Source organism: Aquamicrobium segne, from assembly GCF_042656785.1.
In the GTDB taxonomy this organism is placed as follows: domain Bacteria; phylum Pseudomonadota; class Alphaproteobacteria; order Rhizobiales; family Rhizobiaceae; genus Mesorhizobium; species Mesorhizobium segne.
Window position 1 is genome coordinate 1 of the sequence record NZ_JBHSLL010000012.1, and the last position, 55476, is coordinate 55476.

The following is a 55476-nucleotide window of genomic DNA, read 5'->3' on the forward strand; positions in this document are numbered from 1 at the left end:
TCCGTCATCGTTCCGTCCGTCCAATCTCCGCCAAGCATGCTCAAGCTTCACGATTTTTGCAACAGAGCCGGCGATTGGTCCATGGCGAAACGGCCGACCTTGCGCCGACCGGCTTCGGGCAACAGGTCCGCGAAGCCATGGACCAGCGCCGCGAGCATCATATCGAACAGCGCGACGCTACGCGCAACAGGGACGGCCGCATCTTCTACCGGCGCAATCTTCTCGCCACCCTGCGCGAGCGGGAAGTTGCGCGCGCCGGTGCGGAGATGGCCGAGGGCAAGGCGCTGCCGTTCCGCGCCGCCAAGGATGGTGAGAGTGTCAGCGGCAAGTTCACCGGGACTGTCCAGCTAACGAGCGGCAAGTTCGCCATCGTGGAAAAGAGCCACGAGTTCACCCTTGTCCCGTGGCGGCCGATCATCGACCGCCAGCTCGGCCGCGAGGTCGCGGGTATCATGCAGGGCGGTTCGGTGTCGTGGCAGTTAGGGCGGCAGCGGGGGTTGGGGCTATAGGAGCCAACGATACCGCATTGCAACGCAACAACTAATTCGATAAGAGCTGCTATTCAATTTCGTAATCGTGGAGCCATCAGCATGGGAAATTCCAAGTCAGCAGACAAGTAAGCCGCAACATCAGAATTGTTGTTGCGGCGCTCTGTAAGACCAATCCCATCTGATTGCTGACGAGCAGACGCTGCCCGGTATCCTTAATCGAGCGGTTGATTCGTCATGACCACCACACGCCCCGCGTGGGCCTATACGCTGCCGGCAGCCTTGCTGCTTATGGCTCCCTTCGACATCCTCGCGTCGCTGGCGATGGATATTTATCTTCCAGTCGTTCCGGCGATGCCGGGCGTCCTGAACACGACTCCATCCATAATCCAACTCACGTTGAGCTTCTACATGGTGATGCTCGGTGTGGGCCAAGTGATCTTTGGGCCACTCTCCGATCGCGTCGGGCGACGGCCGATCCTGCTTGTAGGCGCAACGGCTTTCGTTGCTGCGTCTCTGGGAGCGGCTTGTTCTTCAACTGCATTAGCCTTTGTTGCGTTTCGTCTGGTTCAGGCAGTTGGAGCATCGGCCATGCTGGTGGCCACCTTCGCGACCGTGCGCGACGTATATGCCAATCGTCCCGAAGGTGCCGTCATCTACGGCCTTTTCAGTTCGATGCTGGCGTTCGTGCCTGCGCTCGGCCCTATAGCCGGTGCGCTGATCGGCGAGTTTTGGGGATGGCAGGCGATCTTCATCACACTGGCTGCACTGGCTTCGCTCGCACTCTTAAACGCCAGTTTCAGGTGGCATGAAACCCGACCGTTGGATCAGGCCAGAACGCAACGATCTGTTTTGCCGATCTTCGCGAGTCCGGCCTTTTGGGTTTACACAGGCGGATTTAGTGCCGGCATGGGCACATTCTTCGTTTTCTTCTCGACAGCCCCCCGTGTTCTCATAGGCCAAGCCGGCTATTCCGAGATCGGATTTAGCTTGGCCTTCGCGACTGTCGCGCTGGTCATGGTCACGACAACCCGCTTCGCAAAGTCCTTCGTTGCCAAATGGGGTATCGCGGGATGCGTAGCGCGCGGGATGGCGTTGCTCGTTTCCGGCGCGATCCTGTTGGGGATCGGCCAACTTTTCGGATCGCCGTCATTTTTCAGCTTCATCCTGCCGATGTGGGTTGTCGCGGTCGGCATTGTCTTCACGGTGTCCGTTACCGCCAACGGCGCACTTGCGCAGTTCGACGACATCGCTGGATCAGCGGTTGCGTTCTACTTCTGCATCCAAAGCCTGATAGTCAGTATCGTCGGGACATTGGCGGTGACGCTGTTAAACGGCGATACAGCGTGGCCCGTGATTTGTTACGCCACGGCAATGGCAGTGCTGGTGTCGTTGGGGCTGGCGCTCCTTCGATCCCGTGATGCTGCCACCGAGAAGTCGCCAGTCGTCTAGCCGACGACTGGAAGCAAGCCCGCTCCGATGCGGCGCAATAATCATCGAAACCTTGTGAATGGCGGTATCCTGTCCGGCAAGATACCGCTCATTTCCCTTGTCCCGTGGCGGCCGGTCATCGACCGCCAGCTCGGCCGTGAGGTCATCGGCATCGTGCAAAGCGGATCGGTGTCGTGGCAGTTGGGGCGGCAAAGGGGCATAAGCCTCTAATCTGTTGTAGATGAACGCAGCCGCTCGAAACCAGCGATGAGGCTGTCGAGTCCGAAGTTGAACGCAGCATCCATGCCGTCTGTTTCCAACTCGTGAAACAGATCGTGCAGGAAGGACGACGGTGCTTGCTCGGACACATCTGGCCTGTCCGGAACTCTCTCATCGGCATCAGATGCCTGCTGCTCGAGAACGGAACCGACCACATAGTGACTGACCGCCCGGAGCGCCCAAACAGCGTGCTTCGGACCAAAGCCCGCCGCGCAGAGAAAGCGTATTTGTGTCTCGGCAGCGCCAAAATTCGGTTCTGTCGGTCGAGTGCCGGCATGGATGCGCGCCCCGTCGCGATAATAGAGCAACGCCGTTCTGAAACTCTGGGCGTTCTCTTTCAGGAATAGCCGCCAGTCTTCGTTCTCTTCGGGTAGCGAGCGGGTGTGGCGTTCCGTCAGCATTGCCTCGGCCAGTGCGTCAAGCAGCGCGCGCTTGTTCTGGAAATGCCAGTAAAGCGCAGGCTGCTGAACCTTGAGGCGTTCAGCGAGCTTTCGCGTCGTCAGGTTGTCCATGCCAACCTCGTTCAGCAGCTCCAGCGCCGCTGCGATCACGGTGCCCTTGTCCAGTTTGGTCATTCACGTTCCTTCGCCAACGCTTGACAATTTATCACCGATAAGTTCTATGTCCATGTCCTTATCATTGATAAAGTCGCTCGCATTGAGCGGCGCTGGAGTTTCAGGTGCGCAGCTCTGCCATCATCGCCCTGCTGATCGTCAGTCTCGACGCCATGGGACTCGGCCTCATCATGCCGGTCCTTCCGACGCTTCTGCGCGAGCTTGTGCCGGCGGAGCAGGTCGCTGGTCACTATGGTGCTTTGCTGTCACTCTATGCGTTGATGCAGGTCATCTTCGCGCCCGTGCTTGGACAATTTTCAGATGCTTACGGTCGGCGTCCGGTGCTTCTGGCTTCCCTTGCGGGGGCCGCAGTCGATTACACGATTATGGCATCAGCGCCGGTCTTATGGGTGCTCTATATCGGCCGGCTCGTCTCCGGCATCACGGGCGCAACCGGAGCTGTAGCTGCCTCAACCATTGCGGATTCGACGGGGGAAGGTTCTCGCGCACGCTGGTTCGGCCACATGGGGGCCTGTTATGGGGCAGGCATGATTGCCGGGCCAGCACTTGGTGGTATGCTCGGTGGTATTTCTGCCCATGCTCCGTTTATCGCCGCTGCCCTTCTCAACGGCTTCGCGTTCCTGCTAGCCTGCATTTTCCTCAGGGAGACTCGTCGCGGCGATGGCGAGACCGGAAAGCCGGTTCGCATCAAACCATTCGTTCTGTTCCGGCTGGATGATGCATTGCGCGGGCTAGTGGCCCTTTTCGCAGTTTTCTTCATTATTCAACTGATCGGCCAGGTCCCTGCGGCCCTATGGGTCATATATGGCGAGGATCGTTTTCAGTGGAACACCACGACCGTTGGCTTGTCGCTCGCGGCGTTTGGAGCAACACACGCGATTTTTCAGGCGTTTGTTACCGGCCCTCTTTCAAGCCGGCTTGGAGAACGGCGCACGCTACTGTTTGGCATGGCTGCGGATGCGACTGGCTTCATTCTTCTGGCTTTTGCCACGCAGGGATGGATGGTGTTCCCGATTTTGTTGCTGCTTGCCGCCGGAGGTGTTGGCATGCCGGCCTTGCAGGCAATGCTTTCAAACAATGTCAGCAGTAACAAGCAAGGAGCTTTACAGGGAACGCTTACAAGCCTCACCAATCTAAGCTCTATCGCGGGACCGCTTGGCTTCACGGCACTCTATTCTGCCACCGTAGGAGCATGGAACGGTTGGGTTTGGATTTTCGGCGCGATCCTCTATTTAATATGTCTGCCAATACTACGCAGACCTTTCGCAACTTCATTGTGATTGAGTCATGGCGAATTGGTATGCGTAGACTTACGAGAAATGACGGATTAAATCCGTTGAGCAATCATCTCCTTTCGGGGCGAGTGCCAATGATGACCTTAGTTCACACTCTCGCTGTCGCCGAATATCTCAACTTCCGTCACGCCGCCAATGCGCTCGGCGTTGCACAGTCCAGCGTCAGCGCCCGCGTGAAGGCACTGGAAGAAGACCTCGGCATCCTCTTGTTCGAGCGTCATGCACGCGGCGTTCGGCTGACCGAGGCCGGACGCCATTTCGTCGAGCGGATAGCCGTAGGTATTGACCAACTCGACCATGCGGTGAAAACCGCCGGCATGGCGGCAGCCGGAGAAAGCGGCCGGCTTCGTATCGGTATCCATGCCCTGATTCCGCATAGCTTCCTCGCAAAGCTGATCGGCCAATACCGCAAGGATCACCCCGATGTTGAAGTCGAGATCGCCGAAGGCCCGGCCCGTGAAGCGGTGGTGCAGCTTCGCGCCGGCAGGTTGGACGTGGCGTTCGTCGCGGGCACGCCCCAACCACCCGACTGCCATTCCCGTCGCACATGGACCGAACCGCTCTTGGCGGTGCTACCGGAACGGCATCCGCTCGCCAAGCGGTCAGCCGTCACATGGCCCGATCTGGCAGGCGAGACGTTCCTTGTCCGGCATGGCGGCACTGGACCGCAGGTTCATAGCCATATCATGCTACGCCATGCCGAGCGCTGGCCTGCGCCGTCGATCCTGCGCTTCGACGTGGGGCGTGGCACCCTTTTGTCCTTGGTCGGACAGGGCTTCGGCATCACCATCGTCGGCGCGGCCACGGCGCTGTTGCCGACAAACGGCATTGTCTTCTTGCCCTTCGCCGACGAGCCGGAGCCGGTCGCCTTCTCGGCTGTCTGGTCGCCGTCCAACCGCAGCGCGGCGCTTCGTAACCTGCTCAGCCTCGCCAACGACATGGGCCGGCAGGTCTGCACGAATTCAGTACTGCCACGGATAGCGAGGGCGTGAGCCGAAGTGGTCGCGGAAGCACCGTCCGGGACTGTTATTGCCATCGCCGGAAAGCGACACTTGCATTAACGCCGCCAAAGCCGAATCCGTTGGAAATGGCATGTTCCATGAGAACAGGCCGTGCAGATTGGCGAACCAGATCGATACCTACGGCAATAGGATCGGGGCTCTCCAAATTTCTAGTTGGGGGAGCGATTTGATCCCGTAAGGCGAGTATCGTGAAGATCGCCTCAATGCCGCCAGCGGCACCGAGTAAGTGCCCCGTCGCTGACTTCGTGGCGCTTACAGCTACATCATGATCGCCAAAAACGGATTTTATCGCGGCTATTTCTCCTCGATCCCCTACGGGGGTGGAGGTTGAATGAGCGTTCAGATGTTGAACATCGTTGGGCTTCAAACCGGCACTTTGTAGCGCGATTTTCATTGCACGGGCCGCGCCTCGACCGTCCTCTGGACCGGCAGTCACATGGTGTGCATCAGCGCTTGTGCCGTATCCTACCAATTCGGCTATGGGTTTGGCACCCCGAGCAAGGGCATGTTCCAATTCTTCTATGACGATCAGACCCGCCCCTTCGGACATTACGAAACCATCGCGCTCGGTGTCGAACGGCCTTGACGCCATTTCAGGTGTAGTATTGTAGCCGGTAGATAGTGCTCGCGCGGCAGCAAATGCCCCGAGACTAACCTTGTCAATGCACGCTTCTGCTCCACCGCACAGAGCGATATCGGCTTCGTTGGAGCGTATCAGCCGCGCGGCGTCTCCGATGGCCTGAACGCTCGCAGCGCAGGCGGTTACAGGCGTGCCAATTGGGCCTGTAAATCCATGCCTGATGGTAACGTGTCCTGCTGCAAGGTTGGCAAGAAACGACGGCACGGTAAACGGTGAGAGCCTCCGTGCTCCCCGTGTATCCGTTATGCGAACTGCCGAAGCGATAGCAGGAAACCCGCCTATACCAGAGGCGATAATTGTCGCCGTGCGCTCACGTTCGTAGTCGCTCGTGGGATGCCATCCTGCCGTTTCAAGAGCCTCCTTCGCGGCCGCAAGTGCAAACAGAATGAAGCGATCCATTTTTCGTTGATCCTTTGTGTCAACGATTAAATCTGGATCAAAACCGGCTTCGGAATCTTCAATCAGGCTGGGAACGATTCCCCCGATTTTCACCGGTAGATCATTGGAGATTTCATCAGGCAAATTCCTGATTCCCGATTTCCCGTCGAGGAGTCTTTTCCAGCTTATTTCAGTGCCAGAACCAAGGGGGCCAACTAAACCCATGCCGGTTACAACAATTCGGCGCATTGGATTATTCCGTTTCTTTTTCTGAGCTTATTCGCTTCATGCGATTTATGACGCGCATCGTTTCCTCTGTTGCGGCGGGGCCTGCCAGAAGAACGGTGTTTTCGGGAGTGATTGCTTCTCCTGTATTCGCGTCGATGATAACGGCGGTCCTCTCCTGTCCGGTTTTCTTGTCACCAAGGCGCATGGCTATTTCATTGGGCGCAAGGTTCCGGTTCCCCCATGCGAACAGGGCGATTGCTACCGGATAGAAATCTCGCCCCTTGTCGGTAAGGACGTATTCAAATCGAGGCGGATGATCATTGTATCGTTGCCTTTCAAACAGTCCTTCCGCCGTGAGATGCTTCAATCGCCTCGCCAAAATGTTCGCGGAAATACCGAGATTCTTCTCGAATTCATCGAATTTGCTAAGCCCTTGGAAGGCGTCTCGCAGGATCAGGATGCTCCACCAGTCACCGACGCTTTCCAGCGCTCGGGCTGCGGGACACTCGAATGACAGAAAGCTTGTTCGTTGCATGACACATCCATAATGGTTTAACTTCCATCATGCAAGTCACCTATGCGCAGTAGGCGACATAGTAGGAGGGGTAATCCAATGCGTCATTCTAAGGGAGCCAAGCACCTGCGTCTGCTACGGCGTGGAACAAAGCACTGTAGTGGCATTTGAGCGATGCGGCGGCGATCAGCACCGATGGATGGTTGCCCATGGGGTATGCCGACCACGCTCGGATCGCGTATCCCCCTCGCATCGCTGATCCAGACACTCGCCGTCGCCGAATATCTGAACTTCCGCCACGCCGCCAATGCGCTCGGCGTGGCGCAATCCAGCGTCAGCGCCCGCGTGAAGGCGCTGGAAGAAGACCTTGGTATCCTTCTGTTCGAGCGTCACGCGCGCGGCGTCCGACTGACCGAGGCCGGACACCACTTCGTCGAGCGGATAGCGGCCGGCGTCGATCAACTGGACCATGCAGTGAAGACCGCCGGCATGGCGGCAGCGGGAGAAAGCGGCCGGCTTCGTATCGGTATCCATGCCCTGATCCCGCACAGCTTCCTCGCAAAGCTGATCGGCCAATACCGCGAGGACCATCCCGGCGTTGAAGTCGAGATGACGGAAGGGACAGCTCGCGAAGCGGTGATGCAGCTTCGCGCCGACCGGCTGGACGTGGTGTTTGTCGCGGGCACGCCCGAGCTGCCAGACTGCCACACCCACCCGATCTGGACCGAACAGTTGGTTGCCGTGCTGCCGGATGGGCATCCACTCGCCGGGCAGTCGGCCGTCACATGGGCCGATCTGGCAGGCGAGACGTTTCTTGTCCGGCATGGCGGCACAGGTCCGCAGGTTCATAGCCATATCGTGCTGCGCCATGCCGGGCGCTGGCCCGCGCCGTCAATCCTGCGCTTCGACGTGGGGCGTGGCGCGCTGCTGTCCATGGTCGGACAGGGCTTCGGCATCACCATCGTCGGAGCAGCTACGGCGCTGCTGCCCACGTCCGGCATCGTCTTCCTGCCTTTCGCCGATGAGCCAGAGCCGGTTGCGTTCACCGCCGTCTGGTCGCCGTTCAATCGCAGCGCCACCCTGAAAAACCTGCTCAACCTTGCAAACAATATGAGGCGTTGCGGCGATTCGCCCGGCCAGTTGCGCAGCGGCGATCACCCGGCCGGATGGCGGTGAACGCAACCCGTCCTATTTGCCGCCGATAGTATCCGGTAGCCCTCCCGCACCCCCTTTCCTGTTGCCTGTCCGGTTTTGCCTACTCTCTGATCGGCTCCGTTTCTTTTGCCGACTGGAGCCTGCATTGCGCGGAGGCCGAATCCTTTGGGGTCAAATCGCTGTCGTCTTCACCATCGTTCTGGTGATGGTGTGGGCAGCGACGCAATGGACGGCGTTCCGCCTCCGCTTCCAGCTCCAGCTTGGCAATCCGTGGTTCGAGCTGGCGGGCTGGCCGGTCTATTATCCGCCGGCCTTCTTCTGGTGGTGGTTTTCGTTTGACGCCTATGCGCCCGCAATCTTCGTCGAAGGTGCCATCATCGCGGCGTCCGGCGGTTTCATCGCCATCGCCGCCGCCATCCTCATGTCGATCATCCGGGCACGGGAGGCGCGCAACGTCGCCACCTATGGTTCGGCGCGATGGGCGGAGGATCGCGAAATCCGCGCCGCCGGTCTGCTCGGCCCCGATGGCGTGGTGCTCGGCAGATACGACCGGCACTATCTGCGCCATGACGGGCCGGAGCATGTGTTGTGCTTCGCCCCGACTCGCAGCGGCAAAGGTGTCGGGCTGGTGGTACCGACGCTGCTGACATGGCCGGGAAGCTGCATTGTCCACGACATCAAGGGCGAGAACTGGACTCTGACGGCCGGCTTTCGCGCCCAGCATGGCCGCGTCCTGCTGTTCGATCCCACGAACGCCAGATCGTCCGCCTACAATCCGCTGCTCGAAGTGCGGCAGGGGGAATGGGAAGTCCGCGACGTGCAGAACATCGCGGATATTCTGGTCGATCCCGAAGGCAGTCTCGACAAGCGCAACCATTGGGAAAAGACCAGCCATTCGCTGCTGGTCGGCGCGATCCTGCATGTTCTCTATGCGGAGAAGGACAAGACCTTGGCGGGCGTCGCCAACTTCCTGTCCGATCCCCGCCGTCCGGTCGAGGCGACCTTGCGCGCCATGATGGATACGCCGCATCTCGGCGAGGCGGGCGTTCATCCCGTCATCGCGTCGTCGGCCCGCGAGCTGTTGAACAAATCCGAGAACGAACGGTCGGGCGTGCTCTCCACCGCCATGTCGTTTCTCGGCCTCTACCGCGATCCCGTGGTGGCGCGGGTGACGGCGCGATGCGACTGGCGCATTGCCGATCTGGTCGGCAGCCGCCAGCCCGTCACGCTCTACCTTGTCGTGCCGCCGTCCGACATAAACCGCACAAAGCCGCTTATCCGCCTGATCCTCAACCAGATCGGCAGGCGGTTGACCGAGGAATTGACCACCTCCGGCAAGCGCCATCGGCTGCTATTGATGCTGGACGAGTTTCCGGCGCTCGGCCGGCTCGATTTCTTTGAATCGGCGCTCGCCTTCATGGCGGGCTACGGAATCAAAGGCTTCCTGATCGCGCAGAGCCTCAACCAGATCGAGCGCGCCTATGGCCCGAACAACGCGATCCTCGACAACTGCCACGTCCGCGTCAGCTTCGCCACGAACGACGAAAGGACGGCGAAGCGTGTTTCAGACGCATTAGGCACGGCGACCGAGCTGCGCGACTCCACCAACTACGCAGGGCACCGCCTAGCCCCGTGGTTAGGTCACTTGATGGTGTCGCGGCAGGAGACGGCCCGGCCGCTGCTCACGCCGGGCGAAATCATGCAGCTTCCACCCACCGACGAAATCGTCATGGTCGCGGGCACGCCGCCGATCCGCGCCATCAAGGCGCGCTATTTCGAGGATGCGCGATTGCAGGAACGCATCCTGACCCCGCCCGATCTGGTCGCCGCTCCGCTGGTGCCCAGCCCATCCGCCGATGATTGGTCCGGCCGCGTGGTCGCGGCGGAAAGCCGTTCCGCGACGTGCGGAAGCGAGGCCGAAGGCGATCCGGCCAATGCGGGCATCCGCCGCGAGCCGGAATTGCCCGAGCATGAGGAAATCGTCGCCCCGCCGCCATCCCCCGAACAGGAGTTCGAGTTTCTGGACGACGAGCCGGACGTTGACGCGGCCAAGGCCCGCGCCATGCGCCAGCGCATGAGGATGGTGGCGCGGCAGGTGGCGATGAACCCCGATGATGGAATCGACCTTTGAGGATACGCCCATGGCAACCAGAACCCGCCTGAATCTCTATTTCGACCCCGCGCTCATTCCACAGATCGAGGCGATGGCGCTGCGCCGCTCGGTGGCGCTGCGCCGCAATGTCTCGAAATCCGCCATCGTTGAGGCGGCGGTCATGTCCTACCTGTCCGGCGATTCCGCCGACCAGCTTGAAGCCGCCATGTCGCGCCGCTTGGACAAGCTCGGCCGCCAGATCGACACGCTCGACCTAGATCTCGCCGTCCTTGGCGAGGCGGTCGCGCAGTTCATCCATTTCTGGATGACCCTCACGCCGCCGCTTACGGGAGCCGCACAATCCGCTGCCCGCGCCAAAGGCGCGGAGCGCTTTGAGGGCTTCATGCAGAATCTCGGACGGCGTCTGGCGACGGGCGACAGGTTCCTCAAAGAGCTGTCGCGTGACCTCGACTCACTTCCCGACGATCCGTTGCCGGACGAGTCCGAGAGCAACGGCGATCAAGAATAAGTATTCGGACCCATCCTATTTACCGCCGTTCGCCGCCGATCACCGCACGCAGCTAGATACTTGTTGAACCGGCCAGATTTCGGCCTCTCTTAATCGACCCCGATCCGGGGATGGCCTGTCGCGTCCCCGCAAGAAGCCGGGGCCGACATGACCACCAACCACCAAAGACCGGAAGCCATTGCGCGCGGCGCACGCATGTTGCGCACCGCGCTCGGCCCCGCCATTGCCCGGCTGCTCGAAGACCCGGCCGTGGTCGAGGTGATGTTGAACCCGGACGGGCGGTTGTGGATCGACCGCCTGTCCGAAGGGCTTTCCGATACGGGCGAGCGCCTGTCCGCCGCCGATGGCGAACGCATCGTTCGGCTGGTCGCGCATCATGTCGGCGCGGAGGTTCATGCCCGCAGCCCGCGCATCTCGGCCGAGCTGCCGGAGTCTGGCGAAAGATTCGAGGGCCTGCTGCCACCCGTGGTCGCCGCCCCGACCTTCGCCATCCGCAAGCCCGCCGTCGCCGTGTTCAGCCTCGACGACTATGTGGCGGCGGGGATCATGTCCACCGATCAGGCCGCGACGTTACGCGCGGCCGTTTCCTCCCGCGCAAATATCCTCGTGGCGGGCGGCACCAGCACCGGCAAGACCACGCTGACCAATGCGCTGCTCGCCGAGGTGGCGAAGACGGCGGATCGCGTCGTCATCATCGAGGATACGCGCGAGCTGCAATGCGCCGCGCCCAATCTAGTGGCGATGCGGACGAAAGACGGCGTGGCGACGCTTTCCGATCTGGTGCGTTCCTCGCTGCGCCTGCGCCCCGACCGCATCCCCATCGGCGAGGTGCGCGGATCGGAAGCCCTCGACCTCCTGAAAGCGTGGGGAACGGGACACCCCGGCGGCATCGGCACCATCCATGCAGGCACCGGCATCGGTGCGCTCCGTCGCCTTGAACAGCTCATCCAAGAGGCTGTCGTCACCGTCCCGCGCGCCCTGATCGCCGAGACAATCGACCTTGTTGCTGTCCTTTCCGGGCGCGGTTCCGCGCGCCGGCTTGCCGAGCTTGCCCGCGTCGAAGGGCTGGGGCCGGACGGCGACTACCGCATCACCCCCGCAATCCAAACCAGCACAGGAGAATCTTCATGATCCGCACGATTTCGCGCGGCTATCGCTTCGCCGCGACCGCCGCATCCACCCTTGCTATCAGCTTCATGCTCGCCCCGGCCGCCCATGCGTCGGGATCGTCGATGCCGTGGGAGCAACCGCTTCAGCAAATCCTTCAGTCCATTGAGGGACCCGTCGCAAAAATTATCGCGGTGATAATTATCATCGCCACCGGCCTGACCCTCGCGTTCGGGGACACCAGCGGCGGCTTTCGCCGTCTGATCCAGATCGTGTTCGGCCTGTCGATTGCTTTCGCCGCGTCGAGCTTCTTCCTGTCGTTCTTCTCGTTCGGCGGCGGGGCGCTCGTTTGATGGCCGTCGCGTTCGAGCAACTGGACGCCGTGCCGGGCTTCACGGTCCCGGTTCACCGGGCGCTGACCGAACATATCCTGCTCGGCGGCGCTCCGCGCGCCATCGCCATCATGAACGGAACGCTGGCCGGAGCCGTGGGCCTCGGCCTGCGCCTCTGGCTGATCGGCATCGCCATCTGGGCAATCGGCCACTTCGCGGCCGTATGGGCGGCAAAGCGCGATCCCCTCTTTGTCGAGGTCGGGCGGCGGCATCTCCGCATCCCCGGTCATTTGGCGGTTTGAGGGTGCAGCCATGATGAACCTTTCCGAATTCCGCCGCACCGCCGCGCGCCTCTCTGATTATCTGCCATGGGCCGCGCTGGTCGGTCAGGGCGTTGTGCTCAACAAGGACGGCAGTTTCCAGAGGACGGCGAAGTTTCGCGGTCCCGATCTGGATTCCGCCGTCGCGGCCGAGCTAGTCGCCGTCGCCGGCCGCATCAACAATGCCGTGCGCCGCCTCGGCTCCGGCTGGAGCATCTTCGTCGAGGCGCAGCGCAGCGAAGCCGCCACCTATCCCGACAGCACCTTTCCCGATCCCGCGTCGGCGCTGGTCGATGCCGAGCGTAAGGCCGGTTTCGAGGAAGCGGGCGCGCATTTCGTGTCCGGCTACTTCCTCACCTTCCTCTGGCTGCCCCCGGCCGAGGAAGCCGCCCGCACTGAGGCATGGCTCTACGAGGGCCGGGAGAAAACGGGGGTGGACCCGTGGGAAGTCCTGCGCGGCTTCATCGACCGCACCGACCGCGTGCTGGCCTTGCTTGACGGCTTCATGCCCGAGTGCCGTTGGATGGATGACGGCGCGACGCTGACCTATCTCCATTCCACCATCTCGACCAACCGGCATCGTGTGCGCGTGCCCGAGGTGCCCATGCACCTCGACGCGCTGCTCGCCGACCAGCCCTTGACCGGCGGGCTGGAGCCGCGCCTTGGCGACGCGCATCTGCGCGTGCTGACCATCGTGGGATTCCCGACCGCGACGACGCCGGGCCTGCTCGACGAAATGAACCGGCTGCCGTTCCCATATCGGTGGAGCACCCGCGCGATCCTGCTCGACAAGACCGATGCAACCCGGCTGCTGACCCGCATCCGTCGCCAATGGTTCGCCAAGCGCAAGAGCGTCGCCGCGATCTTGAAAGAGGTCATGACAAACGAGGCGTCCGCGCTTGTGGACACCGACGCCGCCAACAAGGCGCTCGACGCCGACATGGCGTTGCAGGAGCTTGGGGCGGACGTGGCGGGCATGGCCTACGTCACGGCGACCGTCACCGTATGGGATGCCGACCCGCGCCTTGCCGACGAGAAGCTGCGCCTGGTCGAGAAGATCGTTCAGGGCCGCGACTTCACCGCCATGCCCGAGAGCGTCAACGCGGTTGATGCATGGCTCGGCAGCCTGCCCGGACACGCCTACGCGAATGTCCGTCAGCCGCCCATCAGCACTTTGAATCTCGCCCACATGATCCCGCTATCGGCGGTGTGGGCGGGGCCGGAACGGGACGAGCATTTCGGTGCGCCCCCTTTGCTCTTTGGAAAGACCGAAGGCTCAACCCCGTTCCGGCTAAGCCTCCATGTCGGCGACGTAGGCCATACCCTTGTCGTCGGCCCCACTGGCGCGGGCAAATCCGTGCTGCTCGCCCTCATGGCCTTACAGTTCCGGCGCTATGAGGCCAGCCAAGTCTTTGCCTTCGACTTCGGCGGTTCGATCCGCGCCGCATCGCTCGCCATGGGCGGCGACTGGCACGATTTGGGCGGCGGCCTCACGGAAGGGGCCGAGACGTCCGTTTCGCTCCAGCCGCTTGCCCGCATCCACGATACCTATGAACGCGCATGGGCGGCGGACTGGATCGCCGCCATCCTCATGCGCGAGGGGCTAACCATCACGCCCGAGGTCAAAGAGTATCTTTGGACGGCGCTGACTTCGCTGGCCTCGGCCCCCGTCGAGGAACGCACCATCACCGGCCTTGCCGTGCTGCTGCAATCCAACGATCTGAAACAGGCGCTCCGGCCGTTCTGCGTCGGTGGGGCCTATGGCCGGTTACTCGACGCCGAGACAGAGCATTTGGGATCGGCGGACGTGCAGGCGTTCGAGATCGAGGGGCTGGTCGGGACCGGCGCGGCTCCGGCCGTGCTCGCCTACCTGTTCCATCGGATCGGCGACCGGCTCGACGGGCGGCCGACGCTTCTCATCATCGATGAAGGCTGGCTCGCGCTGGACGACGAGGGTTTCGCCGGCCAGCTCCGCGAATGGTTGAAAACGCTGCGCAAGAAGAACACCAGCGTCATCTTCGCCACGCAAAGCCTGTCCGACATTGACGGGAGCAACATCGCGCCCGCCATCATCGAGAGCTGCCCGACGCGGCTCTTGCTGCCGAACGAGCGCGCCATCGAGCCGCAGATCACGGCCATCTATCGCCGCTTCGGCCTCAATGACAGGCAGATCGAAATCCTCGCAAGGGCCACGCCCAAGCGGGATTATTACTGCCAAAGCCGCAGGGGCAATCGCCTGTTCGAGCTTGGCCTGTCCGAAGTCGGCCTCGCGCTCTGCGCCGCATCCGCCAAATCCGACCAGACGCTCATCGCGCAGATTGTCGCCGAACACGGCCGCGATGGCTTCCTCGCCGCATGGCTACAGGCGCGCGGCGTCGATTGGGCTGCCGACCTGATCCCGAACCTCACCAATCTCGCCGACCGACCGGAATCCGCCGCGCCGGCCGCGCCGGATATCCACCCCACACAGGAGATTCTTCCATGACCTATTCCAAGATCGTCGGGGCCTCGGCCCTCGCGCTGGCGCTCGCCGTGCCCGTCGCGTTGTCGCCTATGCTGGCAAGCCCGGCCCATGCGCAATTCGGTTTCGGCCGCATCGTCTATGACCCGTCCAACTATGCGCAGAACGTGCTCACGGCAGCGCGCACTCTGGAGCAGATCAACAACCAGATCACCAGCCTCCAGAACGAGGCGCAAATGCTCATCAATCAGGCCCGCAATCTGGCGAGCCTGCCGTATTCCTCGCTCCAGCAGCTCCAGCAGAACGTCCAGCGCACGCAGCAGCTTCTCGGCCAAGCGCAGAACATCGCGTTCGAGGTCGGGCAGATCGACCAAGCGTTCCAGCAGCAATATGGCAACGTCTCGCTTTCGGCGACCGAAGCCCAGCTTGTCGCCGATGCGCGCGGCCGCTGGGAGAATACCGTTGGCGGCTTGCAGGACGCGATGCGCGTTCAGGCGGGTGCGGTCGGCAACATCGACAGCAACCGCGCCGAGATGGCCGCGCTTGTCGGCCAGAGTCAGGGCGCGACCGGGGCATTGCAGGCGACGCAGGCCGGCAACCAGCTTCTCGCGCTCCAGTCGCAGCAGCTTTCCGACCTAATCGCGGTCATCTCGGCAAACGGCCGCGCCGACGCGCTGACCGAGGCAGAGCGCGCGACCGCCGCCGAGCAGGGCCGCATCCAGCGCGAACGGTTCCTGACGCCGGGCAGCGGATACCAGCCCGGCAACGCGCAGATGTTCAACGGCAACAACTGACGGGAGGCTCGCCATGGACGGCAAGATGCTGGCCCGGCTCGGGGCCGTGGTGTTCATCGCCATCGCCGTCACGGCGACCGCAATCGACATGGCGCGGAAGGACGAACCTTCCGTGCTACCCCCGGCGTCGGCCTTCCAGCCACCGGCCGATCCCCTGCGCGAAACCCTGCGCCGTTGCCAGCAGCTCGGCGAGGCGGCGGCGAGTGACACCGACTGCCTCGCCGCATGGGCTGAATCCCGCGACCGCTTCCTCGGCCGTGACCGCAGCGAGGCGCGCTGACCATGGGCAACACGGGCGTCATCGACAATTTTCTCGGCGTATTCACCTCCTACATCGACAGCGGTTTCGGGCTGCTCGGCGGCGAGGTCGCCTTCATCGCCACGACGCTCATCGTCATCGACGTGACGCTTGCCGCGCTCTTTTGGGCATGGGGCGCGGATGACGACATTATCGCGCGGCTGGTCAAGAAGACCCTGTTTGTCGGTGTCTTCGCCTACATCATTTCAAACTGGAACAACCTCGCCCGCATCGTCTTCGAGAGCTTCGCCGGCCTCGGCCTCATGGCGTCGGGTACCGGCTTTTCCGTTTCCGATCTGATGCGGCCGGGCCGCGTGGCGCAGACCGGCCTTGATGCCGGCCGGCCGCTGCTCGATTCCATTTCCGACCTGATGGGCTGGATCGCCTTCTTCGAGAATTTCATTCAGATCGCGTGCCTGCTGTTCGCGTGGGCGCTTGTGGTGCTCGCGTTTTTCATTTTGGCGATCCAACTTTTCGTGACGCTGATCGAGTTCAAGCTGACCACGCTGGCCGGCTTCGTGCTGATCCCCTTCGGCCTGTTCGGCAAGACCGCGTTCATGGCCGAGAAGGTTTTGGGCAACGTGGTGTCGTCCGGCATCAAGGTCTTGGTGCTCGCCGTCATCATCGGCATAGGCAGCACCTTGTTTTCGCAATTCACGGCCGGTTTCGGCGGGGCAACCCCGACCATCGACGAGGCCATGGCGATTGTGCTTGCCGCGCTGTCTCTGCTCGGCCTCGGCATCTTCGGTCCCGGTATCGCCAACGGCATCGTCTCTGGCGGCCCGCAACTCGGCGCGGGCGCAGCCGTGGGAACCGGCCTTGCGGTCGCAGGTGCAGGCGTCGCCGCTGGCGGCGGGGCCATGCTCGCCGCCAAAGGTGGTGCTGCTGCCCTGTCCGGTGGAGCCGCGGCCGTTCGGGGAGGCGCGACCGCCGCGGGCGCGGCGACCGCTGCCTATAACCTCGGCTCGCTCGGCCAGACCGGAGCGGCGGGCGTTGCCTCCGGCCTCGGCGGTGTCGCCCGAGCGGCAGGCTCGGCCGCCGTCTCGCCGCTCAAGCGCGCAGCCTCCAGCGCAACATCCCAAGCAAGCGAAAGCGTCAAGTCCAGCTTCTCCGCTGGCGCAAAGGCCGGCTTCGGCGCGACTGGCGGCAGCTCGACCATGAGCACGGTCGGCGGCGCGAGCGCCGCCCCGGCCGCCGCGCCGCCGACTTTCCCCGATGGTCCCCCGGCTTGGGCGCAGCGGATGCAGCGCCGGCAGGCCCTCAACCACGGCACCGCCATGACAGCCCATGCCGTCCGCTCCGGCGACAGCCACGGCTCCGGTTCCTCCGTCAACCTTTCCGAAAGTGACCGCTCATGAGCATCTTCAAACGACCCGCAACTCATTACGGCAAATCACCCGAACCCGAGACGCCCTACCAGAAGGCCGCGCAGGCGTGGGACGAGCGCATCGGCTCTGCCCGCGTGCAGGCAAGGAACTGGCGGCTCATGGCCTTCGGCTCCCTGATCCTTTCGGCCGGCTTCGCCTCGGCGCTGGTCTGGCAGTCGGCGCGCGGGACCGTGGTGCCTTGGGTTGTTCAGGTCGATAATCTCGGGCAGGCGCAGACCGTCGCGCCGGCCCTAGCCGACTATCGCCCGACTGACCCGCAAATCGCTTTCCACCTCGGCCGCTTCATCGAGCAGGTCCGCGCGATCCCGGCCGATGCGATCATTGTCCGCCAGAATTGGCTTCGGGCTTATGAGTGGACCACGGATCGAGGCGCGGCTGCCTTGAACGACTACGCCCGCGCCAACGACCCGTTCACCCGCGTCGGCCGTCAGCAGGTCGCCGTCGAGGTCTCGAGCGTCATCCGCGCGTCCCCCAACAGCTTCCGAGTGGCGTGGACCGAACGCCATTTCGAGAACGGCCAACTCTCCACGACCGAACGCTGGACCGCGATCCTGACCATCGTGATCCAGCCGCCTCGCAATGCCGAGCGCCTGCGCGCCAATCCGCTCGGAATCTACGTCAACGCAATTTCGTGGTCGCGGGAGATGAGCCAATGAAAACTTCAGCTTGCATCAATCACCTCGCTGATCTTTCCCTCGGAGATCATGAAAAACGAGGTGCCCGTCATCTCGATCTCCTGCCCGGCCTTCCAGCCATTGGGCAGGTCGGTCTTGACCTTGGCGCGATAGCCGATGCGCACGGCTGCACGGTCGTCTATCGCGATACAGTCGAGGATCGTCTGTTCTCTTTCAGCAAACAACTGGACGCCCTGTTCCGCCAGCGCGCGGAATGCCTCGATCCCGTGCGTTTCGTTCGTCGTCTCTCCGTTCGATCTGTTGATAAACCGAACGTCGCCCGACAGGCAGTCGAGCATCGCCTGAACATTCATCCTGTTGTAGGCGTCGATATACCGGGCAACAATCGTCGGCACAGAATCCATTCTGTCGATTCCTCCTTACTGATCCTGAAGTCGCTAACCTATGCGATTTTTGCGACGGCGTTTGCAATTACTTTGGCAGGCTGCGCGACCAACCGGACACCGCAATTCAGCTACGATGCCAGCGTTCCGCCGCTGCCGACCGTGCAGGCGGCGGCAACCGACAACACGCCCCGGCCGCTGCATGTGCCCCCGGCATGGACCGTGGCGCGCGGCGGCACCGCCGCAGGCACACCGACCGGCCGCGTCGAGAACGCAAATGCCGCCGCCCGCGTCGAGCCGCGCCGGGAAGGCTACTACAACGCCATCCAGATTTATCCGTGGACGGAAGGCGCGCTCTATCAGGTCTATGCCGCAGTCGGGCAGATCACGACCATTGCGCTGGAGCCAGGCGAGAGCCTGACAGGCGCGGGGCCGATCGCGGCCGGCGATACGACAAGGTGGATTATCGGCGACACAGAGAGCGGCAGCGGTGCAAACCGCCGGGTCCATATCCTCGTGAAGCCGACGCGCCCCGACATTTCCACCAACCTTGTCGTCACCACCGACCGGCGCACTTACATGCTCGAGCTGCGCGCGCGGGAATCGCTCTACATGCCGGCCGTGGCATGGGCCTATCCCGCACCGCCTGCCGGCCAGCGCCAGACCGTTCCGGCCGCACCCATCATTCCCGCCGAGGCAGCGCGGAACTATCGTTATGGGTTGCAGGTGCAGGGCGATAGCCCGCCATGGCGGCCGGTTTCCGTCTTCGATGACGGCAGGCGCGTTTATATCGTCTTCCCGGCTGGGATCGTGCAGGGCGAGATGCCGCCGATCTTCGTGCTTGGCGCGAACGGCGAGCCGCAGATCGTCAACAGCCGTGTCCACCAGAACGTCCTGATCGTTGACCGCCTGTTCGGCACGGCCGAACTGCGCCTTGGTTCTGGCAACCGCCAGCAGACGGTCAGGATCGTCCGCACCAACCCGACGCAGGCCGCAGCCCAGCCGGCCAGCGCGACCACGGGAGGATCGTCCTCATGAGCGATACCGATACCGCCGCACCCATGCGCCTGCGCGCTGAATCGCCCCGCGTCACCCGCCTGTCCCGCAAAATGCTGGCAGGCGTCGGAGCCGTCGCGCTTCTCGGCTTCGGCGGGGCGCTGATCTACGCGCTCCAGACCCGCGACGGAGGGCCGGACGGCGGCGAACTTTACTCGACCAACAACCGGCAAACCGCCGATGGGCTGGCGGGCCTGCCGAGCGACTATAGCGGCCCGGTGCTCGGTCCCGCGCTGCCGGGCGACCTTGGCCGCCCGATCCTTGACGCGCAGAACAGGGGCCAGCCAGTCGCGCCGCCCGTCATGACGACGCCCGCCGTCGATCCCGAGGAAGAACGCCGCAGGGCCGAGGAAGAAGCCGCGCGCTTGAGCAACGTCTTTTTCCAGTCCGGCCCGCGCACGGTAGCGCCAGCCGGCACGGCCATGCCCGGCCTTGCCGGTCTTGGCCTCGGCGGGCAGCCCGCGACACAGGATCGCCACGCGGCGTTTCTCAACGGGCCGGTGGACCGGCAGACCGTCGCCCCGGATCGCGTTGTGCCGCCAGCATCGCCCTATATCCTTCAGGCCGGGGCCGTGATCCCGGCCGCGCTCATCACCGGCATCCGTTCCGACCTTCCGGGCCAGATCACCGCGCAGGTGACGGAGAACGTCTATGACAGCCCGACCGGCTCGCTGCTCCTGATCCCGCAGGGCACCCGCATCATAGGCCAATACGATGACGGCGTGACCTTCGGCCAGCGCAGGGTGCTCTTGGTGTGGAACCGCCTGATCCTGCCGGGCGGCCGCTCCATCGTTCTGGAGCGCCTGCCGGGCGCGGACGCCAGCGGCTATGCCGGCCTTGAGGACGGTGTTGATTACCATTGGTGGGATCTAATGAAGGCCGCAGGGCTATCCACGCTGCTTGCAGTCGGCTCGGAGCTGGCCACGAGCGACGAGGACCGGCTGATCCGCGCCATCCGCGACGGGGCGCAGGATACCGTCAATCAGGCCGGCCAGCAGATCGTCCAGCGCCAGTTGCAGGTTGCGCCGACGCTCACCATCCGGCCGGGCTTTCCGGTCAGGATCATCGTCACCCGCGATCTTGTGTTCGAGCCGGCAGGAGGTTGACCATGACGAAACTGAAACTCGGCCCGCTGCCCGACGACAAGCCTGTCAAGGTGACGGTGGAACTGCCCGCGCCGCTTCACCGCGATCTGATCGCCTATGCCGAGGTGCTGGCCCGCGAGAGCGGCCAGCCCGTTGCCGATCCCGCCAAGCTCATCGTTCCGATGCTTCAACACTTCATCGCCACGGATCGCGGTTTCGCCAAGGCGCGGCGAGCCTCCAGCTAACCCCATTCCGGCAGGGGTGCCGCCAGCGCATAGGCGCAAATGCGGCACGCTACAGGCCGCCGACTGCCCTCCATGGTTCGCTTAATTCCGGGGCCAATAGCGCCCCGGAATCCGCCAGAACCAAGGAGGATTCCATGTGCGCAGAGCGCCGCCGCGCCCGCAAAGGGCGACCGCGACAGTCGATCCCCGAACCACTTCCCGACGATCTGTTCGACTACGCCGACGATCCTACGCCGGACGACCGGACGCGAGCCGGCAACACGCCACTTCTCGGCCCGGACGGCCAGAGGATGCGCGTTACCGACGATTGGCCGGAGGACATTCCCGTTACCGAGGCCGAGATTGACGTGTTCGAGCGCTGGTTCGGCGATGTGTTCGACGAACTCTTGAACCCGGGAAAGCCGGATGACAGCTTGCAATTCCTATCTCAAACTGATAGGAAAAAGGCATGAGCGCGGATCGTGATCCGGGCCTCGACACGCTTCTGGACCTCGACGGACAGATGCTCTTTGTCGATCCAGAGGGCGGCCATTGGGTGAAGTTCGTCGTCACCCGCGTTCCGGCATCCCCGGAGAAGCCGCACGGCCTCGATTATTCGCTCACGCTTCACGGGCCTTCGGGCGAACGACTGGTCGGCTTCGACAATGCCCACCCGGTCGGCCGGGGCAGGCGCGGCGAGCCGATGGACCATCGGCACCGCTTTCAGACCGTGAAGCCTTACGCCTACGAGGATGCGGCCACGCTGCTGGCCGACTTCTGGCAGACCGTGGACGCGGTATTGAAGGAACGAGGTGCCCTATGACCACATTGAAAGTCGGGATTGCCGACTATGAAGAAATGAAGGCCCGCACCATGCGGATCGCGCGCGGCGAGGAAAAACCTGCGCCCAGCGATCCGAAGGTGTGGTTCACCTCGACCGAATCCTTTGCCAAGGTGCTGTCGGCCGGCAACCGCGAACTGCTGCGCATCATCGCCGAGAAAGCCCCGGCATCGCTGGAGGAACTGGCGGAAATCACCGGCCGGGCCGGCTCCAACCTGTCACGCACCCTGAAAACCATGGAGAGCTATGGCCTTGTGCGGTTTGAACCGGGGCATGGACGCAAACTCGCGCCCAAGGTGGTGCATGACCGGGTGGAGCTGGCGTTGCCCCTGATCGACCGCCCCAAGGCGAAGAAAGCTATGGGAGGCCAAGCATGAACAAGCACAGCCCAACCACTACCGCCCGTGCCGCCCTCTATCTGCGCGTCTCGACTGCCCGGCAGGCCGAGCATGACATTTCCATTCCCGACCAGAAGCGGCAGGGCGAAGCCTATTGCGAGCAACGCGGCCTGCAACTGGTGGAGACGTTCATCGAAGCAGGCGCAACCGCCACCAACGACAAACGCCCCGAGTTTCAACGAATGATCGAAGCGGGCACGACCAAGCCCGCGCCCTTCGATATTGTCGTGGTCCACTCGTTCAGCCGGTTCTTCCGCGATCACTTCGAGATGGAGTTCTACGTTAGAAAGCTGGCGAAGAACGGCGTCAAGCTGGTGTCCATCACGCAGGAGATGGGCGACGATCCCATGCACCAGATGATGCGGCAGATCATGGCGCTGTTCGACGAATACCAGTCGAAGGAGAACGCCAAGCACGTCCTGCGCGCCATGAATGAGAACGCCCGGCAAGGCTTCTGGAACGGCGCACGGCCGCCTATCGGCTATCGCATCGTCGCAGCCGAGCAGCGGGGATCGAAGATCAAGAAGAAGCTGGAGATCGACCCGCTGCACGCCGACACCGTGCGGCTGATCTATCGCCTGTTCCTCGAAGGAGACGGCACGTCCGGCGCGATGGGCGTAAAGGCCATCGCCACCTATCTCAACGAGCGCCGCTTCTTCACCCGCGACGGAGGGCGTTGGGGATTGGCGCAAATCCACGCCATCCTGACCCGCACCACCTATATCGGCGAGCACAGGTTCAACACCCGCTCGCATAAGGACCGGGAGAAGAAGCCGGAGAGCGAGGTTGCTATCATGGCGGTGCCGCCCCTAATCGAGCGCGAGACGTTCGACGCGGTGCAAGCCCGCCTCAAGTCCCGCAATCCCATGGTGACGCCTGCACGTGTCTCCAGCGGCCCGACGCTCCTGACCGGCATTTGCTTCTGCGCCAAGTGCGGGGGAGCGATGACCCTTCGCACCGGCCAAGGCAGCACGGGCGCGACATACCGCTACTATACCTGCTCGACCAAGGCCCGGCAGGGCAAGACCGGCTGCAAGGGTCGCACAATCCCCATGGACAAGCTGGACCATACGGTCGCCGATTATATCGGGGACCGCCTGCTCCTGCCCAAGCGGTTGGAAACCGTCCTTGCCAGCGTCATCGACCGCCGACAGGAACGCACCGAACGCCGCCGCGAGCATCTTGCCGAGCTTCAAAGGCGAATCACGGAAGCCGACCAGCGGCTCGGCCGTCTCTTTGACGCCATCGAAGCCGGCATGGTGGACAAGGACGACGCCATGGCAAAGGAACGCATGGTGAGCCTCAAGGCATTGCGGGATCAAGCCGCCGCCGACGCGGAGCGCACGCAGCTCGCGCTCGATAGTTCAGGCAATCAGGGCGTCACCCCCGATATGCTCAAGGGGTTTGCCCGCAAAGCCCGTGAACGGATCAAGCTCAACGATGGCGGCTACCGCCGCGACCATCTACGCGCGCTGGCGCAGCGTGTCGAGGTTGCCGACGACGAGGTTCGCATCATGGGATCGAAGTCGGAACTGCTGCGAACGTTGGTCGCCGCTTCAAGCGTAGAAACGGCGGCGTTCGGCGTTCATAGTTCTGTTCTGAAATGGCGCACCCGACACGATTCGAACGTGTGGCCTCCACCTTCGGAGGGTGGCGCTCTATCCAGCTGAGCTACGGGTGCATCGTTGTTTTGATAGTGTGCGAGATCAACCAAGGTCAATCCCAAAACCAGATACTCGAATCGACGTCATTGGTGCGGCTCCGAGGGCCGCCAACTTCCGTCGTTCGTACTCTACAACCTCCTTAAGTTTGCTTCCGTGGTGCTTCCGCGACCAAGATAGCGATATTCACATTTACACCGACTTCCGCCAAGCCTTTGGTTTCTATCGATATTCTCTACACCCATAACGAAGCCACTTGACTTACGCCTGCCTTCGGAGGGCAGCGCTCTATCCAGCTGAGCTACGGGTGCATGACAATATGCACGACCTCTTAGACGAAGCCGTCCAAGGCTTCAATGCAGAAAGTGTAAATTATCCAGCGGCACAGGTCACAGGGTCTAAACTTGTCGGTGCCCATGGAGAGTGATGAGGGTTTGGAGTGAATCATCGTCCAGTTTTTCCTGGCAGGAGCACGTTATTGATACAGTGCCAGTAGCGCCACCTCCCCCTGCCAGCGTTTACTCAGGCAATTGGCTGCACGCCAGGCCCGTAACCCTGAGCGGCAGGCGATTACGGCCCGCTTGTTGGCATCTGGTAATGGGCCAATCGTGCCGTAATCCGGCATGCGCAAGGCATCGGGCGTAGCAGGCCGGGGAGCTTCATTGCTGGTTCGCAAGTCAACGACCATATCGTCCGGGCGCAAATCTTCAATGGCGATGAAATGCGGGCCGGGTATTTCCGGCGCAGTATCGAACCGAAATTGTGAAAATCGCATTGCCGCATCCATGCGGATTAACTGGCCCAGCGGCGATGGCGTCATGCCCAGCAGATGACTGAGCGCCATGCGAGACTGTATGCAGCCTAAGGTTCCAACGATTGGCCCCAACACGCCTGCTGTGGCACAGGTTGCGCTGGCGTCGGTAGGATCGGGAAAGATTGCCCGCAAGCTGGGCGCCCCGCCACAATAGCCGCCAACATAGCCTTCAAGCCCAAGGGCTGAAGCCGAGATCAAAGGGGTGCGTGCCGCCAGACAAATGTCGGAAAGTGTGTAGCTGACGGCATGGCTGTCGGCGCAATCCAGCACCAGATCGGCTTTTGCCACCAGTGCAGGCGCATTGGCAGGTGTCAGCCATTCCAGAATCGGCACAATTTCAATCGTGCTGTTCAATTTCTGCATCGCTTGTTGCGCAGCTATTGCCTTGTGCTGGCCTGTTTGATTTTCACGATAAAGCGGTTGGCGGTGTAGGTTGGATATCTCGATCACGTCCGGATCGACCACTGTAATGTGCCCCACGCCAGCGCCGGTCAGATATTGCAGGACTGGCACACCCAGTGCTCCCGCACCGACCACCAGCACGTGGGCTGTTTGCAGTTTCTTCTGCCCGTCAAGGCCGATTTCAGGCAAAATTGTCTGGCGGGCGTAACGGTTCATTGCGCCACCTTTAACCATTGGCGAATGCGCTGTTCAGGATCGGAGTTTAGCGTGATGTCGGTAACTGCCGAGACGACATCAGCGCCAGCGTCAAAAGCCTGCACTGCGCGTTCCGGGGTCAGGCCGCCAATGGCGATCAGCGGAATATTGCCGATCAGCCGTTTCCATTCACTGACACGCTCCAGCCCCTGCTGCTGCCATTTCATCTTTTTCAAAATTGTCGGCCAGACAGGCCCAAGCGCGATATAATCAGGGCTTAGCGCCAGCGCACGATCGAGTTCAGCATGGTCATGGGTGGAGACGCCAAGCCGCAATCCGGCCTTTCTGATTGCAGAAATATCGGCAGTGTCCAGATCCTCCTGGCCCAGATGTATGAAGTCGCAGCCAAGCTCAATCGCCAATTGCCAGTGATCATTGACGATGAGTTGCGCTCCATGCTCTGAGCAAAGCTCGCGTGAGCGGATCAGCAGTTCGTGCAGTTTTTTGGGGGGCGTATCCTTGATACGGATCTGCACCAGCTTGATTCCCAGGGGCAACAGCCGGGCAAGCCAGTCTGGATGGTCGAAGATGGGATAAAATTTGGGAAGCTTCATTGTAGGACTGCCATGCCGATAAGAGGGGTTGAAGGGGCAGCCATATCGCGCCGCTCTATGGGACTGGCGTTAAAGGCAGACTGGCCGGCCTCTATCGCCTGCGCCATCGCACGCGCCATGGCAACGGGGTCGCCAGCCTTGGCGACAGCCGTATTCAAGAGCACTGCATCATAGCCAAGTTCCATTGCCTGTGCCGCATGGGATGGCAGGCCAATTCCTGCATCCACGACCAGCGGCACATCCGGAAAATGCGCCCGAAGCGAGCGCAGCCCATAAGGGTTGTTCAGCCCTCGGCCCGAGCCGATGGGCGAGCCCCAGGGCATCAGCACCTGACAGCCCGCATCCAGCAAACGTCCACAGACGGACAGATCCTCTGTACAATAGGGAAAGATCTGAAAACCGTCTTCGGACAGGATGCGTGTGGCCTCAACAAGGGCGACAACGTCGGGTTGAAGCGTATCATGATCGCGGATGACTTCCAGTTTGAGCCATGCCGTATCAAAAACTTCCCGCGCCATATGGGCTGTGGTTACGGCCTCTTTGACCGAATGACACCCGGCGGTATTGGGTAAAACCGTCACGCCAAGATCGCGGATCAGCGCATGAAAAGCCTGACCCTGACCACCTTCGCGGCGCAGTGAAACGGTTGCGATGCCAGCTTTGGATGCTTCAAACGCCTGGGCCATGATTTTGGGTGAAGGATATTGTGCAGTGCCCAGCATCAGCGCACTGTCAAATTTCTTGCCGTAAAAGACAGGCATTTTATCATCCTCCCTGCATGGCGGATAAAATTTCAAGCGTGTCGCCCTCTGTCAGGCTTGCTGTGCTGCGCTGCGGGGCTGGCAGAAACTCGCCATTTAATGCGGTGGCGACACGGGCTGTTTCCAGGCCGATTTCGACAAGCACATCAGCGACTGTCAAAGCCTTAATGTTCCGCTTTTCTCCATTAAGGATTATGTTCATCCATCAACTCCGGTATCTGGCCTGTCATGATATGATCAGCAGCCATGCGCGCCACGGCAGGGGCCAGAAGATAGCCGTGACGGTAAAGGCCGTTGGCAAAAAGCCTGCTGCCGCGGCGGCGCAGATGCGGCAGGTTGTCGGGAAATGCGGGGCGCGCATCCGCACCCATCTCAAGAATTTCAGCCTCGGCAAAGGCCGGGTGAAGCGCATAGGCAGCCGATAGCATCTCAATGGCGGCGCGTGCGGTGACGCAGGTTTTTGCGCCGGTCTCCAGCATGGTTGCTCCCAGCATATAGACGCCATCGCCACGCGGAACGATATAGAGTGGAATGCGCGGATGCAGCAGACGAATGGTGCGGGTAAGCTGTAATTCGGGACAGCGGATGACCAGCATTTCACCCCGCACGCCGCGCAGATCGACAAGCCTGTCGCGGGCTGCAAAGCCACGAGCATCGACGACCAGCCCTGTGGATATATCGAGGGCCGCTTCGGTCTGGATCAAAACGCCATGGTCTTGCGCTCTTTGTTGCAGCGCGTGCAAGGCCTGCCGGGGCGTAAGGTGAGACTCGCTGCGATAGAACAGGCCCCGTTGAAAGCGCGCTTCAAGTTCGGGTTCCAGTTCAGCAATATCCTTGGCATTGAGCAATTCGTGATTGCGTGTCAGCCGGGCAAAGCGGTCCAGTTCCGTATGGTCACGCGCCAAAGCCAGCACCAGCGTGCCGGTGCGGTGCAGTTTTGCGCCCATGCCCTGCCACCAGCCTGCTGCTTCTTGCCCCAAACGGATGACCGTATCCCCGGCACTTTCTGCTTCGCAGAAGGGGGCGAGCATTCCCCCTGCCCACCAACTGCAACAATGGGCGTCAGGAGGGCCTTGCGGATCGTGGATAACGCACTCGACACCGCGTCGCGTCAGTTCGGCCGCGATGGAGAGCCCCATGACGCCCGCACCAAGGATTGTGATGGGGCCGTTCATGCCTTGCTCCACATGGCATGGAAGTGATGCACTGGCCCGTGGCCGGAACCGACATTCAAATCATCGGCGGCAAGGATGGCGCAATGGAGCCAGTCATGCGCCTGACGGATCGCCTTTGTCATGCTCATGCCGCTGGCAAGCCCCGCAGCAATAGCTGAAGAAAGCGAACAGCCCGTGCCATGGGTGTTTTTCGTATGAATACGGGGGGCGCAGAGAGCCATTTCATCTTCGCCCAGCAACAGATCGGTGCAGGTTTTGCCCGCGGCATGGCCGCCTTTCAGCAGAACATGGCGAGGCCCCAGAGCAAGCAGCGCCTGCCCCTGATTGCGCAGTTCATCATGGGTCTTGGCCTGTTGAATACCAAGAAGATCGGCGGCTTCAGGCAGATTGGGTGTGAGCAGGCTCGCCAGGGGAAGCAGATTTTCCCGCAGTGCGCTTATGGCTTCTGAAGGGAGCAGTACGTCGCCGGATTTGGCAATCATGACCGGGTCCAGCACGATTGGCGTTGAACGCGCTGCCAGATGGTGACGCAGCCTTGCCGCCACTGCTTCAATTGCCTCCACACCGCCAACCATCCCAATCTTGATGGCTGATATGTCGAGATCACTAAAAGCCGCATCGATCTGGGCGGAAATCATGGCTGGAGAGACAGGCTCGATGGCCTCGACACCATGTGTGTTTTGCGCGGTAATTGCAGTGATTACCGATGCACCATAGACGCCAAGTGCTGAAAAACTTTTCAGGTCGGCCTGTATCCCGGCGCCGCCGCTGCTGTCAGATCCTGCAATTGTCAGTGCAATGGCTGGCGCCATCTTCTTCCCTTTCATAGCCCTGGTCGTGGCATGGGAAGGAGGAGATTGCGCGCAATCCTGAAATGAATCCGGATGCTGGCACACTCTACACTTTCCTACGCCGGCATGACCCGGATCAGGTTCAATGGGTCGGTGCGATGCACCTCTCAGCCCGGTTTGGGCACCCCAATGTATGAGTCTTGGCCAGAGCTAAGGCGATATGAACTGGAAAAGCAAGTGGGTATCAGCCGCGCCGATGAACAAGAGCTTGGTCCTCTGCTTCTGGAGAATCTTGCAGCCCGGCGCCTCTTCAATTTCGAGCGGGTCGTCTGGTGCAGGACAGGCGCCTGCTTGACCGGAACAGTTTTGAAGCTATAGTCGCGCTGAATTCCGAGGGGTGCGCCACACGGCGCTGAGACGGCGATGAGCCGGACCCTTGAACCTGATCCGGGTCATGCCGGCGTAGGAACGGAACAAGGGCCATTCATGGCGACCTGATTTCCTCTCTTCGCTCCACCTGGATCTCCGAGTATGGCGAGAGCATTTCTTGTTTTCACAAAAACAGATGAAATGCTCTAAGCTCTTGTTTTAATCGCATTTATGCGATGCCAGATGGTGCCATCTGTGCTCACAAAATGTGCTAGGGGGGATCAAAATGCTACTTCACCTTTCAGGTCGATCATGCAAACGATGCGCTTCCTAGCGGCTCGTGCAGCATTGCCTGTTTTGGGCTTTCTGTTTGCCTTGTGGCAGTCCCTGATCTGGGTTTTTGGGCCGCCGGCCTATATCCTGCCGGCCCCCACAGATGTGCTTGGCGCATTCTTGCGACAGCCGAACTATCTTCTGGCCAATAGCTGGGTAACGCTTGGTGAGATTGTGATGGGGCTGCTTGCAGGAACGCTCCTTGGTGTCCTGATAGCCCTTTGCATGGCCGCTCTGCCGCGTTTTGGCCGCCTGGTCTTGCCCATGGTTCTTGTGCTGCAGGCCTTCCCCGTCTTTGTCATCGCGCCACTTCTGGTGCTGTGGTTTGGCTTTGGAATGGCCTCCAAAGTGGTGATGACCACCCTGATCATCTTCTTTCCTGTAGCTTCTGCCTTTGCCGATGGTTTGCGCCGCATACCTTCGCAGGTCCTTGATGCCGCAGCGACGACCGAGGCAAACCACTGGCAGACGCTGGCTTACATCCGCATCCCGCTTGCCTTGCCCTCGCTCGTCTCAGGCTTGCGCATTGCCGCGCCGCTTGCGCCGCTCGGAGCGGTAATCGGAGAATGGGTGGGCGCATCAGCGGGGCTTGGTTTCGTCATGGTGCAGGCCAATGCACGCATGCAAACAGATATGGTTTTTGCCGCAATGGCAATCATCGCGCTGCTTACCCTGATGCTGCGCAGTGCCATCGACCGGCTTGCACCTCTGCTCACGCCATGGTGCGCAGACCACGACTTTTCCCCATCACAACAATAATGGAAGCGCCATGTTTCGTTCTGCAATCCTTTCTATCCTGATGAGCCTGGTGATCATGAGTAGCGCCCAGGCGCAGGAAAAACTTACAGTCCTGCTCGAATGGTTCGTCAATCCGGACCATGCGCCTTTGGTTGTGGCGCAAGAACTCGGGCTGTTTGAAAAAGCGGGGCTGGACGTTGAGCTTCTTCCCCCTTCAGACCCCTCGATTGTGCCGCGTGCGGTCGCGTCGGGACAGGCGGAAATTGGAATCCACTATCAGCCAAACCTCTACATGGATCATGCTAAGGATGTGCCGCTCATTCGCTTTGGCACGCTTGTGGAGACACCGCTCAACACGCTCACCGTTCTGGCGGATGGGCCGATTTCAAGCATCAAGGATCTGGAAGGCAAGCGCATCGGCTTCTCCGTTTCGGGCTTTGAGGACGCCATGCTCGGCCGCATGCTGGATGAGGCCGGTGTTGACAAGAGCAGCGTGGAACTGATCAACGTCAATTTTGCGCTGTCACCTTCTCTCATCAGCAAGCAAGTCGATGCAACGATAGGCGGCTTCCGAAATTTCGAGTTGACGCAGATGCGCTTGGCTGGCCATGAGGGGCGCGCCTTCTTTCCCGAAGAGCATGGGGTGCCGGTTTATGACGAGTTGATCTTCGTTACCCGCCCTGATCTGGTCAAAGACAGTCGGCTCAAGCGTTTTTTGAAAGCTGTCGAGCAAGGCGCTGTTCATCTCACCAACCATCCGGAAGAGAGCTGGAAGCTTTTTATCCGCGCATATCCTGATCTGGACGATGAGTTGAACCGTCAGGCGTGGCTCGATACTCTGCCCCGGTTTGCAAAAAGGCCCTTTGCTCTGGACTACACACGCTATGAACGGTTCGGCGCTTTTATGGCTGCGAGCGGTCTGATCGAGTCAGCCCCACCCGTCGACCGGATCGCCGTAGAACTGCGATAAAGCCTGCCTGACGTGCAACATGTCCGCTCTGGGACAGATTGCACATTTTATCGATTCGAAACTTTCGCCGGGCTAATATCAAGCAGTTTTTCCATTTGTGGATCAGAGCGAAAAAGAGCGGAATGACGGCAAAGCAGACCATGGGTAGGGTATCGCTGGACCATATGGGGCCAACCAGTGCGAAGGGGCGCGGCCTTGTCGATGCGCTCGTTTTCATGGGTGCAGTTGCGCTGTTTTCCCTTTCCGGTTTCGCGCTGGAGTTTTTTGGCATTCCCTACTATTCATCAGGTGGTTCGATCATCACCAAGATTCATCCTGCCACCTATCTGTTTGTGGGTGCGCTTGGTCTGGCTGTGATCGCCAATCCCAATCCGGCAGGCTATCTGTTTGGCCTCATGACACGATGCCTCGGGTCCGTCTTTCTGCTTGCGGGCTCCGTTCTTCTGTGGATTTTCATTTCCCGCTATAAGGGCGATCAACCGACCTCCTTCCTGATCGACTCAATCATGGTCGCCGCAATCATCTGCATGCTGTTTGCTGATATGGAAAAGCGTGCGCGCCTCAATATTGCGCGTGCCATTCATATCCTTATGGTTGTCAATTGCTGCCTGTCGATCGTTGAAGGCCTGTCAGGCTGGCGGCTGTTTCCCTTTATACTGGGCGATATCGAACAGGAGTGGGAATATCGGGCAACCGCACTGCTGGGGCACCCTTTGATTGGCGCCCTGACAACGGGTGTTTATACCATCGTTTTGATGACAGTACGCGACGTGCGCGGCCTTGGGAAACGCTGGCGCTTGCCGATGATCCTGCTATGTCTGGTAGCGATGCCGTTCATTGGCTCCCGGGCGTCGTTTGCAATCGTTTATGCAACCGCAGCCGTGGTTGTCGTACTGCATTTTGTTGGCTTTTTGCGTGGGAGTCCGGTCAGCTTGCGCAAGTTGACGGCGGTACTGCTGCTGCTTCCGCTTTCTGTCCTTGCGGTGCTCGCCATCTACCAGACGGGCATTTTCGATAATTTCATCAACCGCTTTATCGATGACGGAGGCAGCGCCCGGACCCGCTTCGATCTGTTCAATCTGTTCAGGGATCTCAGCCTGCCAAACCTGCTTACGGGCTATCGCATGGTTAATCTCGACACCCAGATACGGCTTAGCGGTCTCTATGAAGGCATCGAGAACTCATGGGCAGGCCATGCTGCACGTTATGGCATCGTGATAACGATTGTGCTTTGGTGTGGTGTTGGCGCCTGGTTTATCGATATGTTGCGGTCGGCGGGAAGAGGTGCGCTCCTGCCTCTTGCCTATATTTTTCTTATTCTGTCCACCACCGTGGGCATCAGCGGCAAGACCAACATGATGAGCCTTCCCCCTCTTGTCCTGCTGGCATTGATCGGCACGCCGCTCTGGCCGCGCATTGCCCGCACACAGGCTCCTGTCTCTAACGATATTCTGATGCGGATCGGCTGCGGCGCCCCGCTCGAAGGCCCCCGCGGCTTTAGCTCTTGAAAGCTCCATGGCTTCGTTGATCAATGATCGGTTGCTTTGCTGAAAAATGCAGACGCAGCATTGAAATCAAGGGGCGCTCGACAATCAAATGAGCAAGACATCCACATATGATTGTTCCGATGAAAACCAGCAGGAAAATCAGTTCTGCAGGCATGGGCGCATATTCAGAAATCTTGATGAGGATTTTTGCTAATAATCCAAGTACAGCAATGTGGGTCAGGTAGATCGAATAGGATGCGTCTCCGATTAGGTTCAGCACTGCCAGCTTTGACGGCCACTGTCTTGCCGTCTCCAGAGTGGCTGCGCCTGTGATAGCCAGCCCAAAGGCTACCGCATAACCAAGCTGAACGTGAGCGTATGCAGCGCCTTTGCTTTCCAGCGCATACAGTGTGGCCAGCAGCAAGAGACCTGCCGGAAATGCCCATTTGACTATATTTTGTCGACCATGCTTCCAGCCCAGATAAGCGAGCATCCCAACGAGAAAATTCAGGTTCAGTGGCGAAAAATATGCTGTCCACGGCGTCATATCTTCAAATTCAGGGTACTCGCGCACCATGAAACATGCCACCATCCACATGCTGAAGATGATTATTCCCCATCGTTTGTTGGCTATAAGCAGAGAAAACATCAGATAGAAGGCCAGTTCGTGGACCAGCGTCCATGCCGGTGCGATCGGGAAAGTGAACTTATCAAGGCGTACAAGGAAGATCGTGGATATCCATTGGTCCCATGTTTCTGGAATGGTTGCGCCCGACCCAAAACCCAGCGCCACCAAAGTGCAGAAAACCCCAACATAGACCCAATAGACAGGAAACAACCGGATGAACCTCCGGCCTAGATAATTGCGGAGGCGATCAGGGCGATCAATGTCATGGTTATGAGCAAAAACAATGATGAAGCCCGACAGCACAAAAAAGAAATCGACCCCAAGATTTCCGCGCCATGTATAGTCAGAAAATAATTCCTGCCCAAGATAACGCGGCAGGGCAAGCATGATTGATAAGTGAAACAGGACAACAGCCATAGCGGCAATGCCACGTCCCTGTTGTAATGAAAAAAGCTGTCCCTGACGCTTCATGGCCCCCGCCCGCAAAAATACTGCTATCCATTTTCCAGCACGCGGAAGGATAAAGCAGAAACGGTTAAATAATTACGTTTTAGCCGCATTTGTGTGACGCCAGATGTAACCATCTGTATTCACAAAATGCTCCAGGCAGGTGGATAATCAACTGGCGGCTTTGTCGGCAATTGCGGTGCCTGCCGCCCAGCCGGAGGCCCAGGCCCACTGGAAATTATAGCCGCCAAGCCAGCCGGTCACATCCACGACCTCGCCGATGAAATACAGGCCGGGCAGTTTTTTTGCCTCCATGGTGCGCGAATTCAGCTCATTTGTATCGACACCGCCAAGGGTGACTTCCGCAGTCCGGTAGCCTTCCGTGCCAATGGGATAAAGCTCCCAGTTTTGCAGAAACCGGGCAATTTCAGCCAGTTTCTTGTCGGATGTTTCCCCCAATATTTTGCCCCATTCCTGTGTTTGCGCCAGATGAGCAACAAGGCGTCGAGGCAGGATTTCACCAAGTGCGGTTTGAATGGTTTGGCGGGTGTTTGCCCGTTTTGCCTGATAAAGCAGTGCGCCAATATCTGTTTTCGGGCAAAGCGCAACCCGGATGGGGTTTGTTTCGCGCCAATAGGAAGAAATTTGCAAAATGGCCGGGCCAGAAAGGCCGCGATGGGTGAATAAAAGCGCCTCCTCAAAACCTGTTTTGCCACAGGAAATGCGCGCTGGGGCAGAAATGCCCGCGATTTCACGAAAACCGGCAAGCACATCTTCACCAAAAGTCAGCGGCACCAGCCCCGGCCTTGTTTCTGTTATGGCAAGTCCAAATTGCGTGGCAAGCTGATAGCCAAAGCCGGTTGCTCCCATTTTGGGGATTGATTTTCCGCCACAGGCAACCACAAAGTTGCGGCAGGTGATTTTTGCCGGGCTTTCTCCACCCAGTGTCACCACAAAACCAGCCTGGCTTGCCTCGATGTGCTCGCAATGGGTGGCAAGCCGCATGTGGCAGCCTGCTTGCTCCATTTCCTTGACCAGCAAGGTAATGATGTCTTTGGCGGAATGATCGCAGAAAAGCTGTCCCAGTGTCTTTTCGTGATAGGTGATGCCGTGTTTTTCAATCAGTGCGATGAAATGCTGCGGGGTGTAGCGGCCCAGTGCGGATTTGGAAAAATGGGGATTGCCGGAAATGAAGTTGCGGGCGCTGGTGCCCAGATTGGTGAAATTGCAGCGGCCGCCGCCGGAAATACGGATTTTTTCGCCCGGGGCTTTGGCGTGATCGATGATCAGAACCTTGCCTCCATATGCGCCAGCATGGATGGCGCACATCATGCCGGCCGCACCCGCCCCTAAAATCACAGTGTCAAAATGTTCTTGCCGCATGTTTTTCCTGAAAGTGTTTTAAGATTGTAGTGGCGCTTCAGGTCAATTCCGGCAAGGGCTTTACGTGTCAGGTTGAGGCGAAAAATTCAATCCGGGCGATAGCCGCCTTCGGCGTTGAGGAGGTAGCCCGGCTGGCAGGCGACCCGCACCGTGGTGATCGGTTCCAGTTCATTCCATGTCGTGCGCTGCATGATCAAAAGTGCGTTTCCGGGCTGCGTTTGTAAAAGTCTTGCTTCGCGCTTGTCGGCATTTGCGGCGGTAAACGCAATTTCGGCATGCAGATAGGGTGCGTTCTGCACCAGCCATTCATTGGCGTTGAGTTGCCAGAAGTCGAGCTTTTCCAGTCCCGGTGCGGCAGCAAGATTGATCCAGCGGTCTTCAAGCTGAAATGGGCGGCCATTGCCATAATGTATGGCGCGCATGTGAAGCAAAACGGTGCCTTGTGGAAGGCCAAGGCGTTTGGCGATCTTTGCAGGCGCCGGGCTGCGCCGCTGTGCTACGACGCGATGGCCATAGTCCATTCCAGCCCGTTCAACCTGTTCGCGTACGATGGAGATGGTCAGGGTCGCCTTACGGGCGGGATTTATGGTGACCCGGGTTCCGGCCCGGCGGCGGCGCTCAAGCAGCCCCTCATCGGCCAGCAATTGCAGGGCCTTGTTGACGGTCGCACGCGCTGCGCCAAATTCAATGGCAAGATCGGCTTCATCTGGAATGCGTTGCCCTTGCAGCCATTCACGCTCGATGATGCGGCGGCGGGCCTCATTGGCGATATGCAGCGCTTTGGGGGCTGTCGGACCAGCCGGTTTTGCGGGCATAATTGTCCTCCTTGTATCGGGGCGAGCTCTCCTGCCTTTCTGCCGATCTGTTTAAGTTTATACTTAGATCAAATATAAGTATAGACATAGAGCAAATCTTGTTGTTAATCTCGGTTTAGAAATGAGGGATGGTCACGGCGCGGCCCTCGTGTGGGTGGCGCGATCTGGAGACTGACATGAGCAAGCCGGTTGTGGTCGGATATGCCAAAAGCATGATGCGGGTCTGCGCATGAGCGGGCCTTTGCGGGGAATAAAGGTTCTTGATCTTTCGCGGGTGCTGGCCGGTCCTTATTGCACGGCGCTTCTGGCTGATCTGGGGGCGGAAATCATCAAGCTGGAGCCTCCGGCAGGTGATGATTATCGCCATGTCGGGCCCTTCAAGGAGAGGGAGAGCGCGCTTTTTACCCTTAACAATCGCGGCAAGAAGAGCCTGGCGCTTGATCTGAAAAAAACCGCTCATCTGAAGCTGGCGCAGGCGCTGGCTGCACGTGTTGATGTGGTGGTTGAAAATTTCCGACCCGGTGTCGCCGCCCGGCTGGGGCTGGGGGCGCAAGCCTTGCGTGCTGCCAATCCGCGCTTGATTTATTGTTCGATTTCCGGTTTTGGCCAGCAAGGGCCGTTTACCGATCTGCCCGCCTATGACCTTGTGGTGCAGGCCATGTCCGGCCTGATGGCGGCAACCGGTGAGGAGGGTGGCGCCCCGCTCAAGACCGGCGAAAGCGTGGCTGATCTTGTTGCCGGTCTGTTTGCGAGCTGGTCGATCAGTGCTGCACTGGTGCAGCGCAATGCAACAGGGCAGGGCGCAACCCTTGATGTCGCCATGTATGACGCTTTGTTTTCCATGCTGACCACCAGCCATGCCCAATATCTTTATGATGGGGTGGTGCCCGGTCGGGTTGGTAATCGCCATCCGCTGTCAACGCCTTTTGGCTGTTTTACAACCCGTGACGGGCAGGTTGTTATTGCCGTGCTCAATGGTGGCCAGTTTCAGCGTCTGGCGCAGCTTGTCGGCAAGCCGGAGCTTGCTGAGGACCCGCGCTTTTCAAGCGACAGCAGCCGCACGGAAAATGAACCGGCCTTGCGCGCATTGATTGAAGAATGGTCAGGCGGGCTGACCACTGAGGAAGCGGTTGCCGTTCTTTCGGAAAATGGCCTGCCGACGGCTCCGATCTGGGATATTGCGCAGGCTGCAAATAATGACCACGCCGCACAGCGTGAACTGATCAGCGATTTGCCGCATCCGGTTCTTGGGCAGGCTCCGGTGGTTGGCCAGCCGGTGCGCTTTGATGGGGTAAAACCTGTTGCTGCGACCTCTGCGCCGCGTCTGGGTGGCGATATCGAGGCTGTTCTTGAAGCTTTCGGGCTGGAGTTTCCACATGATGCAGATTGATGATCCCTGGCATATGCTGGCCGAAGAAGAGCGCATGTTCTGCGATATGCTGGAGCGGATCTGCGCTGAGAAAATTGCGCCGCTGGCGGCTGAAACGGACGAGACCGCACGCTTTGTCCATCAGCAACTGGCCGTCCTGGGCGAGGCCGGGATGATGGGGGCAAACCTGCCGGAAGTCTGGGGTGGCGGTGATATTTCAGCTTCGGCCCTGTTGCGGGCTGTTGCAATTGTTGCGGGTGCCTGCGGTTCTACCGCCTCGGCGCTGACAGCCCATTATCTGGCAACGGATTCCATCTTGATCGGCGCCAGCGAGGCACAGAAGCAGGAATGGTTGCCCAGAGCCGCTTCTGGTGCTGCATTGGGTGCTTTTGCCCTGACTGAGCCCACCGCTGGCTCTGATCCGGCTGACATGAAGACGCGCGCCCACCGCACGGATAAGGGCTGGCATCTGAAAGGCGCCAAATGCTTCATTTCCAATGGTGGCGTCGCTGATTTTCTTGTCGTTTATGCAATGAGCGACCCGGATAAGGGCCATCGCGGCATTTCGGCCTTTATCGTCCCCAAAGATACGCCCGGTCTGGAAGGGGGTGCACCTGAAAAGACCATGGGCCTTAAGGGCGGGCATGTTTTTACTATTGGCCTGGATTGTGAATTGCCGCATGATGCGCTGCTGGGCGAGGAGGGCAGGGGCTTTCGTACTGCCATGCAGGTTCTCGACAATGGCCGTATTGAAGTGGCAGCCCAATGTCTGGGCATGGCCAGGGCTGCAATGGATATGGCCATTGCCTATGCAAAAGAGCGTATCATTGGCGGTATGGCCCTTTCAGAGCGGCAGGGAATACGCTGGATGATTGCCGATATGGGACTGGCTTACAACTCAGCTTTGCTTCTGGCGCAGGAGGCGGCCCGTCAGCGCACACTGGCGCATAAGCAGGGCGGGCGTTTTTCACTGGCTTCGGCCCAGGCGAAACTGGGCGCTTCGGAGGCGGCTGGTAAAATAGCTGATACGGCGCTGCAATTGCATGGTGGCTATGGCTACACGCGCGACTTTCCCATTGAACGCATCAACAGGGATTTGCGCATCATGCGCATCTATGAGGGATCAAGTGAAATTCAACGCAATATCATTTCAGGCAATATGCTTGTCTGAACAGGCTGGTCGTGCGCTGAAAAATGAACAATAACGAGGTCTGACTTTCACGTTGTGAAGCCACGACATGAATGAACGCAGTCAATAAACCCAGTCTAAGGAGGAATAAAATGACACTTTCCAGAATGTTGAAATCGGCACTTGCCGGTATTGCGCTGATCGCACTTTCAGCGCCTGCCAGCGCCGACCAGCTCGATGACATCAAGGCCGCAGGCAAGATCGTCACCGCAACCGACATGCACTATGCCCCCTTCGATATGCTTGTCGATGGTGTCTATCAGGGCATGACCAAGGATCTGTTTGACGAGGTTTCCAAGGAAATCGGCGTTGAGCCTGTCTATCAGGACATTCCGTGGACGGCCGAGCTTCCCGGCCTTGAGGTCAAGAAGTTCGATATTGTCATTGCCCCGGTCACCATCACGCCGGAGCGTCTGGAGCGTTACACCTTCACCCTGCCGATTGCTGACGCCACCGTTTCGCTGGTGCGTGCAGCCGGAAACACCGAACTGACCAAGCCTGAAGACATCAAGGGCAAAACCGTTGGTGTTCAGCAGGGCACTGCACAGTTCCGCCAGCTTGAAGCCTATGCCAAGGAACTGGGTGGTGTAAACGTCAAGGAATATGGCACCACCGATGAGGCCTATGCTGATCTTGCCGCCGGTCGTCTTGATGCGGTTGCCGGCTCATTACCCAACCTGACCTATCTGGTGAAGAACCGCGGCGAAACCTTTGCCCTGTTTGAGCCAGCTTCCTTTGGCCAGCCGACCTATTTCTCATGGGTTCTGCGTAAAGAGGCTGACACGGAAAGCTTTGCCAAGGCAATCAATGACGCCATGCTGAAGATGACAGATGACGGCCGCGTCAAGGCCATTCAGGAAAAGTGGCTGGGCACCTACACTGAACTTCCGCGCGAAGTGCCGACCGAGTAAGATAAAAAGGGCAGGACTGTCCTGCCCATCTTTCTGCCGCCCGCGTGTTGAGCGGGCGGCGGTTGCAAATTGACGTGCCCGGATGAAGAGGCCCGATTTCAGATGTTTTCAATCCAGACCTTTCTTGACAGCTTCGGGCCGCTCTTTTGGGCGGCGCGCTACACGCTGTTGATTTCAGGGCTGGGCATTGCGCTGGGACTGGTTGCCGGGGCGCTGATTTGCGCCGCAGCCCTGTCCGGGGTAACCTGGCTGCGCTGGTTTGCAACCATATGGGTCAGCTTTTTGCGTGGTGTTCCGCTGCTGGTCCAGCTTCTGCTGGCTTATTATCTGTTGCCGGTGATCGGGATTGATGTTCCCGCACTTGTTGCGGCCGTGGTCACGGTCGGCATTTGTTCCAGCGCCTATGTTTCTGAAATCTGGCGTGGTTCCATCATTGCACTGCATGTCGGCCAGACCGAGGCTGCCACGTCGATCGGAATGCGTCCGCGAGATATCTGGACACGGATCATTTTACCGCAAGCCTTGCGCACTTCGCTGCCAGCGCTGGTCAATGAACTGATCCTGCTGGTCAAGGCGTCGTCGCTTGTCTCTGTCGTTGGCATCATGGAAATTACCCGCGCCAGTCAGGCGCAGGCGGCCACCACCTTCCGCCCGCTGGAAGTCTATATTGCGGCAGCCTGCATCTATCTGGTCATCAATCTGTGCTTTGCCGCACTCGGGCGTTACCTCGAACACAGGGTGGCCGTGTAATGGACCCGAGTATCCTGCTGCAATACTGGCCGATCCTGCTGAAGGGCTTTGGGCTGACGATCCTGTGCTGGTTGCTGGGCACTGTTTTCAGCATGATCATCGGCCTGTTGATCTCGCTGGCTCAGCGCTATGGACCGCGCCCGCTTCGATGGCTGTTGCAGGCCTATATCGAGATCATTCGCGGCACACCCTTTCTGGTGCAGCTTTTTGTGCTGTATTATGGCGGCCCGCTTCTGGGCCTGCGCCTTGATGCGCTGCCAGCGGGCATATTGGGGCTGAGCATTTATGGCAGCCCTTATTTTGCGGAAATTTTTCGTGCTGGCTATCTGGCGGTGCCGACTGGGCAGTTGGAGGCGGCACGCGCCATCGGCATGCCGGAACTGACGATTATCCGCCGCATCCTGTTGCCGCTCGGCCTGGTGTCGGCCTTGCCTGCACTGGTCAATTTTTCGATCATCCTGACCAAGGAAACGGTGATCTTGTCCATCATCACTGTTCCTGAACTGATGTATTCAGTGCAGCGCATGTCCACCGAAACCTTCCGCTATCTGGAAGCCAATTTCATTCTGGCGCTGTTTTTCTGGATGCTGGTCGAAACCATTTCGCGCTTCGGCCGCAAGCTGGAAACGCATCTTACCAAACATCTGGTCGAAAGGACGTAAGATGGCCCAAGCCGCCTCCGTCGAGATCCGCAAGGTCAACAAGTTCTATGGTCCTTTTCAGGCGCTCAAGGATGTTGATCTGTCCATTCCTCCGGGCAAGGTCACCTGTCTGATCGGCCCGTCAGGGTCAGGCAAATCCACCTTGCTGCGTTGTATCAATTTTCTGGAACAATATGATTCAGGCGAAGTTCTGATCGATGGCAAGCTGATCGGCTATGAAAGCGCTGGCGGGCGCAAGATGGCGGGCCGCAAGCTGCGCGATATGCGCCGCTCCATCGGCATGGTGTTCCAGCAGTTCAACCTGTGGCCGCATATGACAGCCCTTCAGAATGTGGCTGAAGGGTTGATCCGGGTGCGCGGCATGAAGAAGGGGCAGGCTGAGGCCCGCGCGGCAGAGGCGCTGGAAAAGGTGGGCCTTGCCGACAAGATGGGCAATCATCCGGCGCGTCTTTCCGGTGGCCAGCAGCAGCGTGTGGCCATTGCGCGCGCCATTGCCATGGAGCCGCGGCTCATGCTGTTTGATGAGCCGACCTCGGCGCTTGATCCCGAACTGGTGGGCGAAGTGCTCAATGTCATGAAGGCATTGGCGTCAGAAGGCATCACCATGGTTGTCGTCACCCATGAAATGGGTTTTGCCGCCCATGTCGCCGATCAGGTGGCGTTCATGGAAAAGGGTGAGCTGGTAGCCGTTGATGAGCCGGGCGGCATTCTGCAGCATCCGGAAGATCTGCGTATTCAGGCTTTTTTACGCACCTATCACGAGCGCAACAATTTTTAGCACTTGCGTTAAACAAGAATTACACCTTCAGGTTGTGAATCTTGGTGTGATACCATTTCAATTTTTGTAAGACATGATCTAGGGTCAGGACCTGTTAATTTGTTTAGAATGGTGTGAGGTCATTTGGTTGGATACAAGAAGAAAAGGCACAGGAAATGTTAACATTTTCAAGGCTTTTTGACGCTGTTGCCGACCAAATGAACCACATCCAAAGGACGCTGAAACGGCTTCAAACTGCCACGTCGAAGCCCTCGGTCGATAAAAACATATCGACCATCGGACTTCTCCTTGCATTTTCTTGCCGTTTCAAGCGCCATTCTGATCAAATTAACAGGTCCTGACCCTAAGTTCACTTTCCGATTGTCGGAGTTGAGCCTTCATGTGGGAAATCCTTGCGGCCTATTGGCCGCATTTGCTTGCCGTGCTTTCGGTGGTGGTTGCGGCTGTGGCTGGCAGCCATGCAGCCATGACCAAGGATGAGGTTCGCTCGGCCATTGGCTGGGTTGGTGTGATCCTGCTTTCGCCTTTTGTCGGTGCGCTGATCTATATGGTTGTCGGCATCAACCGCATCCGGCGCGGCAGTCTGGCGGCAGAACGTTCGGCGGCTGGCCATAAGGATGCCGCACACCCCGAAGTTGATGTCAGCCATAAAATGGTGGACGATATTTTTGGCCCAAGATTTGCCGCTCTTAAAAATGTTGGCAATGCGCTGACCCATCACCGGATGGTGGCGGGCAACACAATCAATATGCTCAAAGGTGGTGACGCGGCCTATGCGGCAATGATCGACGCCATAACCGGCGCCCGCCGCAGCATCTTGCTGGAAACCTATATATTTGACCATGACCCGATTGGCCTGCGCTTTGCCGATGTGCTGATTGCAGCGGTCAAACGCAATGTTGAGGTGCGCGTGCTTATCGATGCGGTCGGCGCACGCTATTCAGTACCCAGCATTGTTGATTATCTGCGCGCGGGCGGGGTCAATGCTCGCGTTTTCAATGGCCGTATTATCAGCGGGTTGCGCCTTCCCTATGCCAATTTGCGCACCCACCGTAAAATCCTTGTCGTCGATGGCAGGGTGGCCTTTGCTGGCGGCATGAATATCCGACAGGGTTTTACCAGCGAGTTTGCTGGAGAAGCCAGCGCGCGTGACACACATTTTTGTGTGCGCGGGCCGGTGGTTGCCGATATTTTTGCCATTGCTGCCGAAGACTGGGATTTTGCCACGGGTGAGGAACTGGAAGGTGAAGCATGGCATATAAAAGATAGCGGGGCAGAACCCGGCATGCCGGTCTTCATGCGCGCCCTTCCTTCCGGGCCTGATGCCAGCCTTGAAACCAATCACAAGATGCTGATGGGGGCGTTTTCGGTCGCCAGCAAGACGATCCGCATCATGTCGCCTTACTTTTTGCCTGACCGCGAATTGATCAGCGCTTTGACCACGGCCGCCCGTCGTGGCGTGGCCATCGATATTGTGGTGCCTGCGCTCAACAATCTGATGCTGGTTGACAGGGCCATGACCGCCCAGTTCGATCAGGTCTTGCGCAGCCAGTGCCGGGTCTGGCGCGCCAGCGGCCCGTTTGAACATTCCAAGCTGTTGGCAGTTGATTCCACATGGGCTTTTGTTGGTTCTTCCAATCTGGACCCACGTTCGCTGCGGTTGAATTTCGAGATTGATCTGGAAGTGCTGGATATGGATTTTTCCAAAGAAATCGACCAGCGCATTGTTGCTGCAATGGAGAATGCAACGCCGGTCAAACTTGCCCAGTTGCGCGCCCGTCCGTTTCCGGTGCGCCTGATCGACCGCATCTTGTGGCTGGGGTCCCCATATCTTTGATGGAAAATAATTCTATACATATCAGGCGTTGCACTGTGAATGCTGCCTTCCTACCTTGGGGTGGCGGCTTGCGGCGATGCACAGGTAACGACAAGAGATAATGCAAAAACGCGGTAACGTATTTTCAGACAGCATTCTGGCCAGCAGCATTCTGGAGCGTCTTCGGATCCGTACGGATACGCCCGCCCATATGCCTGTCGCGGCGCGCAGCGATCGCCCGAGCCTGGTTGTGGCCTCCTATAATGTCCATAAATGCGTGGGCACTGACGGGCGTTTCGACCCTGAGCGCATTGGCCAGGTGATCCATGAAATCGGCGCTGATATTATTGCGCTTCAGGAGGCCGACAAGCGGTTTGGCAACAGGGAAGGGCTGCTTGATCTGACCCGGCTGGAGAATGAGGCCGGTCTTGTGCCTGTGCCGGTGTTTGGCAAGGCGCAAGCACATGGCTGGCATGGCAATGTCGTGTTGTTCAGGCGTGGTGTGGTGCGTGATGTGCACCAGCTTAAGCTGCCGGGTCTGGAGCCGCGCGGAGCACTCATGACCGAGATTGATCTGGAAATGGGCGGCAGCCTGCGCATTGTTGCGGCTCATTTTGGTCTTTTGCGTCATTCGCGCCGGTTGCAAGCGCGCAGCATTCTTGACCTTATGAGCGATCGCAGTGAAACACCCACCCTTTTGATGGGCGATTTGAATGAATGGCGGCTCAATAACCGCTCGGCCCTTTCGCTGCTTGAAGAAGCCTTTGGCCCCCTGCCACAGGCGGTGCCAAGTTTTCCCTCGCGTCTGCCCTTGCTGGCGCTGGACCGTATCATTGGCAATCGTTCGGGTCTTGTTTCACCCATTATGGTGCATGACACGCCCTTGGCGCGAATTGCCTCGGACCATCTGCCGATCAAGGCTTTTGTCAGCCTGCCGGATGAGGACAAGGGCAGATTGCTCGACACGCAGCGCATGTGAGTGATGGCGCTGGAGCCTGTGATCAGCTAGAAAGCTGAGAGTGTTAAGTGCTGCTTTCTATTATCTGCAATTCGAGGTTTTCCATGACCATGCATTCCGTGCCAGCTTTCCCGATTGATGAGGTCAGGCAGCGTTTTCCTGCCTTGTCAGGATTGGAAAATCCGCCGGTTTATCTCGACAATCCGGCAGGCACGCTGGTGCCGCAGCAGGTGATTGATGCGGTCGCACAGGCCATGGCAAATGCGACCCATAATCTGGGCGGTTATTTTGACGGCTCCAAACGCGCCGGAGCTCATTGGCTTGCCGCCCATCAGGCCATGGCCGATATGCTGGGGGCGGCCTCTTACCGTGAGATTATCATCGGTCAGAGCATGACAGCGCTGACCTTGCATCTGTCGCGCTCTATCGGGCGCTTGTTCAGCCCCGGAGATGAAATCATCGTTACCCGCATGGATCATGAGGGCAATGTCTCGCCATGGCTGCTTTTGGCCCGAGATCTTGGGCTGGTGATAAAATGGTTGCCCGTCAACCGCCAGAGCTGGCGTATTGAGCCCAAGGATCTGAAGCCGCTATTGAACGAGCGCACGAAATTGCTGGCGCTTAATTTTTCCAGCAACATGACCGGCTCGGTCAATGATGTGGAAGAACTCGGCGCGCTGGCAAAAAAGGCGGGAGCGCTGGTCTATGTCGATGCCGTACAATTGGTGCCGCATCATTTGCCGGATGTGCAGGCGCTGGGCTGCGATTTTCTGGCCTGCTCATCTTATAAATTCTTTGGTCCACATCTTGGCGTGTTGTGGGGCAGGCAGGAATTGCTTACCCGCCTGGAGGCTTACAAGGTGCGCTGTGCGACTGAAGAACTGCCGGGCCGCTTTGAGGCGGGCACACCGCAGACCGAATTGCTGGCCGGACTGGCGGCCACGGTTGATTATATGGAATGGCTGGGAGAGGCGAACGGGCATAGCGGAACGCGCCGTGAAAAGCTGCTGGGTGCCTATCGCAGCTTTGCTGCCTATGAAGACAGGCTGACCCGCCACCTGATTGAAGGGCTGATGTCGCTTCCCGGTGTAACAGTTCAGGGCATTACTGATCCGGCTGCATTAAAACATCGTGTGCCGACGGTTTCCTTCACCCATGCCAGCATTTCGACCCATACAATTGCTGCCGGACTGGCAGAACGAGGCATCTGGGCATGGTCAGGGCATAATTATGCGCTGGAACTGTGTGGCATGCTTGGTCTTGATGAGGAAGAGGGCGTCGTGCGGCTGGGAATTGCGCATTATAACACAATGGCTGAAATCGAGCGCACGCTTGAGGTGCTGGGCGCGCTTGTTAGCCAGCAGGTCATACCAGCCTGAATTTTAAAAAAAACGGAGCGGCATTGATGGACATTCAGGGCGCGGGGCCGGGCTGGTTGTCGGGCATATTGGAGCCATTCAAACTGGTGAGGCCGCTGCAACAGCTTGGCGGCGAGCATGATCTGAATTTTCGCGGGTCCACCGCAAGCGGTGACATTATTGTCAAAGCCATGCGCCCCGGTGCAGATGTCGATTTCGTTCAAGCCCAATGCGCAGCCATTGCCAGCGCTTTGACAAAAGACCCGGATCTGCCCTTGCCGCAGCCGCTTGGCCTTGCCAATGGCGCGTTGTGGCAAACAGTGCAGGATGATGCAGGGCACAGCCGCATTGTCTGGGTGCAGAAGGCGCTGAGAGGTATCGCCATGGGGGATGCCGGGCCGCAGCCACCAGCTGTATTGACTGAACTGGGTTCTTATGCTGCACGGCTTGATCTGGCCATGCAGGATTTTGTGCTGAAATCCGGGGCCGCAGCCGACAAATGGAACCTGTTGGAAGCTGGCTGGATCAAAAACCATTTTGACATTTTGGAAGGCGAGCGCCGCAAGCTGGTTGAAGCCATTGCTGCTGAATTTGAAAAGCTATTGCCTTCTTTATCGACCCTGCCGGTTCAGACCCTTCACAATGATTTCAATGATTATAACATTCTGGTTGCCCCAAAGCTGACAGAGCCGACACAAATCACCGGCATTATCGATTTTGGTGATATGGCAAATGCGCCGCGCATATGCGGGCTGGCCATTGCGGGCGCCTATGCTGTTCTGGATCAGGAAAAGCCCGAACAGGCGCTGGCGGCGCTGGTTGCGGGCTATCATGCCGTGTCGCCTTTAAGTGCTGAAGAGATCGATCTGATCTGGCCGCTTTTGCGCATGCGGCTGGCGGTCAGCGTGGTTAATTCGACCATTGAGATGACGGAGCGTCCTGACGATGCCTATATTGTCATTTCGCAAGCGCCCGCCTGGCGGTTTTTGGAAAACCGGGCGGTTGAAGGTGAGTTGATGGGGGCAAGGTTGCGCCGGGCTTGCGGCTTGCCCGTGACGGATCAGGCGCAGAAAATATGTGACTGGCTTGATCGCAGGCGTGGGTCTTTTGCACCCGTGATCGGTATCGATCTTGATGATGCCGGAACGGTAAGTCTTGCTGTTCAAGACAGCATCCTGCCGCAAAATCCCTTTGCGCTACGGGCTGATGAAGCCCGCCACCTGACCGGTCTTGAAGAAGGGGTGATCAGCCTTGGCCGCTATGGTGAACCGCGCCTGATCTATACCGATCCTGCGTTTCGCAAAGGCCCATGGAAGGCATCGCCCCGGCGCACAATGCATATGGGGATTGATATTTTTGCACCTGCCGGGCAGCCGGTTCATGCGCCATTGGCCGGGCGCGTTGCGATGCTGGCCTATCGCGCCAGCCCGCTCGATTATGGCGGGGTCGTTATTCTGGAACATCGCACCGATGCGGGCGATGTGTTTTATGCGCTTTATGGCCATCTTGACCCGGCCGTAAGTGAAAGCCTGAAAGTGGGTGATGAGGTGGCGGCAGGAGCTGAATTTGCTGCCCTTGGCGCACCGCAAGGCAATGGGGGCTGGGAGCCGCATCTGCATTTCCAGCTTGCCTTGACGCTTGACGGCATGGGCCATGACTGGCCGGGTGTGGCCGACCCTGACGACTGGTTTTTATGGCAGGCGCTGTGCCCCAATCCGGCGGCATTGCTGAACCTTCCCGATGAGCGGGTGGCCTGTGAAATTCTTGACACGCAAGCTGTGCTTGCTGAGCGAAAAACCCGTTTTGCTTCCAATGTGAAGCTCAGCTATCGCCGTCCCGTGACCTTCCTGCGCGGCTGGCGTCATCATTTGTTTGACGAGCGCGGCAGGCCCTATCTGGATGCCTATAACAATGTGCCGCATGTGGGCCATGCCCATCCGCGCATCCGGGCGGTGGCCAGTGAGCAGCTTGCGCGCATGAACTCCAATACGCGCTATCTGCATCCAGCGCAGATTAAGCTGGCGCAGCGCCTGACGGCCAAATTGCCACCGGAACTGGAAATCTGTTTCTTTGTCAATTCAGGCTCGGAAGCCAATGAACTGGCCCTACGGCTGGCGCGCGCAGCCAGTGGCGGTTACGATATCATCACGCCCGATCACGGCTATCATGGCAATACGACCGGCGCGATTGATATTTCGGCCTATAAATTCAACAGGCCGGGCATGAGCGGGCGCAAGCCCTGGGTGCATCTGGTTGATGTCGCCGATGATTATCGCGGGCGTTTTCGCCGTGACGATCCGCAAAGGGCGCTGCATTATGCGCAGCAGATAGATGCGGCCTTGGATGAGATTAGGCAAAATGGCGGCAGACTTGCCGGTTTCATTGCTGAAACCTTCCCAAGCGTTGGCGGCCAGATCATTCCGCCGGAAGGCTATTTGGATGAAGTTTACCAGCGCATCCGGGCGGCTGGCGGCATTTGTATTGCCGACGAGGTGCAGACCGGGCTGGGGCGGCTTGGCGATTATTATTTCGGCTTTGAGCAGCAAAAGGTGCGGCCCGATATTGTGGTTCTGGGCAAGCCGCTGGGCAATGGCCATCCGGTCGGCGCTGTCATCACCACGCGTGAAATTGCCGAGCGCTTTGCACAAGGGCCGGAGTATTTTTCCACCTTTGGCGGCTCCAACCTGTCCTGCCTGATTGCCTCTGAAGTGCTCGACATTGTTGAAGATGAGGCCTTGCAGGAAAATGCACGGGCGATGGGGGCGCGGCTGCTTGGCGGAATGCGAGAATTGGGCGCGCGCCATGAAATCATTGGCGATGTACGCGGCTTTGGCCTGTTTACCGGACTTGATCTGGTCAAGGATCGTGAAAGCCGCGAACCGGCAACTGAAGTGGCTGATTATGTGATGAACCGCCTGCGCGATTTGCGCATTCTGGTTGGGCGCGAGGGGCCGCAAGATAATATATTGAAGATCAGGCCGCCGCTGACCATTGAGGCCGAGGATGTCGATATGCTGCTTGACCGGCTGGATTTGTGCCTGAAAGAGGCAGGCTCTGCCCTGTTTGCTGCGACCTAACCACACATTCCCAATTGGCCACACCTTGTTTTAAAGAGGTATCTAATATGCCTCTTTAAAACAAGGTGTAAAAGATTGGAAAGGGGCGTGCCATGCGCCTGACACTGCATACCGATTATGCGCTGCGTATGCTGATTTATGCGGCGCTGCGGCCTGAGCGTTTCTGCACGGTCAGCGATGTTGCGCAAGCCTATGGGCTTTCGCGCAACCATTTGCTCAAAGTTGCGCAAAGCTTGCGTGAACATGGCTTTATCGAGACAATTCGCGGTCGTTCCGGCGGCATCAGGCTGGAACGGGAGCCGGAGACCATCGGCATCGGTGCATTGGTGCGGCTGATCGAGGATGATTTTGCACTGGTGGAATGTATGCAGGCGCAAGGCAATCAATGCGTGATTTCGCCCTGCTGCAAATTGCAGAAAATGCTTTCAGAAGCGCTTTGCGCCTGGCTGGCCGTGCTCGACACATACACGCTGGCCGATATTTTACACGACAGGGACCAGTTCCGGTTTCTGCTGAATATTGAAACAACTGCCGCTTAAGCGCTGATTTTGACTAAGGAAAAATCCATGAAAGGACGCCCGGCTCCCCAGCGGACCATTATAGTGGACGGCAAGCCATTGCCGCAGGTTCTGGATGAGGCGATGATTGTCGCCGTCGTTCATGGCTTTTATGACAAGATCCGCAAGGATGATCTGCTCGGGCCGATTTTCAACGGAGCGATTGCTGAAGCGGACTGGCCGCCGCATCTCAACAATATGTGTGATTTCTGGTCGTCGACGCTGCTGCGCACAGGGCGCTATGAAGGGCGGCCATTGCCACCGCATCTGGCATTGCCGGGATTGGGCAAGGAGCATTTCCAGCGCTGGCTTAGCCTGTTCCAGACAACAGTGCATGATCTATGCCCGCCCGAAGTGGCGGAATTGTTCATGGACCGCGCCATGCGCATTGCGCATTCCTTCCGTCTGGCCATTGCCTTTAATCGCGGGGAGGATACCACGCAGGTCCAGCCGATCCTTCAGGAGGTCTTGTGATGGCCACAGATGCAAAACGTCTGGACCTTGCCGCACAACGCCGACGCGCGGCAGAAGGGCCTGCTCTTTTATCTTTTGGCTTCAGACCGTTTTTCCTGCTGGGCGGCTTGAGTGCGGGTCTGGCAATGCTGGTCTGGCTGCCGATTTTTACCGGAACAATAGAAACCTCCAGCGCATTTTCGCCCGTTGACTGGCATGTGCATGAAATCATGTTCGGCTATCTGGCAGCTATTATCACCGGCTTTTTATTAACCGCTATCCCCAACTGGACCGGGCGGCTTCCGGTGCAGGGCGCGCCGCTGCTGGCTCTGGTTCTTGCCTGGCTTGCAGGGCGCTTTGCCGTTTTTTTCTCTGCCGAGATCGGCTGGGTTGCGGCGGCATTCATTGACTGCGCCTTTTTGCTGGCTGTCAGTGCAGCGGCTGCAAAGGAAATTATTGCCGGGCGCAATTGGCGCAATCTGATGGTGGTCATTCCCGTTACCGTCTTTTTTCTGGCCAATGTGCTGTTTCACCTTGAAGCAGGCTTTGAAGGGACAAGCGATTATGCGCGCCGTCTGGCCATTGCTGCCGCCGTCATACTGATCCTCATCATTGGCGGACGCATTATTCCAAGTTTCACCCGCAACTGGATGGTGCGTGAAAATCCGGGCAAGTTGCCGGTTCCGTTTAACGGGTTTGACAAAATCGTGCTGCTGGTCTCCACACTGGCGCTGCTGATGTGGAGTTTGGCTCCTGAGAACTGGATTTCCGGTGTGCTGTTACTGGCGGCCGCCTTGCTCAATTTTATCCGGCTGGGGCGCTGGGCGGGCGAACGGTGTTTTGGTGACTGGCTCGTTTTGATCTTGCATATTGGCTATCTGTTCGTGCCGGTGGGGCTGCTGCTGGCGGGCCTTGGTGCGTTTGATCTGGCTGATGTTCCTGCAATTGCTGCCCTGCATGCTTTTGGAATTGGAGCAATTGGCATCATGACGCTGGCGGTGATGACACGCGCCACGCTTGGCCATACCGGGCGCGATCTTAAGGCGGATATGGCGACGCAAGCAATTTATCTGGCCATTATCTTGTCTGCCGTGACGCGCATCATGGCTGCCTTCATCCCGGAAAATATTCACTTCCTGCATTTGTCAGCCGGTTTCTGGTGCCTTGCCTTTTTCGGGTTTTGCCTGCGCTATGGTCCCATGTTGCTGCGCCCCAAATTGCGCGCCAAGGCTGTTTCGCAGCCACAGGGAAAACCGGCATGACACGTGATGCAGCGCAAATGGTGATCTTGCGCGATGCAGCGGGCGAGTTCACACTCGATGCCGAATTTCTGGCTGGCCATTTTGACTGGCCGGTGGAAGCCCTGCGCAATTATATGCGCCGCGGCATGGTGGCGAGCACAGTTGAGCGCGGGGAGGGTGAGGATGAGGGCAGGTGGCGTTTAAGTGTGCGCTGCGGCAATCGCCGCTGGCAGGCCATTGTCAATGAGACTGGCGCCATCCTGTCCGAGCAGATCGAAATCGTGCCGTTACAGGCAGGCGGCGGCTGATGGACAGGGACACTATAATGGCAAGCAAAGCCGGGATTGAGGCTATTGCCCGGGAATCTTATGAGCGCTGTCATCCGGGTGACAGTTTTGCCGATCTGCTCCACCGGGCGGGGTTTTCCAGGGAAGACCGCTTTTTGCGTGACCAATGGCTGGATTATGCGCGGAAACAGGCTGAACAGGCCTCGGCATGATAATTTTACAAACGTGAAAATAAAAATGGCGGGAACCGATCCCGCCATTTTTCTTTATGTGCCTATGCGACAGGCAGACCGCGCTCGATCAGCCGCGCCAGCCTTTGTGAAAAGGCTCTGGCGTCCACCGGGCGGTCACCATCCAGCACCCGCGCCTCATCATAAAGCAGATGGGCGACATCGCTGCGGAAATCTTTCTCGCTCTCGCCAAGCCTTGCCAATGCTGCAATGCGAGGATGGTGCGGATTGACTTCCAAAACCGGTTTGGCGGTTGTGTCCAGCCGGCCGGCAGCACTGAGCAGCCGTTCAAATTGCCGGTCGGGTGCATTTTCGGGGGCGACAAGGCAGACAGCACTTTCGGTCAGGCGGTCAGAGGCGCGCACATCCGATACAGCCTCATCGAGCGTTTTTTTGATGAAGGCAAGAAAATCATTCACTTCAGATGAAGCTTCTGAAGTGTCAGGTTTTTGTGTGTCGGTCAGTGCAATATCGGCAAGCTCTGCACCGCCTTGCGTGACAGATTTGAAAGGCTTGCCTTCAAATTCGGGGGCATTGGCGGTCCAGAAAGCATCAATGGGGTCGCTCAACAGCAGCACTTCAATGCCGCGCGCTTTGAAACCTTCAAGCTGGGGCGAGCTTTCCAGCCTTGTGCGGTCGTCGCCGCTCATGAAATAAATGGCGTTCTGGCCTTCCTTCATGGCAGTCACATAATCGCTCAGCGCACGCGGCTTGTCACCGGAGGTGGTGGAGGCAAAGCGCACCAGCTTCAGCAATTGTTCGCTGCGTTCAAAATCCTCATAAAGCCCTTCTTTAAGAACCGCGCCGAAATTCTCCCAGATCTTGTCATAGGCTTGAGCATCATTGTCGGCCAGTTTGATCAGATCATTCAGCACTCGGTTGGTGACACCCTTGCGGATGGCGGCCAGAAGCGGATTTTGCTGGATCATTTCGCGTGAAATGTTGAGCGGCAGGTCGGAAGAATCGACCACCCCGCGCATGAAGCGCAGATAGCGCGGCACAAGCTGAGCATCATCGGTAATGAAGACGCGCCGCACATAAAGTTTCATATGGCCGCTGCGGTCGGGGTCGAACAGGTCAAAGGGGCGTGAGCCGGGAATAAAGGCCAGCACATTATATTCCTGACGGCCCTCGGCACGGAAATGAATGGTGGCGGCAGGCTCGTCATATTGCCCGGCAACGCTGCGGTAAAAGTCGGTGTAGTCCTGTGGCGTTACTTCGTTTTTGGATTTGACCCAAAGTGCGGTGCCATCGGTGATCTGGTGCGGTTCGGCATCGGGCTTGTCGGTCAGGCTAACCGGCACCGGCACATGGCCGGAATGTGATTTGACCAGTTGCTCAAGCTGGTAGGGTTGCGTGTAAGAAAGCGCATCTTCCATCAGATGCAGCACCACGCGCGTGCCGCGTTTGGGCGCATCGTCAATATTGGCAGCCCCGAGCGAATAAGAGCCCTTGCCGTCAGACAGCCAGCGCCATGCCTCATCGGAGCCAGCGCGGCGCGAAATCACCTCGACCTGATCGGCAACCATGAAGGCAGAATAAAAGCCGACACCGAACTGACCCACCAGTTCGGCCTTTTCGCCACCCTTGGCTGCTTCCAGCCGCTCCATGAAAGCGCGGGTGCCCGAGCGGGCAATGGTGCCCAGCGCCTCGTTCATCTCCTCGCCATTCATGCCAATGCCATTATCTTCGATGGTGAGCGATTTCTTTTCAGGGTCGGCAAAAATGCTGATGCGAGGTTTTGGGTCATCGCCCAGAAGGTCAGGCTGGGTGATGGCCTCATAGCGCAGCTTTTCGCAGGCATCGGCTGCATTGGAGATCAGTTCGCGCAAAAACACATCGCGGTCGGAATAGACCGAATGCACCATCATGTGCAGAAGGCGCGCAACATCGGCCTCGAAATTTCTGGTTTCCATTTTTGTGGTCGTCATGGTGGCGTGTCCCTGAATTGTCCGGCTTTCAGATGACGATATGAGTATGGATTTTCAAGACTTGAATCAGATGCTGTCGATCCTATGGCAGAAGATCAGACATAAAAAAGGGCAGGCAAAAATGATTTTTGCCTGCCCTTTTTCTCAATCATTCAAAATATCTTACAGAGCGTGATCGTTGTCGCCTTCGCGTATACGGGTTGGAAGGCCGATCCTGCCTAAAAGATCAAGGAAGGGGCGCGGCGGCAGTTCTTCAATATTGGCCATTTTCTTCACGTCCCATTCGCCGGTGGCAACCAGCATGGCGGCAGCCACGGCAGGCACGCCCGCCGTATAGGAAATGCCTTGCGAGCCGACTTCCTCATAGGCCTGTTTGTGGTCGGCCACATTATAGATGAAGACCTCGCGTTCCTTACCGTCCTTCACGCCCTTGACCAGATCGCCGATACAGGTCTTGCCCGTATAGTCAGGTGCCAGTGATCCCGGATCAGGCAGTACGGCCTTGACCACTTTGAGCGGCACCACTTCCAGCCCTTCAGCGGTTTTGACCGGCTTTTCAGACAAGAGGCCAAGATTGTTCAATACGGTAAAAACATTGATGTAATGATCGCCAAAGCCCATCCAGAAGCGCACATTCGGCACTTTCAGGATTTGTGAGATCGAATGCACCTCGTCATGGCCGGTCATATAGGCCTTTTGCTTGCCAACGACCGGCAGGTCCCATTCCTTGCCGATCTCGAACATCTTGTTTTCGGTCCACTTGTTGTCCTGCCAGGACCAGACGCGGCCGGTAAACTCGCGGAAATTGATTTCCGGGTCAAAATTGGTGGCAAACCAGCGGCCATGGCTGCCGGCATTGATGTCGATAATGTCGATGGATGAGATGCTGTCGAAATAATCATCATAGGCAAGCTTGGCATAGGCGTTGACCACACCCGGATCAAAGCCTGCACCCAAAATGACGGTGACGCCTGCCTTTTCAGCTTCCTCACGGCGCTTCCACTCATAATTGGCATACCATGGCGGCGTCTCGCATATCTTGTCCGGGTCTTCATGAATGGCGGTGTCGATATAGGCCGCCCCGGTTTCGATACAGGCCGACATGACGCTCATATTGAGGAAGGCCGAGCCGACATTGATAACGATTTTTGCGCCGGTCTTTTCAATCAGAGCCTTGGTTGCCGTCACATCCATGGCGTCGATCTGGTGGGCTTCAAACAGGCTTTCTGTCTTGAAAGCCTTCTTTTCCCGGACGGAGTCCACGATGGACTGGCACTTTGCAAGGGTGCGTGAGGCGATATGGAGATCACCAAACACATCGTTGTTCTGCGCGCATTTATGCGCCACAACCTGCGCCACGCCGCCAGCGCCGATGATGAGCACGTTTTTTTTCATTCCGGGGGATATTTCCTTCTGTTTGGAGTGAGGGTCTGGACCCTTGAAAGCCCCTGTTTTCAGGACAGGCTTTGTTCGTAATCCGTAAAATCAAATTCACGAACCACTTTGACCGATCCGTCCAGTTCACGAATCGCAATGGCTGGCATGTTGACGCCGTTAAACCAGTTCTTTTTGACCATAGTATAACCGGCAGCATCCTGAATGGAGATGCGGTCGCCGGTTTTCAACGCGGCGGGGAAGTCGAATTCGCCAAAAATATCGCCTGCCAGGCATGATTTTCCACACAGCATATAGCGATGCGGGCCTTCATCGGGGCTGACTTTGGCGTTTTCGCGATAAATCAGCAGGTCCAGCATATGGGCTTCGATGGAGGAATCGACGATGGCAAGCTGCTTGCCGTTAAACAGCGTATCCAGCACCGAAACCTCCAGCGTTGTGCTTTTGGTGATGGCGGCTTCCCCCGGCTCCAGATAGACCTGCACCCCGAAACGATCGGCAAAGATGCGCAGCCGTTCGCAAAAGGCGTCGAGCGGATAATCCTTGCCGGTAAAATGAATGCCGCCGCCAAGGCTGACCCATTCGGCACGTTTCAACAGGGCGCCGAATTTTTCCTCGATCTGGCCAAGCATCCGGTCAAACAGCGAAAAATCCGTATTCTCGCAATTGTTATGGATCATGAAACCGCTGATGCGATCCATGACTTTTTCTACTCTTTCGGCATCCCACTCACCAAGGCGGCTGAAGGGGCGGGCAGGATCGGCAAGGTCAAAGGAGGAGGAGGAAATCCCCGGATTAAGCCGCAGGCCGCGCACAATGTTGGCGGCCTGCTCCTCAAAACGCTCAAGCTGGCCAATGGTGTTGAAAATGATCTTGTCGGCGTGGGAAACAACCTCGTCGATTTCATAATCGGCATAGGCCACTGAATAGGCGTGGGTTTCGCCACCGAATTTCTCATGGCCCAGCCGTACCTCATAAAGTGA

Annotated in this window: 55 protein-coding genes, 1 tRNA gene, 2 pseudogenes and 2 riboswitches (1 of these 60 only partly in view); of the genes and pseudogenes, 41 read left to right on the top strand and 17 right to left on the bottom strand. The window is 58.9% G+C overall.

Translation table 11 applies throughout. The features are described from left to right. From ACFPLB_RS03130 to ACFPLB_RS03140, 3 genes and pseudogenes are all read left to right on the top strand, one after another. Positions 1-509 (top strand): DUF3363 domain-containing protein (locus tag ACFPLB_RS03130; RefSeq protein ID WP_378227836.1); only part of this gene is annotated, 509 nt, incomplete at its 5' end. A 216-nt stretch (positions 510-725) separates the two neighbouring features. Then, complete coding sequence (floR, locus tag ACFPLB_RS03135) at positions 726-1940, top strand: chloramphenicol/florfenicol efflux MFS transporter FloR (RefSeq protein ID WP_024353488.1); 1215 nt, start codon at positions 726-728, stop codon at positions 1938-1940. 93 nt (positions 1941-2033) lie between these two features. Further along, positions 2034-2150 (top strand): annotated as a pseudogene (locus tag ACFPLB_RS03140) (DUF3363 domain-containing protein); the annotation flags it as partial. Here the strand turns inward: ACFPLB_RS03140 and tetR(G) are convergent. After that, on the bottom strand, positions 2147-2773 hold the full coding sequence (gene tetR(G), locus ACFPLB_RS03145; RefSeq protein ID WP_024353490.1) for a tetracycline resistance transcriptional repressor TetR(G): 627 nt from the start codon (positions 2771-2773) through the stop codon (positions 2147-2149). The pseudogene ACFPLB_RS03140 and the gene tetR(G) sit on opposite strands and share 4 nt — an antisense overlap. Positions 2774-2877: 104 nt before the next feature. Between tetR(G) and tet(G) the strand changes: the two genes are divergently transcribed. Both tet(G) and ACFPLB_RS03155 read left to right on the top strand, forming a co-directional pair. Beyond that, positions 2878-4053 carry a tetracycline efflux MFS transporter Tet(G) gene (tet(G), locus tag ACFPLB_RS03150; RefSeq protein ID WP_378227837.1) on the top strand — a complete coding sequence of 392 codons (1176 nt, stop codon included), beginning with the start codon at positions 2878-2880 and terminating at the stop codon, positions 4051-4053. Between the two features lie 89 nt (positions 4054-4142). Further along, complete coding sequence (locus ACFPLB_RS03155; protein ID WP_244523093.1) at positions 4143-5060, top strand: LysR family transcriptional regulator; 918 nt, start codon at positions 4143-4145, stop codon at positions 5058-5060. A 34-nt stretch (positions 5061-5094) separates the two neighbouring features. Here ACFPLB_RS03155 and fabF read toward each other — a convergent pair whose 3' ends face one another. Further along, positions 5095-6357 (bottom strand): beta-ketoacyl-ACP synthase II, encoded by a 1263-nt coding sequence (gene fabF / locus ACFPLB_RS03160; protein WP_081650885.1) that lies wholly within the window; start codon positions 6355-6357, stop codon positions 5095-5097. Positions 6358-6361: 4 nt separating this feature from the next. Further along, positions 6362-6871 carry a winged helix-turn-helix transcriptional regulator gene (locus ACFPLB_RS03165; RefSeq protein WP_042061242.1) on the bottom strand — a complete coding sequence of 170 codons (510 nt, stop codon included), beginning with the start codon at positions 6869-6871 and terminating at the stop codon, positions 6362-6364. Between the two features lie 195 nt (positions 6872-7066). On the opposite strand from ACFPLB_RS03165, the gene ACFPLB_RS03170 reads away from it, so the two are divergent. From ACFPLB_RS03170 to trbF, 11 genes are all read left to right on the top strand, one after another. After that, complete coding sequence (locus tag ACFPLB_RS03170) at positions 7067-8026, top strand: LysR family transcriptional regulator (RefSeq protein ID WP_035302746.1); 960 nt, start codon at positions 7067-7069, stop codon at positions 8024-8026. A gap of 124 nt (positions 8027-8150) precedes the next feature. Then, positions 8151-10136, top strand: a complete 1986-nt coding sequence (locus ACFPLB_RS03175) for a conjugal transfer protein TraG (protein WP_378227838.1) — start codon at positions 8151-8153, stop codon at positions 10134-10136. Between the two features lie 10 nt (positions 10137-10146). Continuing rightward, complete coding sequence (locus tag ACFPLB_RS03180) at positions 10147-10626, top strand: hypothetical protein (protein ID WP_024353496.1); 480 nt, start codon at positions 10147-10149, stop codon at positions 10624-10626. A 147-nt stretch (positions 10627-10773) separates the two neighbouring features. Continuing rightward, positions 10774-11757 (top strand): P-type conjugative transfer ATPase TrbB, encoded by a 984-nt coding sequence (gene trbB, locus ACFPLB_RS03185; protein ID WP_091517359.1) that lies wholly within the window; start codon positions 10774-10776, stop codon positions 11755-11757. Further along, on the top strand, positions 11754-12086 hold the full coding sequence (locus ACFPLB_RS03190; protein ID WP_024353498.1) for a TrbC/VirB2 family type IV secretion system protein: 333 nt from the start codon (positions 11754-11756) through the stop codon (positions 12084-12086). Before trbB ends, ACFPLB_RS03190 begins: the two co-directional genes overlap by 4 nt. Further along, on the top strand, positions 12086-12367 hold the full coding sequence (locus ACFPLB_RS03195) for a VirB3 family type IV secretion system protein (RefSeq protein WP_024353499.1): 282 nt from the start codon (positions 12086-12088) through the stop codon (positions 12365-12367). The genes ACFPLB_RS03190 and ACFPLB_RS03195 overlap by 1 nt, the downstream gene beginning before the upstream one ends. Positions 12368-12377: 10 nt before the next feature. Continuing rightward, the gene (trbE, locus tag ACFPLB_RS03200; protein WP_024353500.1) at positions 12378-14870 is read left to right on the top strand and encodes a conjugal transfer protein TrbE; all 2493 of its coding nucleotides are present in this window, start codon (positions 12378-12380) and stop codon (positions 14868-14870) included. Beyond that, entirely contained in the window at positions 14867-15640 is a 774-nt protein-coding gene (gene trbJ, locus ACFPLB_RS03205; RefSeq protein ID WP_024353501.1) for a P-type conjugative transfer protein TrbJ, read from the top strand. The genes trbE and trbJ overlap by 4 nt, the downstream gene beginning before the upstream one ends. Before the next feature lie 13 nt (positions 15641-15653). Then, positions 15654-15920 (top strand): putative entry exclusion protein TrbK-alt, encoded by a 267-nt coding sequence (gene trbK-alt / locus ACFPLB_RS03210; RefSeq protein ID WP_024353502.1) that lies wholly within the window; start codon positions 15654-15656, stop codon positions 15918-15920. Positions 15921-15922: 2 nt separating this feature from the next. Then, a complete protein-coding gene (trbL, locus tag ACFPLB_RS03215; RefSeq protein WP_171379984.1) occupies positions 15923-17296 on the top strand; it encodes a P-type conjugative transfer protein TrbL in 1374 nt (457 codons plus the stop codon). Further along, complete coding sequence (gene trbF / locus ACFPLB_RS03220; RefSeq protein WP_024353504.1) at positions 17293-17982, top strand: conjugal transfer protein TrbF; 690 nt, start codon at positions 17293-17295, stop codon at positions 17980-17982. Before trbL ends, trbF begins: the two co-directional genes overlap by 4 nt. 5 nt (positions 17983-17987) lie before the next feature. Here the strand turns inward: trbF and ACFPLB_RS03225 are convergent, their stop codons facing one another. Beyond that, the gene (locus ACFPLB_RS03225; RefSeq protein WP_024353836.1) at positions 17988-18365 is read right to left on the bottom strand and encodes a nuclear transport factor 2 family protein; all 378 of its coding nucleotides are present in this window, start codon (positions 18363-18365) and stop codon (positions 17988-17990) included. 18 nt (positions 18366-18383) lie between these two features. Here ACFPLB_RS03225 and trbG point away from each other — a divergent pair, with 18 nt between their 5' ends. The 7 genes and pseudogenes from trbG to ACFPLB_RS17670 form a co-directional block, all read left to right on the top strand. After that, a complete protein-coding gene (gene trbG, locus ACFPLB_RS03230; protein ID WP_378228371.1) occupies positions 18384-19382 on the top strand; it encodes a P-type conjugative transfer protein TrbG in 999 nt (332 codons plus the stop codon). Then, positions 19379-20506 carry a TraB/TrbI/VirB10 family type IV secretion system protein gene (locus ACFPLB_RS03235; RefSeq protein WP_024353506.1) on the top strand — a complete coding sequence of 376 codons (1128 nt, stop codon included), beginning with the start codon at positions 19379-19381 and terminating at the stop codon, positions 20504-20506. Before trbG ends, ACFPLB_RS03235 begins: the two co-directional genes overlap by 4 nt. A 2-nt stretch (positions 20507-20508) precedes the next feature. Beyond that, complete coding sequence (locus ACFPLB_RS03240) at positions 20509-20730, top strand: DUF2274 domain-containing protein (RefSeq protein ID WP_024353507.1); 222 nt, start codon at positions 20509-20511, stop codon at positions 20728-20730. A 134-nt stretch (positions 20731-20864) separates the two neighbouring features. Continuing rightward, complete coding sequence (locus ACFPLB_RS03245; RefSeq protein WP_024353508.1) at positions 20865-21182, top strand: hypothetical protein; 318 nt, start codon at positions 20865-20867, stop codon at positions 21180-21182. After that, complete coding sequence (locus ACFPLB_RS03250) at positions 21179-21532, top strand: toxin-antitoxin system TumE family protein (RefSeq protein WP_024353509.1); 354 nt, start codon at positions 21179-21181, stop codon at positions 21530-21532. Before ACFPLB_RS03245 ends, ACFPLB_RS03250 begins: the two co-directional genes overlap by 4 nt. After that, the gene (locus ACFPLB_RS03255) at positions 21529-21927 is read left to right on the top strand and encodes an HVO_A0114 family putative DNA-binding protein (RefSeq protein WP_024353510.1); all 399 of its coding nucleotides are present in this window, start codon (positions 21529-21531) and stop codon (positions 21925-21927) included. The genes ACFPLB_RS03250 and ACFPLB_RS03255 overlap by 4 nt, the downstream gene beginning before the upstream one ends. Then, positions 21924-23576 (top strand): annotated as a pseudogene (locus tag ACFPLB_RS17670) (recombinase family protein); the annotation flags it as partial. The gene ACFPLB_RS03255 and the pseudogene ACFPLB_RS17670, both read left to right, overlap by 4 nt. Here the strand turns inward: ACFPLB_RS17670 and ACFPLB_RS03265 are convergent. The 7 genes from ACFPLB_RS03265 to thiD all read right to left on the bottom strand — a co-directional run bounded on the left by ACFPLB_RS03265 (position 23553) and on the right by thiD (position 28382). Next, positions 23553-23629: transfer RNA gene (locus tag ACFPLB_RS03265), tRNA-Arg, on the bottom strand. The pseudogene ACFPLB_RS17670 and the gene ACFPLB_RS03265 overlap by 24 nt on opposite strands. A gap of 455 nt (positions 23630-24084) precedes the next feature. Then, positions 24085-25041, bottom strand: a complete 957-nt coding sequence (locus tag ACFPLB_RS03270) for a HesA/MoeB/ThiF family protein (protein ID WP_378227839.1) — start codon at positions 25039-25041, stop codon at positions 24085-24087. Next, complete coding sequence (locus ACFPLB_RS03275; protein WP_378227840.1) at positions 25038-25634, bottom strand: thiamine phosphate synthase; 597 nt, start codon at positions 25632-25634, stop codon at positions 25038-25040. The genes ACFPLB_RS03270 and ACFPLB_RS03275 overlap by 4 nt, the downstream gene beginning before the upstream one ends. After that, on the bottom strand, positions 25631-26395 hold the full coding sequence (locus tag ACFPLB_RS03280; RefSeq protein WP_378227841.1) for a thiazole synthase: 765 nt from the start codon (positions 26393-26395) through the stop codon (positions 25631-25633). The genes ACFPLB_RS03275 and ACFPLB_RS03280 overlap by 4 nt, the downstream gene beginning before the upstream one ends. A gap of 4 nt (positions 26396-26399) precedes the next feature. Next, on the bottom strand, positions 26400-26597 hold the full coding sequence (gene thiS, locus ACFPLB_RS03285) for a sulfur carrier protein ThiS (RefSeq protein WP_378227842.1): 198 nt from the start codon (positions 26595-26597) through the stop codon (positions 26400-26402). Further along, positions 26581-27570, bottom strand: a complete 990-nt coding sequence (locus tag ACFPLB_RS03290; RefSeq protein WP_378227843.1) for an FAD-dependent oxidoreductase — start codon at positions 27568-27570, stop codon at positions 26581-26583. Before ACFPLB_RS03290 ends, thiS begins: the two co-directional genes overlap by 17 nt. Next, the gene (gene thiD / locus ACFPLB_RS03295) at positions 27567-28382 is read right to left on the bottom strand and encodes a bifunctional hydroxymethylpyrimidine kinase/phosphomethylpyrimidine kinase (protein ID WP_378227844.1); all 816 of its coding nucleotides are present in this window, start codon (positions 28380-28382) and stop codon (positions 27567-27569) included. Before thiD ends, ACFPLB_RS03290 begins: the two co-directional genes overlap by 4 nt. A gap of 74 nt (positions 28383-28456) precedes the next feature. Further along, positions 28457-28560: riboswitch (TPP riboswitch) on the bottom strand. 184 nt (positions 28561-28744) lie between these two features. After that, positions 28745-28847, top strand: a riboswitch (TPP riboswitch). Between the two features lie 195 nt (positions 28848-29042). On the opposite strand from thiD, the gene ACFPLB_RS03300 reads away from it, so the two are divergent. The 3 genes from ACFPLB_RS03300 (at position 29043) to ACFPLB_RS03310 (ending at position 32279) form a co-directional block, all read left to right on the top strand. After that, entirely contained in the window at positions 29043-29822 is a 780-nt protein-coding gene (locus tag ACFPLB_RS03300) for an ABC transporter permease (RefSeq protein WP_378227845.1), read from the top strand. 25 nt (positions 29823-29847) lie between these two features. Beyond that, positions 29848-30771, top strand: a complete 924-nt coding sequence (locus ACFPLB_RS03305) for an ABC transporter substrate-binding protein (RefSeq protein ID WP_378228372.1) — start codon at positions 29848-29850, stop codon at positions 30769-30771. A gap of 140 nt (positions 30772-30911) precedes the next feature. Then, entirely contained in the window at positions 30912-32279 is a 1368-nt protein-coding gene (locus ACFPLB_RS03310; protein WP_378227846.1) for a VpsF family polysaccharide biosynthesis protein, read from the top strand. Here ACFPLB_RS03310 and ACFPLB_RS03315 read toward each other — a convergent pair. From ACFPLB_RS03315 to ACFPLB_RS03325, 3 genes are all read right to left on the bottom strand, one after another. Then, positions 32269-33357, bottom strand: a complete 1089-nt coding sequence (locus ACFPLB_RS03315; RefSeq protein ID WP_378227847.1) for an acyltransferase family protein — start codon at positions 33355-33357, stop codon at positions 32269-32271. The two genes, ACFPLB_RS03310 and ACFPLB_RS03315, sit on opposite strands and share 11 nt — an antisense overlap. A gap of 147 nt (positions 33358-33504) precedes the next feature. Next, the gene (locus tag ACFPLB_RS03320; protein ID WP_378227848.1) at positions 33505-34716 is read right to left on the bottom strand and encodes a BaiN/RdsA family NAD(P)/FAD-dependent oxidoreductase; all 1212 of its coding nucleotides are present in this window, start codon (positions 34714-34716) and stop codon (positions 33505-33507) included. 86 nt (positions 34717-34802) lie between these two features. Continuing rightward, positions 34803-35531: a GntR family transcriptional regulator gene (locus tag ACFPLB_RS03325; RefSeq protein ID WP_378227849.1), complete on the bottom strand. Its 729-nt coding sequence runs from the start codon at positions 35529-35531 to the stop codon at positions 34803-34805. A gap of 229 nt (positions 35532-35760) precedes the next feature. Between ACFPLB_RS03325 and ACFPLB_RS03330 the strand changes: the two genes are divergently transcribed. From ACFPLB_RS03330 to ACFPLB_RS03400, 15 genes are all read left to right on the top strand, one after another. Continuing rightward, the gene (locus tag ACFPLB_RS03330) at positions 35761-36921 is read left to right on the top strand and encodes a CaiB/BaiF CoA transferase family protein (RefSeq protein WP_378227850.1); all 1161 of its coding nucleotides are present in this window, start codon (positions 35761-35763) and stop codon (positions 36919-36921) included. Further along, positions 36908-38071 (top strand): acyl-CoA dehydrogenase family protein, encoded by a 1164-nt coding sequence (locus ACFPLB_RS03335; RefSeq protein WP_378227851.1) that lies wholly within the window; start codon positions 36908-36910, stop codon positions 38069-38071. Before ACFPLB_RS03330 ends, ACFPLB_RS03335 begins: the two co-directional genes overlap by 14 nt. Before the next feature lie 110 nt (positions 38072-38181). After that, positions 38182-39000 (top strand): transporter substrate-binding domain-containing protein, encoded by an 819-nt coding sequence (locus ACFPLB_RS03340; RefSeq protein ID WP_378227852.1) that lies wholly within the window; start codon positions 38182-38184, stop codon positions 38998-39000. A 102-nt stretch (positions 39001-39102) separates the two neighbouring features. Then, positions 39103-39750: an amino acid ABC transporter permease gene (locus ACFPLB_RS03345; protein ID WP_378227853.1), complete on the top strand. Its 648-nt coding sequence runs from the start codon at positions 39103-39105 to the stop codon at positions 39748-39750. After that, positions 39750-40412 carry an amino acid ABC transporter permease gene (locus ACFPLB_RS03350; protein ID WP_378227854.1) on the top strand — a complete coding sequence of 221 codons (663 nt, stop codon included), beginning with the start codon at positions 39750-39752 and terminating at the stop codon, positions 40410-40412. Before ACFPLB_RS03345 ends, ACFPLB_RS03350 begins: the two co-directional genes overlap by 1 nt. A gap of 1 nt (position 40413) precedes the next feature. Then, positions 40414-41190 carry an amino acid ABC transporter ATP-binding protein gene (locus ACFPLB_RS03355; RefSeq protein ID WP_378227855.1) on the top strand — a complete coding sequence of 259 codons (777 nt, stop codon included), beginning with the start codon at positions 40414-40416 and terminating at the stop codon, positions 41188-41190. Between the two features lie 379 nt (positions 41191-41569). Then, entirely contained in the window at positions 41570-43027 is a 1458-nt protein-coding gene (locus ACFPLB_RS03360) for a phospholipase D-like domain-containing protein (protein ID WP_378227856.1), read from the top strand. Between the two features lie 100 nt (positions 43028-43127). Then, positions 43128-43985 (top strand): endonuclease/exonuclease/phosphatase family protein, encoded by an 858-nt coding sequence (locus ACFPLB_RS03365; RefSeq protein WP_378227857.1) that lies wholly within the window; start codon positions 43128-43130, stop codon positions 43983-43985. A gap of 83 nt (positions 43986-44068) precedes the next feature. Further along, the gene (locus tag ACFPLB_RS03370) at positions 44069-45343 is read left to right on the top strand and encodes a cysteine desulfurase-like protein (RefSeq protein ID WP_378227858.1); all 1275 of its coding nucleotides are present in this window, start codon (positions 44069-44071) and stop codon (positions 45341-45343) included. A 26-nt stretch (positions 45344-45369) separates the two neighbouring features. Further along, positions 45370-48399, top strand: a complete 3030-nt coding sequence (locus tag ACFPLB_RS03375; protein ID WP_378227859.1) for an aminotransferase class III-fold pyridoxal phosphate-dependent enzyme — start codon at positions 45370-45372, stop codon at positions 48397-48399. A 92-nt stretch (positions 48400-48491) separates the two neighbouring features. Then, a complete protein-coding gene (locus tag ACFPLB_RS03380; RefSeq protein WP_378227860.1) occupies positions 48492-48938 on the top strand; it encodes an RrF2 family transcriptional regulator in 447 nt (148 codons plus the stop codon). 27 nt (positions 48939-48965) lie between these two features. Then, a complete protein-coding gene (locus ACFPLB_RS03385) occupies positions 48966-49430 on the top strand; it encodes a group III truncated hemoglobin (protein WP_378227861.1) in 465 nt (154 codons plus the stop codon). Then, positions 49430-50671: an NnrS family protein gene (locus ACFPLB_RS03390; protein WP_378227862.1), complete on the top strand. Its 1242-nt coding sequence runs from the start codon at positions 49430-49432 to the stop codon at positions 50669-50671. The genes ACFPLB_RS03385 and ACFPLB_RS03390 overlap by 1 nt, the downstream gene beginning before the upstream one ends. After that, positions 50668-50958, top strand: a complete 291-nt coding sequence (locus tag ACFPLB_RS03395) for a DUF6522 family protein (protein WP_378227863.1) — start codon at positions 50668-50670, stop codon at positions 50956-50958. Before ACFPLB_RS03390 ends, ACFPLB_RS03395 begins: the two co-directional genes overlap by 4 nt. 17 nt (positions 50959-50975) lie before the next feature. Continuing rightward, positions 50976-51149 carry a hypothetical protein gene (locus ACFPLB_RS03400; RefSeq protein WP_378227864.1) on the top strand — a complete coding sequence of 58 codons (174 nt, stop codon included), beginning with the start codon at positions 50976-50978 and terminating at the stop codon, positions 51147-51149. 62 nt (positions 51150-51211) lie between these two features. Here the strand turns inward: ACFPLB_RS03400 and htpG are convergent, their stop codons facing one another. The 3 genes from htpG to ACFPLB_RS03415 form a co-directional block, all read right to left on the bottom strand. Then, complete coding sequence (gene htpG / locus ACFPLB_RS03405) at positions 51212-53098, bottom strand: molecular chaperone HtpG (RefSeq protein ID WP_378227865.1); 1887 nt, start codon at positions 53096-53098, stop codon at positions 51212-51214. A gap of 162 nt (positions 53099-53260) precedes the next feature. After that, on the bottom strand, positions 53261-54493 hold the full coding sequence (locus tag ACFPLB_RS03410; RefSeq protein WP_378227866.1) for a saccharopine dehydrogenase family protein: 1233 nt from the start codon (positions 54491-54493) through the stop codon (positions 53261-53263). A gap of 59 nt (positions 54494-54552) precedes the next feature. Next, positions 54553-55476 carry the 3' portion of a carboxynorspermidine decarboxylase gene (locus tag ACFPLB_RS03415; protein ID WP_378227867.1) on the bottom strand. 177 nt of this gene lie beyond the right edge of the window, so 924 of the gene's 1101 nt are visible here — the last part of the coding sequence; its start codon lies beyond the right edge, outside the window — the gene reads right to left on this strand; the stop codon is at positions 54553-54555.

Excerpts from the sequence above, each read along its gene's own strand:
- floR (WP_024353488.1), top strand. The coding sequence starts at position 726 with ATGACCACCACACGCCCCGCGTGGGCCTATACGCTGCCGGCAGCCTTG.
- ACFPLB_RS03155 (WP_244523093.1), top strand. The coding sequence starts at position 4,143 with ATGATGACCTTAGTTCACACTCTCGCTGTCGCCGAATATCTCAACTTC.
- fabF (WP_081650885.1), bottom strand. The coding sequence starts at position 6,357 with ATGCGCCGAATTGTTGTAACCGGCATGGGTTTAGTTGGCCCCCTTGGT.
- ACFPLB_RS03165 (WP_042061242.1), bottom strand. The coding sequence starts at position 6,871 with ATGCAACGAACAAGCTTTCTGTCATTCGAGTGTCCCGCAGCCCGAGCG.
- ACFPLB_RS03170 (WP_035302746.1), top strand. The coding sequence starts at position 7,067 with ATGCCGACCACGCTCGGATCGCGTATCCCCCTCGCATCGCTGATCCAG.
- ACFPLB_RS03180 (WP_024353496.1), top strand. The coding sequence starts at position 10,147 with ATGGCAACCAGAACCCGCCTGAATCTCTATTTCGACCCCGCGCTCATT.
- trbB (WP_091517359.1), top strand. The coding sequence starts at position 10,774 with ATGACCACCAACCACCAAAGACCGGAAGCCATTGCGCGCGGCGCACGC.
- ACFPLB_RS03190 (WP_024353498.1), top strand. The coding sequence starts at position 11,754 with ATGATCCGCACGATTTCGCGCGGCTATCGCTTCGCCGCGACCGCCGCA.
- ACFPLB_RS03195 (WP_024353499.1), top strand. The coding sequence starts at position 12,086 with ATGGCCGTCGCGTTCGAGCAACTGGACGCCGTGCCGGGCTTCACGGTC.
- trbE (WP_024353500.1), top strand. The coding sequence starts at position 12,378 with ATGATGAACCTTTCCGAATTCCGCCGCACCGCCGCGCGCCTCTCTGAT.
- trbJ (WP_024353501.1), top strand. The coding sequence starts at position 14,867 with ATGACCTATTCCAAGATCGTCGGGGCCTCGGCCCTCGCGCTGGCGCTC.
- trbK-alt (WP_024353502.1), top strand. The coding sequence starts at position 15,654 with ATGGACGGCAAGATGCTGGCCCGGCTCGGGGCCGTGGTGTTCATCGCC.
- trbL (WP_171379984.1), top strand. The coding sequence starts at position 15,923 with ATGGGCAACACGGGCGTCATCGACAATTTTCTCGGCGTATTCACCTCC.
- trbF (WP_024353504.1), top strand. The coding sequence starts at position 17,293 with ATGAGCATCTTCAAACGACCCGCAACTCATTACGGCAAATCACCCGAA.
- ACFPLB_RS03225 (WP_024353836.1), bottom strand. The coding sequence starts at position 18,365 with ATGGATTCTGTGCCGACGATTGTTGCCCGGTATATCGACGCCTACAAC.
- ACFPLB_RS03235 (WP_024353506.1), top strand. The coding sequence starts at position 19,379 with ATGAGCGATACCGATACCGCCGCACCCATGCGCCTGCGCGCTGAATCG.
- ACFPLB_RS03240 (WP_024353507.1), top strand. The coding sequence starts at position 20,509 with ATGACGAAACTGAAACTCGGCCCGCTGCCCGACGACAAGCCTGTCAAG.
- ACFPLB_RS03245 (WP_024353508.1), top strand. The coding sequence starts at position 20,865 with ATGTGCGCAGAGCGCCGCCGCGCCCGCAAAGGGCGACCGCGACAGTCG.
- ACFPLB_RS03250 (WP_024353509.1), top strand. The coding sequence starts at position 21,179 with ATGAGCGCGGATCGTGATCCGGGCCTCGACACGCTTCTGGACCTCGAC.
- ACFPLB_RS03255 (WP_024353510.1), top strand. The coding sequence starts at position 21,529 with ATGACCACATTGAAAGTCGGGATTGCCGACTATGAAGAAATGAAGGCC.
- ACFPLB_RS03270 (WP_378227839.1), bottom strand. The coding sequence starts at position 25,041 with ATGAACCGTTACGCCCGCCAGACAATTTTGCCTGAAATCGGCCTTGAC.
- ACFPLB_RS03275 (WP_378227840.1), bottom strand. The coding sequence starts at position 25,634 with ATGAAGCTTCCCAAATTTTATCCCATCTTCGACCATCCAGACTGGCTT.
- ACFPLB_RS03280 (WP_378227841.1), bottom strand. The coding sequence starts at position 26,395 with ATGCCTGTCTTTTACGGCAAGAAATTTGACAGTGCGCTGATGCTGGGC.
- thiS (WP_378227842.1), bottom strand. The coding sequence starts at position 26,597 with ATGAACATAATCCTTAATGGAGAAAAGCGGAACATTAAGGCTTTGACA.
- ACFPLB_RS03290 (WP_378227843.1), bottom strand. The coding sequence starts at position 27,570 with ATGAACGGCCCCATCACAATCCTTGGTGCGGGCGTCATGGGGCTCTCC.
- thiD (WP_378227844.1), bottom strand. The coding sequence starts at position 28,382 with ATGGCGCCAGCCATTGCACTGACAATTGCAGGATCTGACAGCAGCGGC.
- ACFPLB_RS03300 (WP_378227845.1), top strand. The coding sequence starts at position 29,043 with ATGCAAACGATGCGCTTCCTAGCGGCTCGTGCAGCATTGCCTGTTTTG.
- ACFPLB_RS03310 (WP_378227846.1), top strand. The coding sequence starts at position 30,912 with ATGGGTAGGGTATCGCTGGACCATATGGGGCCAACCAGTGCGAAGGGG.
- ACFPLB_RS03315 (WP_378227847.1), bottom strand. The coding sequence starts at position 33,357 with ATGAAGCGTCAGGGACAGCTTTTTTCATTACAACAGGGACGTGGCATT.
- ACFPLB_RS03320 (WP_378227848.1), bottom strand. The coding sequence starts at position 34,716 with ATGCGGCAAGAACATTTTGACACTGTGATTTTAGGGGCGGGTGCGGCC.
- ACFPLB_RS03325 (WP_378227849.1), bottom strand. The coding sequence starts at position 35,531 with ATGCCCGCAAAACCGGCTGGTCCGACAGCCCCCAAAGCGCTGCATATC.
- ACFPLB_RS03330 (WP_378227850.1), top strand. The coding sequence starts at position 35,761 with ATGAGCGGGCCTTTGCGGGGAATAAAGGTTCTTGATCTTTCGCGGGTG.
- ACFPLB_RS03335 (WP_378227851.1), top strand. The coding sequence starts at position 36,908 with ATGATGCAGATTGATGATCCCTGGCATATGCTGGCCGAAGAAGAGCGC.
- ACFPLB_RS03340 (WP_378227852.1), top strand. The coding sequence starts at position 38,182 with ATGACACTTTCCAGAATGTTGAAATCGGCACTTGCCGGTATTGCGCTG.
- ACFPLB_RS03345 (WP_378227853.1), top strand. The coding sequence starts at position 39,103 with ATGTTTTCAATCCAGACCTTTCTTGACAGCTTCGGGCCGCTCTTTTGG.
- ACFPLB_RS03350 (WP_378227854.1), top strand. The coding sequence starts at position 39,750 with ATGGACCCGAGTATCCTGCTGCAATACTGGCCGATCCTGCTGAAGGGC.
- ACFPLB_RS03355 (WP_378227855.1), top strand. The coding sequence starts at position 40,414 with ATGGCCCAAGCCGCCTCCGTCGAGATCCGCAAGGTCAACAAGTTCTAT.
- ACFPLB_RS03360 (WP_378227856.1), top strand. The coding sequence starts at position 41,570 with ATGTGGGAAATCCTTGCGGCCTATTGGCCGCATTTGCTTGCCGTGCTT.
- ACFPLB_RS03365 (WP_378227857.1), top strand. The coding sequence starts at position 43,128 with ATGCAAAAACGCGGTAACGTATTTTCAGACAGCATTCTGGCCAGCAGC.
- ACFPLB_RS03370 (WP_378227858.1), top strand. The coding sequence starts at position 44,069 with ATGACCATGCATTCCGTGCCAGCTTTCCCGATTGATGAGGTCAGGCAG.
- ACFPLB_RS03375 (WP_378227859.1), top strand. The coding sequence starts at position 45,370 with ATGGACATTCAGGGCGCGGGGCCGGGCTGGTTGTCGGGCATATTGGAG.
- ACFPLB_RS03380 (WP_378227860.1), top strand. The coding sequence starts at position 48,492 with ATGCGCCTGACACTGCATACCGATTATGCGCTGCGTATGCTGATTTAT.
- ACFPLB_RS03385 (WP_378227861.1), top strand. The coding sequence starts at position 48,966 with ATGAAAGGACGCCCGGCTCCCCAGCGGACCATTATAGTGGACGGCAAG.
- ACFPLB_RS03390 (WP_378227862.1), top strand. The coding sequence starts at position 49,430 with ATGGCCACAGATGCAAAACGTCTGGACCTTGCCGCACAACGCCGACGC.
- ACFPLB_RS03395 (WP_378227863.1), top strand. The coding sequence starts at position 50,668 with ATGACACGTGATGCAGCGCAAATGGTGATCTTGCGCGATGCAGCGGGC.
- ACFPLB_RS03400 (WP_378227864.1), top strand. The coding sequence starts at position 50,976 with ATGGCAAGCAAAGCCGGGATTGAGGCTATTGCCCGGGAATCTTATGAG.
- htpG (WP_378227865.1), bottom strand. The coding sequence starts at position 53,098 with ATGACGACCACAAAAATGGAAACCAGAAATTTCGAGGCCGATGTTGCG.
- ACFPLB_RS03410 (WP_378227866.1), bottom strand. The coding sequence starts at position 54,493 with ATGAAAAAAAACGTGCTCATCATCGGCGCTGGCGGCGTGGCGCAGGTT.